Source organism: Levilactobacillus wangkuiensis (assembly GCF_016861605.1).
Taxonomy (GTDB): Bacteria; Bacillota; Bacilli; order Lactobacillales; family Lactobacillaceae; genus Levilactobacillus; species Levilactobacillus wangkuiensis.
This window is the reverse complement of the sequence record NZ_BOLM01000007.1, coordinates 57,672-115,342: the sequence shown is the minus strand read 5'-3', so window position 1 is coordinate 115,342 and position 57,671 is coordinate 57,672. Positions and strand designations below refer to the sequence as shown.

Genomic DNA, 57,671 nt, shown 5'->3' with positions numbered 1-57,671 from the left:
GGCCTTTTACCAGGCCCACAAAGAGGAGCTGGCGGAGGACGTGATGACGCGTTCGGCGGCCAAACTCTATGAATTTGTCAGCGAACGGGAAAAGTTAGCAAATGGCGGTACGACCTTTGCGGCGGGGTATGAACCCCAGCTCATCGTGTCCAACCACCTGATCGACGTGGCCTACGTGCCCACCAAGGCGACCCAGGAGAAGCAGGCGCAACAGCAATTGCGGCAACGGGTCAAGTCGATTGCCATGCCCAAGAGCATTCGCGAGGCCGACTTTAAAAACTTTGACCAGGACTCCGATCGAGCCGAGGCCTTGATGGCAGCATTAGATTTTGTCGACGCCTACGAAGCCAGTCCTAACCGGCGACACCAGGCCCTGTACTTGCAGGGGAGCTTTGGCGTGGGCAAGACCTATTTGCTAGCGGCCATTGCCAATCAACTCGCAACGGATGGCTTCTCCACCACGTTAGTTCACTTCCCCAGTTTTGCGGTGGAAATGAAAAATGCGATTGCCCAAAACGGTGTCGCGGAAAAACTAGACGCCCTCAAGAAGTCACCGGTCTTAATGATCGATGACATTGGGGCGGATGCCATGTCTGCTTGGGTGCGCGACGATGTGCTCGGCGTTATTTTGGAATACCGGATGCAAGAAGAGTTACCGACGTTCTTTAGCTCCAACTTCTCGATGGAACAGTTGGAGAAGGAACACTTGCGCATCTCCACGCGCGGGGATGATGAACCCTTGAAGGCCCAACGGCTGATGCAACGGATTCGCTTCCTGGCCCGGGAGATCACGATGGTCGGTGTGAACCGGCGACCACAATAAATATTTTTTTGAGGCAGGGCGGTGGCCTTGCCTTTTTTATTTTTTTCCAGCGGAACCTTGACAACTATCGCTGGCAAGTGTTTAATAGTCTTTGAAACCAAAGAGCTATGACGAAAGACATGGTGCTGGTGGGATCGTTCACAGGAAGAGTTGGCCTTGCTTGGAAGCCGACTTAGCGACCACTAGCATTACCGCTTTCCACAAGCTGTCGAAAGGAAATTTTCGGCCGGTCCGTTCCGTTATCGACGATTAGAGTTCACGGGATCAGTCTCGTGAAAAATATCGGGTGGAACCACGTTATTGACGTCCCCAGTGCCTATTGCAGGTACTGGGGACTTTTTGCGTAATTTACCCAAATTTCAATAAGGGAGATCATCATTATGGCAGATATTTCAATCAAATTCCCCGATGGCAAGTCTAAGGACTTCCCAGAAGGCACGACGCCCGCTGACGTTGCGAAATCCATTTCTATCAGCTTAGCTAAGAAGGCCGTTGCCGGTAAGTTAAACGGCAAATTGGTCGACTACTTGACCCCATTGTCAGGCGACGGTGCCATCGAAATCGTGACCAAGGACAGCGACGAAGGCTTGAGCGTTCTGCGGAACACGACTGCAGCCTTAGTCCGGATTGCGTTGAAGAAGCAATTCCCAGCCATTCGTTTGGGTGAAGTGAGCGCCGATGAAGACGGGTTCTTCGTGGACACTGACAAGGACGACCAACAAGTGAGCGTTGATGAACTGGACGCTTTGTCTGTGATCGTTGAAAAGTTAGTTAGCGACAAGTCAGACATCGAACGGATTTCTTTGAGCAAGGCCGATGCTTTAGCTACTGCCAAGGATGACCCTTACACCACTGAATTGATCAATGCCATTGATGGCGACGCCGTTTCCTTCCTGAAGATCGGTGACTACCAAGTCCTCAGCGACGGTGCCCAATTAGCCAACACGGGCGACGTGAAGAAGTTCAAGTTGCTCTCCGTTGCCGGTGCTTACTGGCAAGGCAAGTCCTCAAACCCAATGCTCCAACGGATTTACGGGACGGCCTTCTACAAGCAAGCTGATTTAGATGCTGACCTGGCTAAGCGCCAAGAAGCCCGCGAACGTGACCACCGTGTCATTGGGAACCAACTGGACTTGTTCTTCGTTGATCCTAAGGTCGGTGCCGGTTTACCATACTGGATGCCAAACGGTGCCACGATTCGTCGGACCATCGAACGTTACATCATCGACAAGGAAGTTGCTAATGGTTACCAACACGTTTACACGCCAGTCCTGGCTAACCTGGATCTGTACAAGCAATCCGGTCACTGGGCCCACTACCGTGAAGACATGTTCCCACCAATGGACATGGGCGATGGCGAACAACTTGAATTACGGCCAATGAACTGCCCAAGCCATATTCAAATTTACAACCACCACATCCGTTCTTACCGTGAACTCCCATTACGGATCGCTGAATTAGGGATGATGCACCGTTACGAAAAGTCCGGTGCCCTGAGTGGTTTACAACGGGTTCGTGAAATGACCTTGAACGATGGTCACACGTTCGTTGCCCCAGAACAAATCCAAGATGAATTCAAGAGCATCCTGGACTTGATGGTTAAGGTTTACAAAGACTTTGACATCAAGGACTACACGTTCCGTCTGAGCTACCGTGACCCTAAGAACACGGAAAAGTACTTCGACGACGATGAAATGTGGAACAACGCCCAAAAGATGTTGAAGGGTGCCATGGATGACCTTGGCTTGCCTTACGTTGAAGCCGAAGGGGAAGCTGCCTTCTACGGTCCTAAGTTGGACGTCCAAACCAAGACGGCCCTCGGGAACGAAGAAACGCTCTCAACCATCCAATTGGACTTCATGTTGCCAGAACGCTTCGACTTACACTACGTCGGTGCCGATGGTGAAGAACACCGTCCAGTCATGATTCACCGTGGCTTGGTTTCAACCATGGAACGGTTCACCGCTTACCTGACTGAAATCTACAAGGGTGCTTTCCCAACCTGGTTAGCGCCTAAGCAAGTCACCATCATTCCTGTTTCCGAAGAAAAGCATGGTGCTTACGCTGACAAGTTAGCCGCTGAATTAAAGGCCGCTGATGTGCGGGTCAACGTCGACAAGCGTGGCGAAAAGATGGGTTACCTGATTCGGGATGCCCAAACGCACAAGATTCCATACACGTTGGTCGTTGGTGAAGACGAAATGGCTAATGGCACTGTCTCTGTCCGGAAGTACGGGGAAGACGACAGCAACTCCATGAGCAGTGACGCCTTCGTCAAGGAAATCCTCGTCGACATTGCTTCATACAGTCGTGAAGAAAACTAAATTTAAACGTTTCTGGTCAGTAACCAGAGAATAGAAGGAACGGGGTCGTCGCTAATGGCGGTCCCATTTTTGTTTGGGTTGCGATGTGTAGGCAAAACGATGCCTGTCGAGAAGCTAGCTAGAGTGGTAGACTAAAATTTAAGCGGGTTAAACGTCAGCCGGCTAGTGAATGGCTAGCGCTGACTGTAAAACTTGCGCTTTAGAAGGAAGATGTTTGAAATGTCACAGTCAAAGACCAACGTGCTCGCTGTCACGATTGCCATTTACGTGGCGACGTTCGTGAGCGCGGTTGAGGGGACTATCGTATCGACGGCACTGCCAACCATTGTGGGGAGCCTGCATGGGGTGGCCCTAATGAACTGGGTCTTTTCGATTTACTTATTGGCGACGGCCATGGTGACCCCCATTTATGGCAAACTGGCCGATGTGATCGGTCGTAAACCCGTCATGCAGTTCGGGTTAGCCGTGTTTATCGTGGGCTCGGCCATGAGCGGCTTGTCCCAGACCATGCCGGTGCTGATTTTCTGGCGCGCCATTCAAGGAATTGGGGCCGGGGCCTTACTGCCAGTGTCCATGACCATTATTGCCGATATCTATTCGTTGGAAAAACGGGCCAAAATCTTGGGCATCACCAACTCCGCCTGGGGAATCGCGGCGGTTCTAGCGCCCTTACTGGGTGGCATCATCATTGATAAGCTCAGCTGGCACTGGATTTTCTTCATTAATGTGCCCATTGGGTTGTTGACCATGCTCTTATTTCAATTATACTTACACGAACCCAAGCGCCAGCACGCGGCCAGCATCGACTACCTGGGAAGCTTCTGGCTAATGCTGTGCTTGCTCACGTTGATGCTGAGCTTTCAGGTGCTCAGTAGCCAGCCGATTCACTGGGGTGTCTTCGCGGCTGGACTGGTCGTGAGCGCCGTTAGCCTACTGCTATTTATTCGTCGCGAGCGGCGTGCGGTCGATCCGATCATTTCGCTGGAACTCTTTAAGAATCGGCCCTTCATTGTCCAAAATGCCATTGCGGCACTGATCAACGGCTACCTGATGGCTTTGACCGTCTACGTCCCAACCTGGGGCCAGGGAATTCACGGGGTCTCCGCTTCGGTCGCGGGACTCGCACTGACCCCCAACTCACTGATGTGGGTCGTCGGCGCCTTTGCGACCAGCTACTTCCTGGCACGCTGGACGCCACGGCGAATCCTGTACTTCAGCCTGTCGTTTATTCTGGTGGCCGGCCTGGCTTTAGCCTTACTGCCACTGCAGGCGTCGTTCGGCTGGTTCTTCATCATTACGGCCATCAACGGCTTCGGTTTTGGGATTGCGATGACCACGACGACCCTGACGTCCCAGCGGTTGGTCTCAGCCGAGAACGTGGGGGTGGCGACCTCATTTAACACGCTGGGCCGAACGATTGGGCAGACACTGATGGTCTCCGTCTTTGGGATTATCCTGAACACGGGGATGCAGCGCGGTCTGGCCCACTATGCCGGGACCAGCATGGCCATGATGAACCGGTTGATCAATCCCCAGACGGCGAGCCAGTTGCCGGAAAAGTTGTTGCCAGCCCTGCGGCACATCCTGTATAATGGCTTACACTGGGTTTACGTGATTGGCTTTCTGATTGTGGTGCTGACCTTTGTGATTAATCGGTTGGATCACAGTGACCAGGTTCTGGGCACCGGGGCCAAGTCAGATGATTAGAGGACTAGACCGTCTCAGTGATATTTCTATCGGTTATCTGAAAAAATGGGGAACACCCATTGACAGGTAACCGGGTAGCTGGTATGATGGTTAAGTTGAGAAATTAAGCAGAGGCTTCCGCTTCTCGCCCTGTGGCTAACGCTGCTGGGCTGGATATGCACGTTAGTTCAATCTTTTGATTGGATTTCATGCGGGAGCCGTTTGATTGTGATCAAAGGTTCCCGCATTTTTTGTGAGTGAGATTTCTGCAGTTCTCGAGATTAATTTGGAGGTGGATTACCATAGCAAACGACACGATTGTCAACGAGGGTATTCGCGCACGCGAAGTTCGATTGATTGCCGATGATGGTGAACAATTGGGTATTAAGTCCAAACGCGACGCTTTACAGATCGCCGAAGACGCAAACCTCGATTTAGTTTTGGTTGCACCGAAAGCTAAGCCACCAGTAGCCCGGATCATGGACTACGGGAAATACCGTTTCGAGTTGCAAAAAAAGCAACGCGAAGCTCGTAAAAAGCAAAAAGTGGTCAGTGTCAAAGAAGTACGGTTAAGTCCTACCATTGATACCAACGACTTTAACACCAAGCTGAAGAACGCTAAAAAGTTCTTGGCTAAGGGTGAAAAAGTTCGGGTGTCAATTCGGTTTAAGGGCCGGGCTATTACTCATAAAGACATTGGTCGTGAGGTGCTCAACCGGATGGCTCAGGAAACTTCTGATGTTGCCACGGTTGAACAACGGCCTAAGATGGACGGTCGGAGCATGTTCTTAATGCTTTCGCCCATCGCAGAGAATAAGTAATTGATTGGGTAGCCCAGCTACCGATTTAAGGAGGATATTTCGTATTATGCCAAAGATGAAGACTAACCGCGCCGCAGCTAAGCGTTTCAAAGTAACTGCCAAGGGCGGTATCAAGAGTGCCAATGCATACACGTCTCACCGTTTCCACGGTAAGACCAAGAAGCAACGCCGGAACCTTCGTGGTACCCGGATGATGAACGAAACGACTATCAACACTTACCGTCAATTACTGCAAAAGTAATCAGTAAGCTGGTCACATATTTTCGGGTCGACGAAATGTCGACATAATGTTTGAATTGATTTAGGAGGAAAAGATTATGCCACGAGTTAAAGGCGGTACTGTTTCACGCGCACGTCGCAAGAAGGTTTTAAAGTTAGCTAAGGGTTACCGTGGTTCAAAGCACCGTTTATTTAAGGTAGCTAAGGACCAAGTCATGAAGGGCCGTCAATACGCCTTCCGTGACCGTAAAGCCACTAAGCGTAACTTCCGGAAGCTTTGGATTGCCCGGATCAACGCCGCAGCCCGGATGAACGGTCTGAGCTACAGCAAGTTGATGCACGGTTTGAAGTTAGCCAACATCGACGTTAACCGGAAGATGTTAGCTGATTTAGCAGTGAACGATGCTGCTGCATTCACGGCTTTAGCTGACCAAGCTAAAGAAGCTTTGGCTGCTTAATTCAGTCATTTCAAAGGACTTCGCTGTTCAAGCGAGGTCTTTTTTATTAGCCACCATCGACAGCCCTTGATGGTGGTAAAATTGGTGAAAATTGCGTATAATAAAAAAGCTAGACATGCCATTACTGGCAAACGAACGAAGGGGGGCAGTCACCCGCATGGTTTCTGGATTCAAACCCACGTGGATGGTTACGAACATATATGATTTAACGCCGGCGGATTTACGGGCTAACGGCATCAAGGTGGTCTTGACCGACCTGGATAACACGCTGATTGCGTGGAATAATCCGGACGGAACACCCGAACTGCATCATTGGCTCAATTTGCTAGAGTTGGCCGGGATTCAGGTCATTGTGGTGTCGAACAATAGTCGCGCGCGGGTGGACCGTGCCGTGGCACCGTTTAATTTACCCTACATTCACCGGGCACTGAAACCATTCGCCCTGGGGTTGAACCGGGCGCTTCGTCGCTGGCATTTACGGCGTGATGAGGTGGTCATGGTGGGGGATCAATTATTGACGGACGTCTGGGCGGCGCATCATAGCGGCGTACGGAGTGTCTTAGTCAAACCCATTTTGAAATCGGATGCCTGGATCACAAAGGGTAATCGGTTATTGGAAAAGGTAGTTATGTGGCGCTTGCACCGCAACTACCCAGAATTAACTTGGCAGGAGGATCTTAATGAACGAAAAACACATTGAACCGGTATTAATCGATGGTGAACCGTTGCACTGCATTGGCTGTGGCGCGGTGGTTCAGACAACGGACAAGACGGCGCCGGGGTACACCCCCCAATCGGCGTTAGATAAAGGGATTGAGAAGGAAGAAGTCTATTGCCAACGGTGTTTCCGGTTACGGCATTACAACGAAATCGTGCCTGTCGGTCTGACGGACGATGATTTCTTAAACCTTTTAACGCAAATTCAAGACGCTAACGCTTTAATTGTTTACGTTGTGGATATCTTCGACTTTAACGGTAGTGTGATTCCTGGTCTGCACCGGTTCGTCGGGAGTAACCCCGTCTTACTGGTCGGCAACAAGGAAGACCTGTTACCCCGCTCACTGAAGCGGAGCAAGTTACGTGACTGGTTACGGCAACGGGCTAACGAAGAAGGCTTACGGCCAATCGACGTGACTCTGTTAAGTGCCAAGACCAACCAATCCGTTGATGGGTTACTGCAACTGATCAACAAGTATCGTGGCGACCGCGACGTGTATGTGGTTGGGGTCACCAACGTCGGGAAATCAACGTTGATCAACCAAATTATTCGGCAAAACACCGGGGTTCAAGACTTGATTACCACGTCACGTTTCCCTGGAACCACGCTGGATAAGATTGAATTGCCCCTGGATGACGAACACGTCCTGGTCGACACCCCTGGTATCATTCAAAACCAACAGATGGCACACTTCTTGGATGGTAAGGACCTCAAGATCGTGACGCCACAAAAGCCAATCAAACCGAAGAACTATCAGCTGAATGACCAACAAACGTTGTTCTTAGGCGGGATTGCGCGGTTTGACTACACCAAGGGCCCGAAGAACGGGTTCACGGCTTACTTTGAAAACAACTTATACATTCACCGCACGAAGCTGGAGAATGCCGATGACTTTTATGCGCGTCAATTGGGTGAGCTCTTAACCCCACCACACGCTGACAATAAAGATGACTTCCCACCACTGGTTGCCCATGAATTTAAGACCACGGTGAAGAGTGATCTGGTCTTTGAAGGCCTCGGTTGGATTACGGTGCCTGCTGGCATTAACGTGACCGGTTGGGCACCCGCTGGCGTCGGCGTCTTGATTCGCCGCGCGATGATTTAAAAATATGGAGGACGACAATTTGCTACGAGGGAAACAAAAACGCTACTTACGGGCTCACGCCCATGCTATGCGCCCACTTTTTTCAGTGGGGAAGAACGGTTTGACCCAGGCTTGGTTGGAACAACTGACCGGCGCCCTGGAAAACCGGGAACTGATCAAGATCAATTTACAACAGAGTGCCGACGTGTCGGTTGAGGAGACCAAGGCCTTCATCGAAGACAACACGGACATTCAAGTGGTCCAAACCATCGGCCGGGTCCTGGTCTTGTACCGGGTGGCTACTGAAGAAGAAAACCAAAAGATTTCACCAATCGTGGAAAACATGTAGGGAGGTCTGGCAGTCGTGGTAAAAATCCTAGAACGAACGAGTACGCAGGTCGCTACTGAGATGGCGGCGACGGCTAAGAAACGGCGCATCGGGATTCTGGGGGGAACGTTTAACCCGCCCCATCTCGGACACCTGGTGATTGCGGATCAAGTGGCAACGCAACTGGGGCTGGATAAAGTGTTATTCATGCCCGATGCTGAGCCGCCCCACGTGGACCGTAAGCTGACGATTCCGGCGAAAGACCGGGTCGCCATGGTGCAGGCGGCCATCAAGGACAATCCCCGGTTTGACATAGAGTTGACCGAGGTTGAACGGGGTGGTCGGAGCTATACCTACGACACCATGGTCCAGCTGACGCAAGCCCATCCGGAGAATCAGTATTACTTTATTATTGGGGGCGACATGGTCGCTTACTTACCAAAGTGGTACCGAATCGATGAACTGACGAAACTGGTTCAGTTCGTGGGCGTCTGTCGTCAGGGATTTAACCGCGAGTCGCCGTACCCCGTCTTGTGGGTCGACGTTCCTCAAATCGGCATTAGTTCAACGATGGTGCGGGAACAGGTTCGCCGCGGACAATCCGTGCGCTACCTGGTGCCGACCATGGTCGATCTCTATATAAAGGAGCATTTATTATATCGTGACTGAACTAACCTACACGGAACACCTTTTCGCAGGCACTCGTGATGAGTTGCTGGCGAAAATTGCGAAACAGCTCAAACCGAAACGCTTTAAACACGTTCAGCGGGTGGAACAAACGGCCATTGCCTTGGCCCAGATGAACGACGTTGATGTGGAAAAGGCCAGTATTGCTGGTCTGGTCCACGATTACGCCAAGCAGCGACCTGATGAGGACTTTATTGCGGCCATCAAGCAGTACCACCTGAATCCCATCTTGCTGGATTACGGCAATGCGATTTGGCATGGGGTGGTTGGTGCCGAGCTGATCAAGCATGAATTGGGTATCTATGACGAAGACATTTTAAATGCCGTGCGGCACCATACGACTGGGGCCATTTACATGTCACCACTGGAGCAGATTATCTATACGGCCGATTACATTGAACCGGCTAGAGATTTCCCAGGGGTCGACGATGCACGGCAATTAGCGGATAAGAACTTGGCCAAGGCAGTGGCCTTTCAGGCAAAACACACCCTGGCATATTTGGTAGAAAACGGGAAACCGGTCTACCCCAAGTCCATTGACACCTACAATGCGTGGGTGCCACGTTATCCGAACGTTTGAGAGGAGAAAATGCATGGAAAGCAAACAAATTTTAGAAATTGCGGTTAAGGCTGCGGAAAACAAGCGGGCAGAGGACATGACTGCCTTAGATATGAACAAGGTGAGTCTGATGGCGGACTACTTCCTGATTATGGAAGCCAACTCCAGCCGTCAGGTCCAAGCCATTGCCGATGAGATCATTGATCAAATGGGCGCCAACGACGTGACCGTCAAGGATGTTGAAGGTCGGAACAATGCCGACTGGATTCTGATTGACTTAGGCGATGTGGTTGTGCACGTTTTCCAAAAGGAACAACGGAGTCACTACAACTTAGAAAAGCTCTGGTCAGACGCCCCAGAAGTTGATCTGGGTCAATGGGTTGAAGCATGATCTATCAATCCTTTGCGGAGCTTTACGACGAATTATTCGATCCAGCCATGTACGACCAGTGGCTGGATTTTGTCGCTGAACGGGTAGCCCCAACAAGTGGGGAACTCTTGGACCTTGCTTGTGGGAGCGGCCGATTAGGCGTCCTATTGGCGCAACAGGGCTACCAGGTCAGTGGACTGGACCTCAGTGAAGACATGCTGGCACTGGCTGCCAAGCACGCCGCTGAGGCCGATGTCAGCCTGCCCTTGATGGCGGGCAACATGCTGGACCTCAGTGAGATTGGCCAATACCAAACGGTGACGTGTTTTGCGGATTCCTTCTGTTATTTAACGGACTTGGACGCCGTGACGCAGGCGTTTACCCAGGTGCATGACCACTTAGCTGTGGGCGGTCAATTCCTATTTGATGTGATTACCCCGCACCAAACGGATGACGTCTACCCAGGCTACATGTATAATTACGTCGATGAGACCCGGGCCTTTGTCTGGACCAGCTATGGTATCGAGGACGAAGATCACGCTGCCGAACACGACCTGGCCTTCTTCACCAAGAATGAAACGACCGGGGAGTATCGGAAGGTGACCGAGCTTCATCATGAGCGGACCTATGACTTACCTGATTACCAGCAGGCTTTGGCCAAAGCTGGGTTGACGGTCAAGCGGGTCAGCGCAGACTTCGGGAACAGTGAACCCACCTCTGACACCACGCGTTGGTTCTTTGAGGTGACGCGGGAGGCTTAGCAATGGCGTTACAGGCAGTGGGAATCATTGCGGAATATAATCCTTTTCATAATGGGCACGCCTACCAGATTGCACAGGCCAAGGCTCAAACGGGGGCTGACGTGGTCGTAGCGGCGATGAGCGGCAACTGGGTCCAACGGGGCGAACCGGCCTTGATGGACAAGTGGCAGCGCACGCAGGCGGCCTTAGACGGGGGCGTGGACCTGGTGGTGGAACTGCCAAGCGCCGCGGCCCTACAACCGGCGCATTTATTTGCGGCGGGGGGTGTCCGCCTATTGGCCGCGTTGCAGTGTCACTGGCTAGCCTTTGGCACCGAGCACCCGGACATGGATTATGCCCGTCTGATGGCGCATTTACCCACGGACCCGACCACGTTCAAACGCTTTGACCAGACCTATGCCTCGCTATTTCAGGGCTATCTGCGGGAGCAAACGGGGATTACCCTGAACGCGTCCAATGATATCCTAGGGTTCTTCTATGCGCTAGCTAACCAACGACAGGGGCAGCCGTTAACGCTTCTACCGTTGGCTCGCCGTGGCAGTCAGCACAACGAGCCGACCATTGATGCCGGGGCAGCTTATGCCAGTGCCACCGCTATCCGTTCAGCGGCCCTGACAGGCGACTGGGCGGCGGTGGAACCGGTTGTCCCGCCAACGACCCTGGAGCTGCTCAAACGGGCTCAGCTGACCAGCTGGGCCGACTTCTGGCCGACACTGCGTTATCAGCTAGTGAGCGGAGACGTGGCGGACCTGCGGCAGTGTTACCAGATTACCGAGGGCGTCGAGTATCGCTTAAAACGGGCGGCGCTGACGAGTCCGGACTTTGCGGCGTTTATGCACGCGGTGAAGACCAAGCGGTACACCTACACGCGTTTACAGCGCCAGTCGGCCTACATTTTATTGCAGGCTAAGCCAGCCGAAATGGCGGTCCAGCCGCAATACCTGCGGGTGCTGGGTTACTCGGCGCAGGGTCAGCGGTATCTGCATCAGATCAAGAAGCAGGTCACGTTACCCTTGGTGAGCCGAGCTGACCGGGATTGGCAACAGGGACCGGGCGCCTTGGACGACCGGTTGGGGGCTGTCCGCACCCTAGTGACCGGAATCGACCAGGATTATGGCCGAATTCCGGTAAAAAAAGCGGATTCTAAATGACTATCAAGGAAATTACCTTGACATCTTATTTTTTGACAGGTATAATTTATCACGTTGCATTGGAGGGATTGCGATGAAATGGTCGTTGACCGAGCTCCGCAAGAATCACCGGAACGATCCGTTACCGTTCGACGAGACGCTGGATTTGAAGGCGGACTTGATGGAACGTTTTAGCGATGATGTTCTAGATTTAAGTCCCGTCCACGCTAAGGGCATTGTGTCCGTTGTGGATGGTGACGTTGTCGTTGATGCACGGGTCACTGCGGACTTAACGGTCCCATCCAGCCGGTCTTTAGCACCGGTTGACCTGCCCGTTGACTTCAACATGACGGAATTCTATGTTTCCGACCCCGCCGCAACGCAACGGTTTGAGAAGACCGACGTTGTGATGGTGGTTAAGGATGACGAAATCGATTTCGATAAAGCCATCGGGGATAACATTATTTTACAGATTCCGATGCACATTCTTTCTGACGCTGAAAAGCAGGGTGAACAGATGCCAACGGGTGACGACTGGGAAGTCGTTTCCGAGGCTGACCTGGCTAAGGTAGAGAAGGAAAATCAATCAGTTGATCCACGTCTTGCAAAGTTAAAAGATTTCTTCCCTGATCAGGATGATCAATAATCGCCTTTGTAAGCCTTAAAAATTTTTTCACTAGTGGATATAATTTATTTAAAGGAGGTGTTTTCTTTGGCTGTACCAGCACGGAAAACGTCTAAGACGAAAAAAGCTATGCGTCGTGGTCACATCAAGTTAACCACGCCTAATTTAACTGCTTGCCCTAACTGTGGTGAATTACGTAAGTCACACATGGTTTGCCCAAGTTGCGGTTTCTACGATGGCCGTCAGGTCGTTGCGGTTAAGAACGCAAACAACTAATTTTTATTAGTTTAGAGAAACTCCCACGAAGTCCGCGGCTTCTGGGAGTTTTTTTGTACCTAAAAATCGTGAAATTGGCTGATTCTTTGGTTAAGTTGTGGCGAATTTCAAACGTCTGGGGAACTTTATCCCAGGCGTTTTTTCGTCCGCGCTCGAAAACAGATAGGCGTTGTCGTGTCAGGCATAGCACCTCTAGTATACAAGCCACGCATACTAGCATGCCTATCTGGTAATTTTCAATCAGGCCAATGCTCGCTATGATGGACTCATTCACCTCCAAAGAAACAGGGTTGGATGAGACTATTTTAAAGTGAAGATGAGGCTTGATTATGACACGGAGTAAAGAGAAATTTGGGATTGTTTTACCGATTATTTTATTAAGTTATTTTATGATCCTCCTGGATAATTCAATTGTGTTCACGAGTACCGTGAAGATAGCGGCGGACCTGCACTTAGATTCGCAAATGTTGGCGTGGGTCAGCAGTGCCTATACCTTGACCTTTGGTGGTTTCCAATTGTTTGGCGGACGGATTGGTGATGTGTACGGTCGTAGGCGGGTATTTTTAATTGGCTTGCTAGTGTTCTCAGTTGGTTCATTAATGGTCGGCTTGGCGACGACTGGCCCGATGATTATTGCTATGCGCGCGTTTCAGGGCGTGGGTTCAGCTATTCTGGCACCGACCACGTTGGCACTGCTTCTGGATAATTATCAGGGGAAGATGCGGTCGCAGGCCATTGCCGCCTATGGGACGACCGCTGGGATTGGCGCAAGTTTTGGGATGGTGCTGGGTGGCGTAATCACGAGTGCCTTCTCCTGGCGAGTCGGCTTCTTTTTAAACGTTCCAGTGGGGGGATTGATGTTTGTACTGACGTTATTCTTTGTGAAGAACCGTGAAAGCCAGCGAACAAATCGTCTGGATATTGTCGGCACCTTCTTATCAGTGTTAGGGTTGTCGGCCTTGGTTTACAGCATCGATGGGACGGTGCACCAGCGGTTGGCATTAGTCATTGCCGTGATTGCGCTGGGGCTGTTCACCTATGCTGAAGGGGCAGTCAAAAATCCCATTATGCCGTTACGGTTATTTTCTGACCGACGACGGAACAGTGCCTACGTTGCTCGCTTCTTCTTTATCGGGGCCGCGTTTGCTTATTTCTTTGTCACCACGCAAGCGTTACAACATATCTATGGTTTTTCACCGTTACTGACCGGGTTAGCCTTCCTGCCCGTGACGATTCCACAATTCTTTGGGGCACTTCAGGTGTCACGGCTATCCAGTAAGTTAGGCAATGCAAGGTTGATTGTGATTGCCGTGGTATTGGTTACTTTAGGTGTTTCGCTCACGGTCATCTTGGGGCTGAATCGGGGTTATTGGATTGCCTTTGCGCTACCGATGATGATCTTTGGAGTTGGTCAGGGCCTAGTGTTGAGTCCGCTAACGGTTGAGGGGGTAGCAAACACCGATGCTGAAATTGCTGGTGCCGCTTCCGGAGTGGTCAACACGGTTCATCAGTTTGGCCAATCGGTCGGCATTTCGGTTGTGGCGGCGCTGACCAGTGGGCTGCACCCCTTTACAACGAGTTACGTGGCGCAGTTGCTCATTATTACGGCGATTTCCGGATTAAGTTTTCTCGCGGCTTTGGTCTTGTTAGCGAGTCAACAGCAACAGCAGGCTAGGTAGTCTAATCAGGCGACCGTGGTGACTGTCAAAATCTCTCGCTGTGGTTCAGGGTCAACCGATTCGGATTTCTTTTTGTGTTTTACCCGGGTGGACGCGTATAATGACTGCACACAGTTATTTTTGAGGAGTGAAATTTTGGCAATTAAATTAATCGCAACGGACCTGAATGGCACGCTGTTGCATGCTGACCAGAGTTACAATCGGCCGCTGATGCGCGAGGTGCTGGCCGCGTTGCGCGCACGGCAGATTACCTTGGTCTTGGCTTCAGGCAATGAGTACGCCCATCTACGAGATCTCTTTGCGGACAGTTTAGCCCCTAATTTGGTGATGGTCGCTGAAAATGGGGCGTCTATCTATCAGGATGGTCAACAAATTTTTGATGGTAGTTTGACGGCGACGGATGTTGAACAGTTCGTCAGTGTGGATCGGCATCAGGACTTTCTGCGGCATACCTACGTGATTCTAACCGGGGAACGGGCGTCCTACACGGAACTCGGCGCGCCACAACAGCTGATTGACGCGGCCGAAGCCTACTATGACAATTTGCAACAGGTGGAGAGCTTAGCGACCGTGGATGATCGAATCAAGAAAATTAGTGTGTCGACGGCGCCAGACCAGGCAGCCGAATTGGTTGACCGACTCAACACCTACTTTGACGGCCGGCTCCATGCCCATGACAGTGGTTACGGGGTCATTGACATCGTGGCGGCCAACGTGGGTAAGCTGCCGGCGATTCAATGGCTGGCGCAGCAACAGGGACTCACGGCAGCCAACATCATGGCCTTTGGCGACGGCGTGAATGACGTGCCGTTGTTACAATTTGCCGGGAGCGGTTTTGCGATGGCCAATGCTGACGCTGCGATTCAAGCGGCGGCGCAACACGTGACGACCGTCGATAACGAACACGATGGCGTCTTAAAGACGATTCAACAGGTGGTTTTAGGCAAATAGCTGTGAACTGCAAGGGTAGTCTGGGAGTTTTCCTGGGCTATTTTTTTGTATCACAGAGCGCTTTTGGCGGTCACTTAACCTACCCGAGGTTCCCACGACGAGTACGGGACATTTGTAGGTATACTCGAAATAAAGAGTGAGGTGACGCACATGAAACGGTTTTTACGTGGGGTGTTAACTGGTTTGCTGGTGGTGGCCGTTTTAGTGGATGGGGTGACGCTGCTCAGGGAAGCGAAGTCATCGGCGACTGCGGTGATTAATGATCGGGTACCCGTCACGCTGCTGTACACGAATGGGGGGCGGGCCAAGTGAGCAAATTATTAACCATTCAAATTGAAACGGGAACGGCGCCAATCGATGTCCGGTTGGTCATGCCCCGGTTTGGCCATCTGTCCGAGTCAACGTTTCGGCAGTTGATCACGAATCTTTCTCGGTATTTTATGCGATTGAACCTGTGTTTTTCATGCGACCGTACGGATTCGGAACTTTGTCAGTTTCAGCGCGGCGAATTGGCCCCGTCCGCCTTCAGTCCGGAATTGCAGGCCGTCTATCAGCTGGCCCTCAAGGCGCAGACGGACACCGGCAATGCCTTTGATCCCTTTTACGCGGGGACGTTTGACCCACGCGGGCTCCTGAAGGGCTGGATGCTCTTTCAGGCGTTTGAAATGTATCTTCAGCCGTTGTTACACGATCAGAGTCTGGTCGCGGCGGCAATCAACGGCGGGGGCGACGTGCAGATGGGCGTGACCGCGCGCAGCGAATTTGTCTGGAACGTGGGGGTCGAGTCTCCGAGCGATATGAGTCACGTCATCAAACGTTATCGCGTTAAAAATGGGGCGATGGCGACCTCGATGCGGGGTGGCAGCGCGATTGGTGGCCCCATTCAATGTCAGGAGGGCGCCCCCAGTCTGAACCAAGCCACCGTGTTGGCCCCCAGCCTGATTGCGGCCGATACGTTGGCAACGACGGCGGTGGCCATGGGCGAACGGGCATTTGCGGCGTTTAAACAGCATCATCATCTCGAAATTATGGGGTTACTGGTCACCGCCCAGGATAACTTAGTAGAATTTTAAGAAATGAATCGCATGTGAAAAGGCCCACGGCAAGATGGCTTGTTGTGGGCTTTTGGTGTGAACTAAATTAGAGAAATTTAATACAGCTGGTTATAAATTCTTTAATAACGCCGTTTACATAATGAAAAATAGATTAGAAACCTAATGTATCCCCGTCAATAGTTTAAGAAAGTCTTGGATTCCGACTATCTTAGTCTGGATTGGTGGCGGTGTTTCGTGTTTCTCGGTAGACTGGCACTAGTCAGTTGGATAGGAGCGAGAATATGCGGAAGCTTTGGGGCCTACTAGCAGTTTTACTCTTGGGGAGCGTCATGCTAGTTAGTGTCTGGGGAAAATTTCCTAAATTTGTTGCGATGTCAGAGATCACAGTTGCTCAGGCCACTAGTCGGCTGGGCGTTCAGTTGCCCATGGTGGGGCGCGAGGAGTCTAAGCGTGCTACACCCGTTGAATCAATTGTTAAGCCGCAAACGTTAAGCAAGACCTATTATTATCGCTTTGGTACTGAAGTTCCGGATAAGATGGTGCACACCTTTGAAAAGGCCGTTGCCGTCTATAACGAAACGGGCATCGTGAATTTAGTGGCGGGGGACGCCACTGCGCACCAGAACGAGATTGCCTTCTTTGCCTACAGTAAGGAGATGCCGGAGAATCAGAGCACATACTTGGAACTGGGCAAAGGGGGCCCAGAAATTGAGGAAGTCACTGGTTTTCAGGGGTACACGGCTAACCATGCGCGCGCGGGGATGAATCTGAAATATCCGCAAAGTGTGCGTCTCTCGGTCGCCATTCATGAGATCGGTCACGCGGTCGGTTTGGATCACAGTCACAGTCACAACTCGGTCATGTATCCCATCGACCAAGGGACGACGCATTTGTCGGCGGGTGATTTGAAGACGCTGCGGCACCTTTACCAGAAAGTTTAATGGCTGTACTGCCTCCGGGCTGGTGATACAGGTTTAGCCCGTAACCGTTGAATCTTATGCTTATCAAGTTAGTTCTATACATTAAGGCATCTCACAACCAATTTTTGGCGGTGGGGTGCTTTTTATAAAATTTAATATATTATTTCAGATAGAGCCTCCGCTTTTTTTAAAATCGGAGATGTATTTATTGACATTACACCTTAAACGGGATATAGTTAATCATGTAATAACAATAAATACACAAAGGGGGCCTTGCTTTGCGGCTCAATACCCGATTGAGTGATGCCATTCATACCTTGGCATTGCTCTCTATTAGAGAAAAGGAAAATCTAAGTAGTACGCAAATCGCTCAGAGCGTGAATACTAATCCCGTTTTGATTCGCCAGCTGGTGGGTGACCTCAAACAAACTGGATTGGTAAGCACGCAGCGTGGTGTTTCCAAGATCACTTTATTGAAGGCACCGGAGGATATTTCGCTACTCGCAATTTATCAGGCAGTTGACGATCATCAGCTACTGAATGTTGATATTAATACGAATTTAAACTGTATCGTCGGTGGCAATATCCAATCTGTTCTTGGGGACTACTACCAAGAACTGACTGAAAAAGTAAAACAACAATTGGGTCAGACGACCCTTGCCGACATGATTGCTCAGATACTCGCGCAGGCTAATGCCAAGAAGGGACCCCTTATGAAAAAAATCGATTTAGCATTGCAGGAACTCCAAAAGGCTAACACGCAGGTCAAAGTCGTTCGGACCTTGCTGGACGGTGACTGGTTAGCATTACATACGCTGACCACGACGGACGGTGTCCAGAGTGTGACCTTTGACGTTTTTCAATTCGCGGGTGATACGGTGCAAAAACATCTGCATACTGCAACACCTTATCTGGAAACACCAACGCCCTCAGGTCACACACAATTAGATGGTCCCGTGATGATTGATGCCAACTTTAAGGCTGAGGGGACTCGGCAATTGGTTACGGACACGATTAATGCCACGCTCATGAATGGTCCCCATCTCGAACACGCTGATGCATACATGAGTGCGGACTATATCCAGCATCACGTTGGGATTCCCGATGGATTGGAAACCGTCAAGAAGGGGGTCCAGATGTTGAAGTCGGTCGGCAAAGAATCTATCTACACGGCAATCGATCACGTTATCGCCGATGGTAACTTCGCGCTAGCAATCTCCGAGGGCCATGCGGAGGGCATTGACAAGATCTACTACGATCTCTTCAGAGTAGAAGACAATCTAATCGCCGAGCACTGGGATATTGTCAATCCAGTGAAGTAGCAGATAGATACAATAATTCGAAACAACGCATCAGCTATTGATGGGATAGGTGATGCGTTGTTTAATAATGTAAGTTTTTAATGGAAGATATTGGTGAGAGTAGGCTGTAAAGAATCAAAGCAAGCGCCATGACTACTGAGCCTAAAGGTTATCCGGAGTTTCGACTAGTTGATGAGTCAAAATGAAGATTCACGAGAAAACTTATCGAATCATCATTGACAGCGTTTTCATAAATGGCGTACGATTAACCTTACTGAAGTTAGAAATCAGGTGATCGGGATGAACATCGTCATTGGTCTGATGCCCGCGTTATTTTGGGGGATTCTTCCCATTTGGATGCAGGGGAGAACCGGCGGCAATTGGACGGAACAACTGTTGGGAACCAGCGTGGGGGGCGTGATCATCGCTATTATTTTACAGCTCATTTTTCACTACGACCATAGTCTCACGGATTTCCTGTTGTACTTTGTCTCCGGGGTCTGCTGGAGCATCGGCCAAGGCGGTCAGTACTGGGGCTACGGCGCGTTGGGCGTCAACAACGCGGTACCATTTTCCACGGCGCTTCAGATCATCGGGAACTCCCTGATCGGTGGCTGAGTTTTCGGCGAATGGGTCGGTTGGCACGACAGCGTGCTGGGTGTGATTGCCCTCCTAATTATTCTGGCAGGGGTCATGGTCAGCAACGGTGTGATTCACGTGTCACGTAAGGATCTTGGCGCCTACGCCATGCTGGTGGTTACTGGGGGTATTCTGGATTTCCCCACTACACGGTGGCTAAGGGGCTCAACGGTTTCCTCCCACAGACACTAGGGATGATGGCCGGGGCCTTGACGATCTACGTCGTCGGTCGCAAACGGATTCCGGGGCAAGATCCCTGGGGTCTGCGCAACATTACCTCTGGGTTCATCTTCGCCGTGGCGGCGGGGACTTACCTGATGTCGTTGAGCCTGAATGGACTGGTCAACGGCTTCGTCTTAACCCAACTGAACGTGGTGGTTGCCACACTGCTCGGCGTGATTGTCCTGAAGGAAGCCAATCTGAAGCAATTGGTACCTAAGGCGATTGGTCTGGCGATTCTGATTGGTGGGGCCGTGATGATGGTCCACATTTAATATAGAACTAACTTGATATCAGAAAAATGGGTCGGAATTTCCGGACCCATTTTTTAGTTGAATAGATTTGGTCTTGAAGTCGTTAATGGATGTAAAAATGGATACCCACTAGTGGCTTGGTTGAAGGACTAGGATGGTGAAACGCATGCAAGACCCGTCAGTACAGCGATTAGTTGCTTAATTTTGATAAAACGGGTCAATTTTAACTGGCCAGCCGTTATTTTTTGCGTCCCGATTTGCAAAACGCTCGTCAGCGAGTACCGAGCTGCTTACACTGAGAGTTACAGAAAATTAAGGAGGCAACAACCATGCTAAAGTGGCGGTTACTGTGGGTCGGGATGCTGGTGAGTCTGATGTGTGTTGTGTGGCCGGGGGCCTTGGCACCCCACGTTAGATCAATCAGCCGATTGGATCGGTTAGTCAATCAAATGGAGGGGCCACTCCCCAGTTCCAAGCATGCCCAAACCCCGTTGAGTCTGGTGGCGGCGACGTATCCGCTGGCGCCCACGTATTATTATCATTTTGACCGACACGTGACGGCCAATATTCGCCCCATTTTTGAGGAAGCCGTGGGGGTATTTAATCGAACGGGGCTGGTCCGCCTGGTACCGGGGATGCCGAGCAGTCACCAAAATGGGTTGACTTTCTTCACCTATCAGCGAGACACGTCCAAGCAAGCAGGGGACTTCGTTGAATTGGGAGAGGGTGGCCCGACCGTGAAGCACCGAGGTGGGTGGCAAGCATTCACCGTGAACCGGGCCAAGGCGGGGCTCAACCTGGCGCACCCGGAGCTTAGAATTCGCGTGTCCGTGGCGATTCATGAGATTGGACATGCGCTGGGATTAGCACACAGCGAAAGTCGCCAGTCAATCATGTATCCGCTGAATCAGCAGCACGACTCATTGTCGACGGCCGATTTGCGGGCACTCGCCCTGCTTTATCAGGAGTAACGGATTAGCTGGCTAAAAAATGTTCTGGTTTGCGCCTCCGGATTGGTGAAAATGGGCCGTGACGCTGTGGGCGCGGCCTGGAGCCGAAGGGCGGTCTCCAGGCTTACTTTGAGCCTCATAGACCGAGTCTCAAAGACAGCAGTTGCCTAAGCGGTAAACCGCTAAGGCAACTCCCACGGCTGAGCCCATTTTCACCAGCCCTGCGGCTGACACTAGTTTAGACCGTTAGTCTTTGCCGGTGACATGGAGGTTGGGGTTGGCGGATGATGAAAATTTATCGTCTTGGTTGAAAATAGACCGTGATGCTGTGGGTGTCATGGCGTTCCCGGCGGCGGATTCAAAGGTCCCGGCTATGGGGTCGATTCCAGCCTGAGAAGCGGTTCCACCTCGACTTTGATCCGCCTCTGGTCACTAACACTGACTGCTCAGTCACATTTTCACCAGCTCAGCTAAGACTGATTTCGGCAGTGGATTAGTCTGTGTCGATAGGAATGCTGCTGACAATGACCGTCAACACTGCCAACTGCCTATTTGTTGGTAGGCATTTTGATGCGTTGTCGGTTAGGTCATAAGTCTATTTAGCTTGTTATAATCATTAATGCCGGGGCAATCTCGTGTACAGGATAGTTTCGTGGTTGGCACAATCGTCGCAACTATGGTTCTATGATACTTGGGTGAGGGGGACTATCCACCTGAGAACACAAAAAAGCCGCTCTTCACGGGAGCGGCTTTCGGAAGTATTAAAGTTTTGAACCCTTATTTAGTAAAATCAACGACCATCCGGCCAACGATTTGGTTGTTCTTCATTTCGTCGATGATGTCGTTAACTTCGTCCAGACGACGGGTCTTCACGATAGGGTGAACCTTGCCTTCTGCACCGAACTGGAACGTTTCGGCTAAGTCTTGACGAGTCCCAACTAAGGAACCACGAACAGAGATACCGTCCAACACCGTCTTGGCGATGTTCAATTCCATGTCGCCTTGTGGTAAGGCAACGGCAACCAACTTGCCATCTGGCTTCAAAGCGTTAACGGACTGGGTGAAGGCGTCCTTGTTAACGGCCGTAACTTGGGCGTTATCTACACCGCCGACCTTAGCTTGGATTTGTTCAGCAACATCACCGTCATGCCGGTTGATCAGCACTTCGGCACCGTTAGCCTTAGCAGCAGCCAACTTGTCAGGGTTACCATCAACGGCGACCACGTGGGCACCGAAGACGTTGTGGGCGTATTGGATAGCCAGGTTACCTAAACCACCGGCACCAACAACTTCAACCCATTGGCCAGGCTTCGTTTCGCCGACCTTCAAAGCCTTGTACATGGTTACACCGGCACAAGTCAATGAAGTAGCTTCAACGGGGTCCAAGCCTTCTGGGACCTTAACGGCGTAGTTGGCATCAACGATACATTCTTCAGCCATGGCACCATCAACGGTGAACCCGGAGTTCTTAACATTACGGCAAAGCGTTTCGCGGCCGGTCAAGCAGTATTCACAGTGGCCACAACCCTTGAAGAACCAAGCAACGGAAACGCGGTCGCCAATCTTCAAGTTTTCAACGTCGTCAGCAACTTGGATAACTTTCCCAACACCTTCGTGCCCAATGATCCGGCCAGGTTGCTTGCCGAAGTCACCGGCAGCTACGTGTAAGTCGGTGTGGCAAAGACCACAATATTCCATCTTAACTAAGGCTTCTCCATGGGTGATAGGACGAAGCGTAACATCTTTAATATCAACGTAACCGTCTACTGAATCGCGAATAACTGCTGCTTTCATGAAAACAACTCCTCTTTCTTTTTATCTACAAGAGCTAGTATACTGCAAAAGTGGTGAGTTGCAAGTGAAAATCTGCACAAAAATTATTAAGATTTAACCAAGTCGGCAATTAATTGGCGTTAAATCAAGCCAACAATAGAAGAATACAGTAATCAATAATGTGAAGCAAACTACTTAACCGTTTTCAAAAGCAAACTTAACTATCGAATGCAACCGGTTGTTGTTTGCAAGTGAAGGATTTTTTCCCGGTTTAGAAAGTAAAGAAATAACTAAATGTGAGAAGCCGCGTGCTTTTGCATACAATTATGAGAAAATATGATAAAATTAAATGTTGAAATGATTATCGGACGGCCGCTGGTAGTATGGGTTTGATTGCAGCGGTTGCCGTGAAATAGCCAGAGGAGTTAGAGCGCAATGAGTCGAATTTTAATTATTGAAGATGAAAAAAATCTTGCCCGCTTTGTTGAATTGGAATTAAAGCATGAAGGTTACGAAACCAACGTGCAATTCAATGGTCGGACTGGATTAGAAGCTGCACTGTCACAGGACTTCGATGTCATTTTGCTGGACCTCATGCTGCCTGAATTGAACGGGATCGAAGTTGCCCGCCGGGTACGCGAAGTGAAGAGCACGCCAATCATCATGATGACGGCGCGTGATTCCGTGATCGACCGAGTTTCCGGGTTAGACCATGGGGCCGACGACTACATCGTGAAGCCATTTGCCATTGAAGAATTACTCGCACGGGTGCGGGCGCTGTTACGGCGGATTCACCTGGAAGGCGAGCAGAAGAACACCAAGCAAACGACCGTTAAGTTCAAAGACCTAACGATTGAAAAGGAAAACCGCATCGTGCGTCGTGGCGATGAGGTGATCAACCTGACCAAGCGGGAATACGAATTGTTGTTAGCCTTAATGGAAAACATCAACGTCGTTTTGGCCCGGGATGTCCTGTTAACCAAGGTTTGGGGTTACGAGTCCGAAGTCGAAACCAACGTGGTGGACGTTTACGTGCGTTACCTGCGGAATAAAATTGATGTCGCCGGCCAGAAGAGTTACATCCAGACGGTCCGGGGGACAGGGTACGTGATGCGTTCGTGAAATCGCCAGAACTAACGGAGACGACTACCGATCAAGCCGATGCCCAACCGAAGAAGCCGGGTTTTCGTTTCTCCCTGAAGTGGGAGTGGGCGTTAACCACGGCTTTTGGGGTACTGGTCATCTTTGCGGTGATTGTTCTCCTAATCTTTAATAGTTTTATGACGGTTCTGATGCGCCAGGAAAAGACCCACGTGTCAGATACGTTGAACGTTGTGGTTGAGAAGTTGAATAACCAGAAACAGCCGTTGACGGGTAACCAGGTCAACCAGTTGTTGCGGCCACGGACCGTGATGTCTGAGGCCAAGAAGCCGGCTGGTGCCTATAACAATGCGGTAATCACGAGTCTTGCCCGCGATAGCCAAACGGTGACGGTCTATGATTATCAGGGCCAGCCACTGTTTGCCACGCGGAACAGTCCGATTAAATTTGCGAAGAGCAATAAGGAACGGATTGCGACACGGGTCATCAGCGGTCATAAGAATTTGGTTGGCTCGGCACCAATCCGTGCAAAGCAGGGCAACAAGATTCTGGGGTACGTGCAGGTCACCGATAATTTACGGGACTATCGCGCCACCCAGGTCAAGTTGCTACAGGTCGAAGTGGTGCTGGGGATGATGGCGGTCTTAGCCGCTGCCGTTCTGAGCTACAGCCTAGCGACCTTCCTGTTGCGACCGGTCGAAGAAATTCGGGAGACCATTCATGCCATGCGTGAGGATCCCCAGACCGATCGGCGGGTCCCAGAGATGCACCACCAAGATGAGCTGAGTGACTTGGGCAATTTGTTTAACGACATGCTCGACACCACCCAGCGCTACATGGATCAGCAACAGCAGTTCGTGGAAGATGTTTCCCATGAATTGCGGACACCCGTGGCCATCATTCAGGGTCATATGGAGATGTTGGACCGGTGGGGCAAGGATGATCCGGAGGTCTTGAACGAGTCCATCAAGGCGTCCCTGCAGGAAACGAAACGGATGAAGAGCCTGGTCCAAGAAATGTTGGATCTGCAACGGGCCGAACAGATTGAGGTCAATTACCCCAATGAAGTCTCGGACGTCAGTGAAGTTGTTGAACAAGTTTTCGACAACTTTAAAATGATCCATCCGGATTACGTGTTTATTTTGGATAACGATGTGCATCGGCCAGTGCAAGCGCAAATCTATCGGAATCATTTGGAACAGATCCTGATCATTCTGATGGACAATGCCGTGAAGTACTCGCAGAAGCGCAAGGAAGTTCATATGAGCTACGAGAGTGACACTAGGAACCTCGAGGTGGCCGTCCAAGACTTTGGTGAGGGAATCTCCCAGGAGAACCGTGACCGCGTCTTTAACCGCTTCTATCGTGTCGACAAGGCCCGTTCGCGGACTAAGGGGGGCAATGGATTAGGTTTAGCCATTGCCAAGCGCCTGATTGAGGCGTACCACGGGAAGATTACCATTGAGAGTGCCTTGGGCCAGGGTTCGGTCTTCCGGGTCTCCCTGCCAATCTTATCGGACGAGGATGCACAAATCCTGACCGACAAGAAGGAACGGGTTCAGGCAGCCAACGATGAGATTCCGGGGATCAAGTCAGCGCTATTGGTTGACGATAGTCAGGCCGATAAGTCAGACACACCGGATTCATCAGATGAAAAATAAGGCTTATTAAAAGGACACCTTCAGTTGAGAATGCTGAGGGTGTCCTTTTTGCTGAATACAATTAGCTGGAAACATCAAAATTGTGATTGACAGGTCTCGCGGGTTCAGTTATGCTATGGTAACTAGTTAGTTACTTGAGTAATTAACCAATATAGGGGGATTTTAAAATGAAATTTATCAGTAAGCTTTTTGTGTTCGTTGCCAGCATTATCGTGCTCTTAGGTGTGGGGGCCTTTCTGTTGCCAAACTTGACCAAGAATAAGCATTCCGAACTGGCCATGGCGGCGGACAATGTGAATCCGTTGGTTAAGATTGAAGACGTGTACGCTTCAACCAACGCTAAGCCCATTCGGCACTTTATCGGTGGGGGTGGTGAGGACGAGTACACTTACCACTTGGTAACTTACAATGCCCAGGGGCAGTCACGGACATTAGCTTTTGATTCTCAGTGGAAGTTGAAGCCCAACAAATTTTTGAAGATCAGTACCAAGGGACAAAACGTGGAATCTTGGGGCAAAGTTGACCGGGCAACGGTGCCTAGCGGTATTCGGCAGGAACTGATGATGAGTTAAATGGAGATGCTTAAATAACCCTTTTTGTTACTAGCAAGTGAGAATAAAAGCATTCGTAGATTGGCAGTTGCTTGATGGAATTGTCGCTGATTAATTAAAAAACAGAATGAAGTTATGCTTATAAATGCTATTTTTAAGCTTTTTGAGTATAACAAGCAAATTGGCATTAAGAAGGGCCGGCAATTAATACAATTTTATAAAAGCTAGGAAGAAAGTCCTCATTTTGTGTGAGAATTTTCTTCCTAGCTTTTATTTATCAAATCAGCCTATTTGTAGTAATAAACAACTTTGGGAGTCGATTGACCGTATGATGGCAAAAGATACCGTAGGGCCTTTTTACTGTGATGCTTGACGGGTTTTAAGAGCCATGATTGGTCGGAACCGTTAAGTCCGATATTCCAATAACCTTTATGCATTGCACTCTTTCCAATGTAGAACTGTCGCTGGCCGTTAATGATTTTTTTCGTACTTAGCTTAACTGTAGATAATCGTCTTGACTCATTATATACGCGCTCACGCAAGGTATGTTTAGTAATTTTGAGCTTGAATTTTTGGTTGCCGATTTTACGATGCCAGTTACCGCGCAACTTTTTGGGCGTTGCTTTGTAAGTCTTGGCTTGTGCATTAACGGCAGGCACGGTCACACCACCAATAGCTAGTCCAGCTGCAACAGCTACGGTTGAAACGAGTAATTTTGATTTCATAAGATATATAAGTCTCCTCTGGAATTGTGGTTTTATGCTAGCTGACAAAGTTAATTGTAGATTTTGCTAGAAATAAAGTAAATAGGGAGCCACATTACCTCAGTCAATATAGGTGATCAATGCGGGACATTTAGGCTATGTGTAACTTGGTGTTTTATGCAGAATGAATGTATCGGGATGCAACAAAAAGATGCTAGAAATCATTTTGTGATTTCTAGCATCTTTATTTAATTACTGGCGGTTTAAAATCTATTTTTGATGATGTTGTTGCTTACCAGCATTACGATTCCGGTTCTTTTGGCTGGCTTTTTTAGCCGTTGCTTGTTTAGCAGCCGGGGTCACAGGTTTTGCGACGACCGGTTCAACAACGGGGGCTGGCCGATCCTTCATTTTGGCTTGGATTTCTTTACGAATCCGTGGCCGGTAGAAGTTGATGATCAGCGTTTGCAGGCAGGCGAACAACCCACCGACGAAGAAGTACAGGCCTAATCCGGCTGGGGAACTCATCGTGAAGAATAAAATCATGACGGGTGACAGCAGCAGGGTGAAGCGCATCTGCTTCTTCTGTTCTTCCGGCATCCCCAGCAAGGACAGGTACCCTTGCAACAGGTAGGAAAGGAAGGACAGCAAGGCTAAGATCCAGCTAGCCTTCCCCAAGGGAATGTTCAAGAAGACAGCACTCTGTAATTCTGGTGAATACCGAATGGCCGCGTACAGGGCAGCGAAGACGGGCATTTGAATCAACAGTGGCAAACACCCGATTCCACCGGTCATACTGATCCCATTGTTCCGGTAGAGGGCCATCATAGCTTGACTGGCAGCCTGTTGTTCTTCTGGCGTTTTGGCAGCCTTTTGTTGCTTTTGCAAGGCGGTCATTTGTGGCCGAATCATGGAGATCTTTTCCTGTTGAACCGTGGCGCCGCGCATTTGCTTCACCATGACTGGTAACAGAACCATTCGCACAATCACGGTCAGAATAATAATCGCCCAACCGTAGCTACCGCCGAAGAAGTTGGCTAACCAATTCATGACGTGTTGCCCAGGAATGGCTAGGTAATCGTAAACGAGGCCGTATGGCTTCCCGTTTTTCGTCTGCACACACCCACTAAGCACTAGTGCCATCGCAGCTAGAGCGGTGGTGACAGAGACTTTCTTGGAGATTTTCATTTTATGTTTTGAACCCCTTTTAAATAAACATGTAGAGCGCGGACGCCCCCAGCGGCAAAATGCCGTTAACATCAAACATCTTACTTGATTTAGCGGGCATTTTCAAATAATAATCCGAAACGCCGTAAAATGTTTGGGCGCGCGGTCGGTAATCTTGAGCTGACTGACTCGAATCCAGGGAGAGAGGTTGGTGCGCAATTGCTGGGCAAAGTCCGCTAGCACATCGGCGTCCGCACTCGCCACGATGGCCACTTGGCCGTTGGGGAGGTTCTGCACGGTCCCGGTCACGCCGAGGTGCTGGGCAAGTTTGCTGGCCGAGTAGCGAAAGCCCACGCCCTGGACGCGACCGCTAACTAAGAGTTCTTGGGTAATCATCGAAAGCCTCCTTTAATTTTTGGGTTAATCATACCGCGTGTGGTCGGACCTGCCCAGTGGTATGGTAAAATTAGGAAAAAGAACGCATACCGGACGTGGGTCCGCTGGCTCATCACAAATAGTGAGTGGTCAGGTGGATTAGCGGTAAACATGTGATCAAAGAATAGGAGTAATCAAGTTGACTGAAAAAATTACGTCGGGACAGAACAAAAAGGTCAAGCAGTGGCGGGCCTTAAACACCAAAAAGGGTCGTAAAGCCACGCAATCTTACCTATTAGAAAGTTGGCATTTGGTTCAGGAAGCCATCAAGGCCAAACATGAACTGACTGCCATCATGGGGACGGCCGACCAATTGGCCGAGCATGCGGCAGAACTACCAGCCAACGTGGCCACCTATGAACTGACCGACAGCATCGCCCAAACGATTGGGGACACGGGCACGCCGCAGGGAATTTTCGCGACGGTGCCGCTCCCCAAGGATACGGTGGGCGACCCCAGCACGGCTGAGGGCGTTTGGTTATTCCTGGATTACGTTCAGGATCCGGGGAACATTGGGACGATGGTCCGCACGGCAGACGCTGCCGGCCTGACCGGGGTGGTCTTTGGGAAAGGGACCGCCAGTCGGTTCTTACCTAAGGTGCTCCGGTCCATGCAGGGAAGTCAATTCCACATTCAATTGGTCGAAGCCGACCTGCACGACTGGATCAGCACCTTTACCGGCCGGCACCTGCCCGTCTACGGGACCAACCTGGACCGGGATGCCAAGAGCTACCGGGACGTGCCACAGCTGACTGCTGGGGCCATTGTCATGGGTAACGAGGGGAACGGCATGGCGCCCGACCTTCAGCAAATGACGACGCGGAACCTGTACATTCCGATTAAGGGGCAGGCAGAATCGTTGAACGTGGCGGTGGCGGCCGGCGTCGTCATGTTCCGCCTGGTCCAATAAGGGGTTGAACTTTGTCGTTGTCATCGCCTCCGGGCTGGTGAAAAATGGGCCTGGTACGCGTTATGGTTCGTTTCCGACGGCGGATTCAAAGTGCCCGGCTATGGGGTCGGTTCCAGCCTGAGAGGCGGGCTTCCACCTCAACTTTGAGCCAAAAAGCGGTCTCAAAGGTTGTCCCGTGGGCTAGGCTGAGAAAGTACCTCAGCCAAGGCCACCGACACAGCCGGTCACTTTGATCCGCCTCTGGTCACTGACACTGACCTTGCTGGTCCAGTTTTTACCAGCCCTGCGGCTGACACGCGTTCAACCTGTGATTGTTGGTGGACGTGTCAGTAGGATTTTCTAGCGAATGAGTTGTAGTGCCAGTCACGTTTCCCGTACCAGTGTTCGTCTCTGGGCACTTTTACGTCTGGCTGAGCTTTTCCCAGCTACATGATACTGGCTCCTCGTTTTCTATACACTATTGTCGTGCCTGAGTAATGCATATTAAATTGAATGGTAGTGCCTTATTTTGACCCGCTTAAACATTTTAAAATGATACATCTAAATCAATTGATAACACCGAACACCATCGCCAGAACTGTAAAAATGGCGTGGCCAATGTGAGTGACCAGAGGCAGATCAAGATGACCTGCTGTGTTGGTGGTCTTAACTGAGTGGTTTTCCCAGTTTAGAGCACGGGACGCCCTTTGAGACCGCCTCTCAGGCTCAAAGGCGAGGTGGAAGCCCGCCCTTCGGCTGGAACCGTTCCCCACAGCTGGGCGTCTTGAATCTGCCGCCGGGAACGGAATTTCAGCACCCAATTTTACAGGCCTGACACAAGGGGATAAAGGTAAAGAAAGGCTTAACCCGGGCGAAATCCAAGCAAGATGGTTGCAATTTGGTGAAAAGTAAGTAAGATATAGGGTTAAGAAGACTGAAAATCATAATTTTAAATGAAAAGGAAGCATTCTATGACCAAACTGACTTGGCGTGATGACCCCGAGTACCTGGCTTTAGTTTCTGATCTGTTGGCAAAGGAGCCGGTTCAACGCCTGGCGAATTACACGCAACACCATCACTCTGACCGCTTGTCCCACTGTATTTCAGTGTCGTATAACAGTTACCTGATTGCAAAGAAACTTGGCTTAAACACCCGGGCCACCGCACGGGGTGGTTTGTTACATGATTTATTTTATTATGATTGGCGCACGACGAAGTTCAATTTAGGGTCGCACGCGTTTATCCATCCACGAGTTGCTTTGCGGAACGCTGAAAAATTAACGGACCTGAGCCCCATGGAAAAGGATATTATCTTGAAGCACATGTGGGGCGCAACGCTCGCTATGCCAAAATACCGGGAAAGTGCGATTGTTTCCCTAGTAGATGATTACGAAGCGGTTTACGAATTCTGTGGACCAGCCCGTAAGCGAGTGGAAGCCTTAATGAACAAAGTAACGCCTAACGCCTAGCTTCAGGAAACATGGATGGGAGGCAGGATAAGGATGCAAATGATGTCATCAAAGGCCCAAGACGAACCAACGGTAGACTTTGAGCTTTGCCCGCGATTTGAACAGACCTTTTCTTTTTTAGGCAAGAAGTGGAACGGATTAATTATTGATGTCCTCCTTCAAGAGGGACCGCAACGCTTCCGTGACTTAGCCCGCAACATTCCCCGTTGTAGTGATCGGGTTCTGGTTGAACGTTTGAAGGAATTAGAGTATAACGGCGTCATTGTTCGTCGCACATTCCCCGACAATGCGTTAATCGAATATGAATTGACGGACAAGGGCGAAGAGTTCAAAGACATTATGGCCGCGGTCCACGCGTGGTCTGACAAGTGGTATTGTCCAACGGAAGCCGACCAGAAGTAGTTGACAGTTGCGACAAAATCCGCTAGGCTAAGATAGCGTAATAATTAAAAACGATGATAGAAAAGCAGTAGCCGGTGCAATTTGTCAGGAAGAGTTTGCCTAGATTGGAAGCAAACTTCAAATTACTGGGTGAATTCAGTTCTTGAGTTGTAATCGGGATTCGTGGCGACACGATGAATGATTTTCCGGCGAATGACCGTTATCACTTCTGAGTGTGGCTAAGAGTCTAAACTTTTAGCTGAATCAGGGTGGTACCGCGAAGCTTCGTCCCTAGTTATGGGGGCGGGGCTTTTTTGTTTGCCCAAGAATTGTGGCGCTTTGACCAAAGAAAATGGAGGATGACGTATGTCGTTAAAGGATAAATTAAACGAACTGCACGAACGCGGTCTCGCGGAAATTAAAAAGTCTGGCGATCTGAAAGACGTGAACCAGGTCCGGGTATCGTTACTGGGTAAAAAAGGCCCCATCACCGAGGTTTTACGGGGGATGCGCGACTTAGATGCCGAAGAACGGCCTAAGGTTGGGGCATTTGCCAATGAAATCCGCGATGACTTGACGGCGGCTTTAGCCAAGCGGCGTGAAGAACTGGAAAACGCGGTTTTGAATGCCAAATTGGCGAACGAAGCCATCGACGTGACCTTACCAGGGACACCGGTTGCCAAGGGTGAACCCCACGTGATCCAACAAATCATCGACCAAATCGAAGACCTCTTCTTGGGCATGGGTTACCAAGTCCTGAGCGGTCCCGAAGTCGAAGAAGACAAGTACAACTTTGAAATGATGAACTTGCCAAAGAATCACCCAGCCCGTGACATGCAAGACACCTTCTACATCACGAAGGAAATCTTGATGCGGACGCAGACCTCCCCGATGCAAGCCCGGACGCTGGAAACGCATGACTTCAGCAAGGGCCCGTTGAAGATGATCTCCCCAGGGGTGGTCTACCGGCGCGATACCGATGACCCCACTCACTCCCACCAATTCCATCAGGTGGAAGGCTTGGTGATCGACAAACACATTACCATGGCTGACTTAAAGGGGACGTTACAAGTTCTGGCCCACGAATTATTTGGTGACAAATTTGATGTGCGGTTACGACCAAGCTACTTCCCATTCACGGAACCTTCCGTTGAAGCCGACATTACCTGTTTCAACTGTGGCGGTAAGGGCTGCAAGGTCTGCAAGAATACGGGCTGGATCGAAGTCTTAGGTGCCGGTATGGTGCACCCGAACGTCTTGAAGATGGCTGGCGTTGACGCCGATGTTTACGGTGGGTTTGCCTTTGGGGTCGGTCCTGACCGGTTCGCCATGTTGAAGTACGGGGTGGATGACATCCGGAACTTCTACCTAAATGATGTTCGCTTCCTCAACCAATTCACGAAGAAAGGATAACCGCCAACCATGAAGATTTCATACAACTGGATTAAAGAATACCTGGATTTAAACGTTAAGCCCGCTGACTTGGCGGAAAAAATTGAACGGACGTCCGTTGAAGTGGACGACGTTGTTAAGCCTAGCGACGGTTTGAAGAAGATCGTTGTCGGCCACGTCCTGAGCATTGAAGCTCACCCGGACTCCGATCACTTACACATTTGCCAAGTGGACGTCGGTGAAGACGCCCCCTTACAAATCGTGTGTGGCGCACCCAACATTGCCGAAGGGCAGATGGTCATCGTGGCCCTGCCTGGTTCACGCATTGCCAACAACGTTAAGATCAAGAAGTCTAAGATGCGCGGCGTTCCTTCTGCCGGGATGATCTGCTCCTTACAAGAAATTGGTTTCTCCGAAGCCGTTGTGCCTAAGGAATACGCGGATGGCATTTACGTGCTGCCGGCCGATGCCAAGCCTGGCGACGACGTTTACGATTACCTGGGGATGAACGACAGTCTGATTGACTTGGACGTGACGCCTAACCGGGGGGACATGTTGAGTCTGTACGGGACGTTACATGACCTGTCAGCCATCTACGACCTGCCCGTTAAGTTCGACCAACCAGCCGTTAAAGAAGCTGGTGAACCGATTGCGGATCAATTAAGCATTCACGTGGACGAGTCCTTGGCTCCCCAATACAAGATGCGGTTGGTCAAGCAGGTTAAATTAGCCCCAAGTCCCATGTGGCTGCAAATTCGCCTCTGGAACGCCGGCTACCGGCCAATCAACAACGTGGTGGACATCACCAACTACATCATGTTGAAATATGGTCAACCCTTACATGCCTTCGACTACGATAAATTTGCGGGTGAAGACGTTTACGTCCGGAACGCTAAGGCCGGCGAAAAGCTGACGACCTTGGACGAGGGCGAACACGACTTAGACGTCAACGACATTGTGATTGCTGACGACAAAGCCCCAATCGCCTTAGCCGGTGTCATGGGTGGCCTGGACACGGCCATCGCTGACGGCACCACCACGGTTGCCATCGAAGCCGCTGTGTTTGAACACGACCACATCCGAAAGGCTGCGCAACGGCATAACTTACACACGGATGCTTCCCAACGGTTCGAACGTGGTGTGAACCGGACTGGTTTGCAGGATGCCTTAGACGCCGCTGCTCAGATGATGGACGAATTAGCCGGTGGGACTGTCCAAACCGGGACGGTCGTTGCTGCTGACAACGTTCCCGCACCAGCCGTGATCGACATTACCATGAGCCGCGTGAACGCTGTGTTGGGAACCGACTTGGATCAAGCCAAGGTTACCCACATTTTGGAAACGTTGGGTTGTGACGTGACTGCCGACGGTGAAAAGCTGACGGTCACGGTACCCGTTCGTCGCAACGATATTCACATCCCAGCCGACTTGCTGGAAGAAATCGCGCGGATTTACGGCTACGATGAATTGCCAGCCACGTTGCCAACCGGTCGCATGACCATGGGCGAACTGACAACGTCGCAGAAATTGATGCGGGCAACCCGGCACTCCTTAGAGGGCTTAGGGTTGAACCAAGCTATTTCGTACGCGTTGACGACGGAAGACAAGGCCAAGATGTTCCTGATGCAACCAAGCGAGGTCACCAAGTTGGCTTGGCCAATGAGCGTGGATCATGCCGTGTTGCGGATGAACGTCATCACGGGTCTGTTAGACGATATCGCCTACAACAGCGCCCGGAAGGTGAAGGATGTCGCCTTGTACGAACAAGGACGGGTCTTCTACCGTGAGGACGGGACGGATCGTCCTAGCGAACAGGAACACATCGCCGGTGCCATCACCGGGACGCTGTTGCCAACCGCTTGGGATGCCCCTGCCCAACCCGTTGACTTCTACCAAGTTAAGGGAATCGTCGCAGCCTACCTCAAGGATATGGCTGTGAACGGCGACGTAACTTACGTGGCCAACACGGATATGCCAGAAATGCACCCAGGCCGGACGGCGGACATTTTAGTTCACGGTCACCGGATCGGGTTCATGGGGCAGATTCACCCAACGATTGCCAAGAAGTTCAAGATCGGGGCCACTTACGTCTTTGAATTGAACCTGCAGGCCATCATTGACATGCCTAAGCAGGAAAACCAATACGACGTGATTTCGCGTTACCCAGCCATCACGCGTGACGTGGCTATGCTGGTCGACAACGACGTGACCAACGACCAAATCGTTGAATTGATCGAAAAGCGGGGCGGGGCGTTCTTACAATCCGTCAAGCTGTTTGACGTTTACGATGGCGTTAAGGTGCCAAAGGGCAAGAAGTCCCTGGCTTACACGTTGACGTTCCAAGACAAGCATGAAACCTTAGTCGATGATGTTGTGACTCAGGCCTTTGAAAAGGTTGAGAAGCGGCTGCAAGACGACTTAGGCGCTGAAATTCGTTAATGATTTAATGAAACGCGTTAGCTTTCCTCCGGGACGGCTAGCGCGTTTTTTTGCGCGGTCAAACGTGGTATTGCGCCTCCGGGCTGGTGAAAACTGGGCCTGGTCGCGTCCGTTCCCGGCGGCGCGCTCAAGGCGCCCTGCTGTGGGGCCGGTTCAGCCTGAGAATCGGGCTTCCACCTCAACTTTGAGCCAAAGAGCGGTCTCAAAGGTTGTCCCATGGGCTAGGCTGGGAAAATACCCCAGCCAAGGTCATCGACACAGCCGGTCACCTTGGCGCGCCTCTGGTCACTTCCACGACCGGCCCAGTTTTCCCAGCCCTGCGGCTGACACTAGTTTGGGCCGTCAGCAAAAAAAAACTTGCAAAACCGAACTCGGCTTCACAAGGCTATTCCTAATTTAGATATACTGAACGACAGAACACTTAAACTAAGCAGGATCATAGGCTAATTCAGCCTTATAGAATATTTTCCCACTCTTCTTCTCTTGTACGCCGACAACGTAAGTGTCGAAGCCACCCATGTCTGAGCTAACTTGTACCAAAACTGAATAATAGGCTGCTATATGCTTGCCTGAATATCCTGTACTGTCCTTTTTTGTCATTTTGCTTGGAAAGGCAAGTACAGCCGCAAACGGGTGCAAATTTTCCAGTATGCACAATCGTACAGCATTCTTAGGCGTAAATGGCACGAAAAGAAGAAGCGAAAGTGCTAAAGCCGTGGATAAAACTATTAGAAATCGTTTCATTTTTTTACGCATCAATGTATGTTTCACCGCCCGGCACGTTTTATTAAACAGTTAATTGTACACCTAATTAAAGGCCTTCAGCAACATTGATAATTTTGTTAAGCTAAGCGGACACCTGGACTTAATTTGGCTAGGAAAATATTCCTAGTCTGGGGTGAGGTATTGCTATTGGTTTAGACGGACTTAGGTCGTTTGACAGGTTTTTCGCTTTTAGATTCGGAAACTTGCAGCCTCGGAAACTTGCTACGCGAGCCAGACTCCTGCGCTTAACCCGGCTAAGAAAATATCCCAAGTTCGGGGATAACGTCGTTGATTTAGACTGACTTAGGTCGTTTGACAGGTTTTTCGCTTTTAGATTCGGAAACTTACAGCCTCGGAAACGTGCTACGCGAGCCAGGTCCCTGCGCTTAACCCCGACTAAGCAATGACCCAAGCCCGGGGTCATTACTTAGTCGGCGTTAATGCTCAGGACCTAATCGGCTCGCTCCGCACTCTTTGTTACATTTCTTCAAAATCTGCTTTTCAGGTTTCCGCTGGGCCGGAATTTCTGTATAATAGAGAAGACTATGGCATAGAACGGAGGAAATAAGTTGGATAATGGCACAAATCCTACCCCGTCGCGACAAGAATCGGGGAAGAAACGGTCGTTTGGCCGGCGCATCATGATCGGTGTGGCAAGTCTGCTAGTGCTTTTGGCAGTCGTCATTGGGTTCTTTGGATATCATTACTTCCAGACGGCGTTGAAACCCATGGACACTAGCAATAACAATGTGGTTCAGGTTCACGTGCCGATGGGGGCAACGTCCAATAAGATTGGGCAGATTCTGCAGGACAAAAAAGTGGTTAAAAGCGGTATGGTCTTTAACTATTACGTGAAATCGAATAAATTTACGAATTTCCAGGCTGGGTATTATCAGTTGAAACCGTCCATGACCCTGAAGCAAATTGCGACGCAGTTACAGAAGGGTGGTTCGGCGGAACCGATTCAGAGTACGTCTGGGAAGGTGCTAGTTCGTGAAGGCGAAACGGTCGACCAGATTGCGGCTGAGATTCCGATTCAGACGGATTTCACCAAGAAAGAATTCATGAGCCTGATGGAGAGCCCAGCGTTCTTTAACGAATTAGCGGCGAAATATCCGCAACTTCTGAGCTCCGCCAAGTCGGCCAAAAAGGTGCGGTACCGGTTAGAGGGCTATTTAGCTCCCGCAACCTATCAAGCCGGCAAGAAGATGACCCTGAAACAATTGGTAACCGAAATGGTTGCGAAGACGGATCAGAACCTGCAAGGCAGTTACGCTACCATCAAGAAGGAAAAACGGACGGTGCAAGAAACCCTGACGTTGGCCTCCTTGGTTGAACGCGAAGGGGTCACGCAGTCCGACCGGGATAAGATTGCCGGGGTCTTCCTCAACCGTATCAAGGCGGGGATGGCCTTACAATCTGACATTTCCGTGCAATATGCCTTGAAGACCACGAAGTCGACGCTGACTTACAAGGACCTCAAGGTGAAGTCACCGTATAACCTGTACATCCACACGGGTTACGGGCCAGGGCCATTTGCAAACCCTAGCACGTCATCGATCAAAGCAGTCTTACACCCGAAGGACCAGAAGAAGGGGTACTACTACTTCATCGCGAATACCAAGACGGGAAAGGTTTACTTCTCCCAGACTTATGCACAGCATCAAGAAAAGACAAGTTCACTAGCAAGCGATAATAAATAAAAGGATGGCGACAGTGTTGGCAAACAAGAAACGACCGATTATTATTGGGGTTACCGGGGGTTCCGGTAGTGGCAAAACGACCGTAAGTCGGGCAATTTTCAATCAATTGATTGGGCATTCAATCATGATTTTGCAACAAGATTCGTACTACAACAATCAAGATGACATGACGATGGAAGAACGGGCTGCCGTAAACTACGACCACCCCTTAGCCTTCGACACCGACCTTTTGATTTCACAATTGAAGCAATTGTTGAACTACGAACCCATTGAAAAGCCTGTTTACGACTACACGTTGTCCACGCGGAGCAAGGAAACGATTCACCAGGAACCACGGGACGTTATCATCTTGGAAGGGATTTTAATCCTCGATGACGAACGGCTGCGGGACCTGATGGACATCAAGGTCTTCGTTGACACGGACGATGACATTCGGATCATTCGCCGGATTCAACGGGATATGAACGAACGGGGCCGGTCACTGGAATCAGTTATCCAACAATACTTGGCAACGGTTAAGCCAACTTACCATCAATTCGTTGAACCAACCAAGCGTTACGCCGACCTGATTGTGCCTGAAGGTGGCGAAAACCAAGTCGCTATCGACCTGTTAGTCACGAAGATTCGGGCAATCCTCGAAGCTAGTGGCAATGACCAAGTTTTTGACAATCCAGATACAACCATATAGAATAGGACAGGTTAGCTGATAAAAACGGCTAACCTTTTCTATCAATCAAAATAAACTTCAACTTGTGGGTGAACCGCAAGACTAAAATTTGCTAAAAGGGGTGGCCAGTGTGGCACAAGATAAAATGTATCCAATGACTGAGGAAGGTAAGGAAAAGCTCCAAGCCGAACTCGAAGACTTAAAGATGGTTCAACGGCCAAAGGTGATTGACCGGATTAAAATTGCGCGTTCTTACGGGGACCTTTCAGAAAACTCTGAATACGAGTCAGCCAAGGACGAACAAAGTATGTTAGAAACGCGGATCAGCACCGTTGAACGCATGCTGCAATATGCCCAAATCATCGACAACGATGGTAGCGACAAGGATGAAATCACCGTGGGTAAGAAGGTTACCTTCAAGGAATTGCCCGATGAAGAACCCGAAGAATACACCATCGTGGGTGCCGCTGAAGCCGACCCCATGTCTGGGAAAATCTCCAACGACTCACCAATTGCTAAGGGTCTGTTAGGTCACCGGAATGGGGAAGAAGTTACCTTTGATACCCCAGGTGGCGACATGACCGTTCAGATTTTAGCAGTCGAATAAGAAAAAACTTTTCGCGGCTTTTTTCAAATAGCCCTGAAACTTAGAAGGTGCCTCGACCACGGTCGGGACGCCTTTTTGCTTACTTTTAAGCAGTTAGATTGAAGACCACAATTTAATTGTGTATAATGCAGTTAGTGAAACGATACTTGCCAAGGACCCGCTTGGCGTGGTATAAATGGTATGAAAACGGATTCACAGTCTGTCAAAGAGGAGTCTATCAAAATGAAAATTAATGTGACTGATGCAGCAAGCAAATGGTTCCGTGAAGACATGGGAATGACTGGTCGTGGCGTTCGTTTCTTTGGTAAAGTTTACGGTAAGACGCCGGTTCACGATGGCTTTTCACTCGGCATGACCCCGGATGATCATCCCCGCCACCCAATTGTTGCAGAAAAGAAGGACGATGTGACCTATTACATCACCGAGGGGGACCAATGGTTCTTCGTCGGTTATGATTTGACCATCGATTACGATGCCAAGACAGATGGCCCCGTATACATCTACGACGACAATGGTGAACTTGATAAGTAAGTCGCTAACAAATTCGTTTGACCAACTTAAGGTCAGACGAATTTTTTCGTTTGTGGGTAAATTGTGAGAGCCGGTAAGCAGACAGAAAAATACCCCCGATTAAGTCGCTAGGACTTGAACGGGGGTATTGGTATATGGAAATCAATTTCTGCTTGTAGATGGTTAGCAGCAATCCGGACTACTGGTAAATGATGGAGAGCAGGCGTAACTCCGCCAGATAAAAAACGTCCCTAACTCAGTCACTAGGACTAAATCAGGGACGCTTAAGTAGGTCGATTGAATTGGTGCGGTTACTCGCTGCGACTAGTCAGAGGTGCTTCACCGAATCAACATAGAGCTTATTAATCGAGCAGTCCGTTGGGGCTAAACTAGTGTGAGCCGCAGGACTGGTGAAAATGGGCTCAGCCGTGGGAGTTGCCTTAGCGGTTTACCGCTTAGACAACTGCTATCTTTGAGACGTGGTCTTCGGCTCAAAGTAAGTCTGAAGACCGCTTCTCAGGCTTCAGACGTGCGCCCACAGCGTCACGGCCCAATTTTCACCGGTCCGGAGGCGTAGTTTATCCGCGACGACGGTGGGTGAGGTACCAGCCGCCCGTCAACCCCAGCAACGTCACCAGACTAACCAGAATCCCGGCATTTAACAACGGTGGCCAGTAGGACAGTGTCACGGTACTCTGGCCCTTAGGCAGCTTAACTGCAGTGAACATGCCGACTGTCTTGTACGTCTTGACGCGCTTGCCATTGACGGTGGCGTGCCAACCCGTGGAGTACGGCACGGAGGTGTTCAGAACCTGACCGGCCGTCTTGGTCGTGATGGTCCCACGGAAGTAGCGACTGCTGTGTTTCGTCAGGTGCCAGGATTGTGTCTTCAGCTGTGCGACGGCGCGTTGGAACTTCGCCGTATTCAGTTGATACAGCGTGAAGTTATCCAGCCACAACGAGCCCTTTTTCAGTTGAATCGTTAACGTTTGTTTCTTACCCTTGGCATGGTCGGCGGCACTGACCATAATCGTATTCCGGTAAATCTTGTACTGATCCAGCGTTTTGCCATTCAGGATGAACGTTGCATTATCCGAGTTGACCGTTGAGCCAAAGGTCAGGTAGTAGGCGTCATTGGTGGTTGGGGTAAACGTCAGCGTAATCTTAGCGGGCTTCAACAGGTTTTTCCGTTGTAACACGGCACCAGTGATTTTTGACTGTTGGGCGATGTTTTGGAACGTCACTTGGTCAAAGTTCTCGGCCGTGTACAGGTGCTGGTCCGTGGTTTTGCCAGTCAACGCGGCCAGCCAATTGGACTGGTACTGGGCCGGGTCAGCCGTCTTGTTCTTCAACGTTAAAATCTGTTGACTAGCGGCATAGCCCAGCGGCAGGGCATACTGGTTGCGGTAGGTCGTGGCCCATTGGTCCTGACCCACGGCTTGGTAATCGGCCAGGTCGGCCTTGTTGGTGGATGCCGGTAACATGCTGGTCCCACTCAAAGCGCCGGACAATTGTTTTTGCTGGAAGTAGTATTTCATATTCAACAGGGAATCGGTGACCAGCGTTCCGTTGCTGTATTCGACGAAGCCGTCGCCATCCGGACTCCCAATGTTGCCGTAGAAGGTCGGCGTGGCTTTCGGCAGGACGGACGAGAAGACGCCCCCGCCGGCGTAACCCGTTTGAAAGGCATCGCCCTTGGTTCGCAGGAAGGTCTTGCCAATGCGGTAGACGCCCTGATCCTTCTTCTGCACGCGGTTGACCAATCGTTGGAGCTCGTTGGTGTAGTTGCCGTATTCGCCTTGAGAGACGTAGCTAATGTTGTTTAACGACATGAAGGCGTTGGCCGAGACCTCGGTTATCCCGATGACGAAAAAGGCCAGCGGGTAAATCCAGTGGTGCTTGACGGGCAGCGTCGTCAGGCCTAGGGCCAGGACGGCAAAGAACAGGCCGAGGAGCACTTGATTCATTTGTAAGAACTTAAAGGACTTGAGGTTCAAGGCCACGTAGGCGGTGCCGACCACGATGATCAGCGTGGCGATGGCAATGGCTAACCAGCCGGGTTCGAAATCGTCCGTCAGCGTTTGCGCGGCTAACCAGATCAACCAGAAGCTCACGACAAACGAGAAGCGGTACGGATACCAAACGGGGAACTGGCCCGCGTGCCACAACAGGTCGAGGGGCTGCACACAAAGGGACAGCGCCAAGAAGAGGGTGATGATGCCGGCGGTGAGGCGGCTGCGCAGCTTGATGTGTTTGTCCGCGAAGAAGAAAATGCTTCCGAGCAAGGCCAACGCACCGATGAAGAGGTTGGCAGTCCCGTCTGGCATTTGGTCAAAGTTGAAGGCGCCCATGAAGAATTTGGCAATCATCTTCGGTGGAAAGAATTCAAACTTCCACTTGAAGGTCGTGACCGTGTACTGGGCCTTGCTTTGCGACAGGGACCACCAGGTTGGCAGTAGGACGAATGCCGCCAACAGGCCACTCGCGGCGGAGGTCAGCGCAAACTTAACGGTTTGACCCCAGAAATGCCGCCAGTTGGTAAATTGATCAACGGCAAACCAAACGAATGCCAAAATCAAGAAGAGACAGATCATGTACGCCATGTAGTAATTCACGACCAGCATAATCGTTAGCCAGACCACGTAGGTGCGCCACTTGCCGGTGTGCATCAATAGATACAGGCCGTAGAAAATCAGCGGCAACAGGTACGCCGCGTCTAACCACATGATGTTGAGTTGGTTGGCAATCGACCAGCCCATCAAGGCGTAGGCGGTGGCCAACGTCACCAGTTTAAAACCGGATTGGTTGGTCGTCTTGAGCAGTAACCAGCCGAAGGTCAGGCCGGCCAGCCCATATTTGATCACGGTCAGGAGGAAGACGCCGGTCGTGAGCGAGGCACCGGGACACAGCAGTAATAGCCAGTTCAGCGGACTGAGCAGGTAGTACGACCAGGTCCCCAGCATTTCGCCACCTAAGCCATTGGCAAAGGAGTAGAAAATACTGCTGGGATTGTGCAACAGGGCTCGCCGTAGATAGGCAAAGAAGTCGATGTACTGCTGACCCAGGTCGACCGTTAAGAGGCTACTCGAGCCAAATGGGGCCATCTGACGGTAGATAAAATAGGCCGTCATTAATAAAAAGGGCGTTAAGAACGCACCCAAAAGTGTGGATTGACGTTGTGTAAGCGTCCAACGTCGTTTTTTTTCTTGCAAGGAAGCCACCTCAATCTTTCAATAATTTAAAAGCAGTTGTTAATGTTGCGGCGTGAATCGGTGGATTCAGCCTAAGGGCGAAGCTGGCGTGACGGTCAGGCTAACGGGTGGGTTAGGTGACGCGACCACGTGTGGTCAAAGATTGACCAGTTCTTATCATACTATACTGGGCCAGCTGTGCGGCCGGATTGTCATATTTTTAAAGATATTTCAGAACTCAACTAAAATACTGGTTATGGGTTAAACGGTTGTTACTTTTGCCTCCGGGATGGTGAAAATGGGATTGGAACGCGGTGCCGTTCGTTCCCGACGGTGGGCCCAAGCCGCCCTGCTGTGGGGTCGGTTCCAGCCAGAAGGCGGGCTTTCACCTCAACTTTGAGCCAAAAATCGGTCTCAAAGGTTGCCCCATGCTCTAAGTAGAGAAAATTACCCAACTAAGACCATCGACACAGCCGGGCATCTTGACCCACCTCTGGTCACTGACACGCGCGTTCTATTTTCACCAGCCCGGGGGCCGGCACATGTTTAGTCCACAGACGTTAAATACTGAATCTTATGTATTAACAGGCTATCAAGAAACTAAAAGGGATTGAGACGGAGTTAGCCATTCAAATAAAATTTGATCCTATCGAAATAGTGAGCCTTGAAGAATTAAGTGGCAGGTGTCGTAGATGCGGCTAAGGACACGGGTGTGATAGATTAAACGCGTGTTGGCCATAGTAAGAAGGAAAATGAGACTACCTGTAGGAGCTGCTACAAATTCTATTTAAGCTAATTCGATTACGTAATAGATTTATAGAGAGACTGCACACACCCAGAGACACAGGCAGACATAAATAAAATATGGCAGTCCCCATCGAATAGAATATTTAAGGAAAATGTGAGTGACCAGAGGCGGGCCAAAATGCTCGGCTGTGTCGATGGACTTGGCTGGGGTACTTTCCCAGCCTAGACCATGAGACGACCTTGGAGACTGGTGGTTTTCCAGGCTTCAAGGCGAGGCGGAAGACCGCTCCTCAGGCTGGAGCCGTTCTCCACAGCAGAGTGTTTTGAGCCCGCCGCCGGGAACGGCCAGCCCAAACACAATTGTCACTTAAATATTTTGAAAGGAGAAAAACCGCCATAATTTATTTATTTTTGGTAAAATGGGGAGCAGGTCACTTTTGGGAGAATCACAGTATGCTAGAATACCAATTGGGCGTCAGCCATCCCGGCCTCTAGAATAGCATAGTTTGTTTAAATTTCTGAAGTGGGATAGTGACTGGCCACGAAGTTTGGTAGAATAGTAGCTGTACAATAAGGAGCAGAGCTGTTGTGAAGAATTTTTATAATCGCGTTAGCAACCGAAATCAGCGGTCGAGTGACGGTCCCGTGAAGTCCGAGATCCCGTTTCGGTTGAACTTTCTTTTCATCATTGTTGCCCTGTTATTTGCGGCGCTGATTGGTCAGTTAGCGTATTTGCAAGTAATGTATGGGTCGCAATTTAAGGCGGAGGTCAATTCGACCGATACCACGATTGAAACCACCAACGTGCAACGGGGGATGGTTTACGATTCCAACGGTAAGGTATTAGTGGGGAACAAAGCCCACCAAGCCATTTCCTACACCAAAGGGGTCAACGTTCTGTCCACCAGTATGTACGACATTGCCAATAAGTTAGGCCGGTACTTAACGGTCTCCACCAGTTCTTTGACGCCACGGCAGTCGATTGACTACTACCTGACCGATACCAATCGGTTGAAGGCGGTTGAGAAGAAGTTGTCCGGCACCAAGGGCATGTCTACGACGCAAATGTACAACAAGGCCCTGAGTTATTTGGAAAACGATTCTTCGTTCAAATTGACCAAAACGCAGAAAAATGCGGCGGCCATTTTTGCTAAGATGAGTGGGGCCTACGCGTTGTCGACCACCTATATCAAGGATTCCGGCGTTTCCAGCAAGGAAATTGCGGAAATCGGTGAACATTTATCCGAAATGCCTGGGGTGCAGGTCGGGACGAGTTGGTCACGGAACTATCCAAACGGGTCGTCGATCAAGTCGATCATTGGGACGGTTTCATCCGAAAAGACCGGGTTGCCTAGCGACAAGGTCAACGAACTGTTGGCTCAAGGCTACTCACGGAACGATAGCGTGGGGCAATCCTACCTGGAACAGGAGTACGAATCTGTTCTGCGGGGGACCAAGGCCGAAAAGCAGGTCGAAGTGGCCGGTAATAATACCGTGACCAAGGAAGTTAAGAAGTATGGTGGCTCCAAGGGGGATAACCTCCAATTGACCATCAACTCTAGCTTCCAGAAGAAACTGCAGACACTGGTTCACTCGGCCGAATCAGGCGCCGGGGGTGTCTCGACCGGGACCTACGCCATCGTGATGAACCCGAATACTGGGGGCATCATTGGGATGGCTGGGGTTGATCGTAATCCATCAACGGGTAAGATTACGACGAACGCCTTAGGTGCCATGAACAGTGACATCGTTATGGGGTCTGTCGTCAAGGGTGCCATGGTTTCTGGGGCGTTAATGGATGGCGTGATCACGCCGTACAACAACACCTTGACCGATAAGCCGATCACCGTTGGTGGGGTCAAGAAGGCTTCCTGGTTTAACGCCAATGGTGGTGCCGACATGGCTGTCAATGCCTCAACGGCGCTGGAAGTTTCTTCCAACTCCTATATGATGCAATTAGCCATGAAGGAAGCCAAGTTTAATTACGTTTCCGGCGCGGCTTTGACCATGGGAACCAGCATTTTCGCCAAGGAACGGGGCTACTTCAATCAATTTGGGTTGGGTGTCTCGACCGGAATCGACCTCCCAGGCGAAAGTACCGGGTTACGCGGTTCCAGCAGTAAGGCCCACATTGGGAACGCGTTGGACTTGTCCTTCGGGAACTACGATGCTTACACGGTCTTACAGGTTGCCCAGTACATGTCCACGATTGCCAACGGGGGAACCCGGATTGCGCCACACGTGGTGGGGTCCATTCGGGGAACCAAGTCCGATGGGTCACTGGGGGCTGTGAAGAACTCCGTGACGCCAAAGGTCTTGAACCGTATCGACATGACGGCAGCCCAGAAGAAATTAGTCACTGAAGGTCTGTACGACGTGGTTCACGGGAGCAACACGTACAAGACTGGGGACGAATTATCTTCGATCTCGCCAGAAATCTCCGCCAAGACTGGGACGGCCCAAACGTATTACAAGGGTAGCGAAACGGTGACGCTGAGTCTGGCTTCTTACGCACCATCGACGCATCCACAAGTGGTCGTTGCCTTGGCAATGCCTAACTTAGGGGTCAATGCCGAAGATAACAACATGAAGTTGGCCAAGCAAATCTACTCAGCTTACTGGAAGACGGTCCAATCGACCTCAACCATTAAGTAGTGAGTGGGTCAGCAACAAAAAAATGAAAAAATCGTGTTCCGGGCGAAAATCCCGCGGTGTCGGCGATTTTACAGCTGTTAAGTATTTTTGCTTAACATATTTAGGATTATCACTGGTAATTGCTGCCGATTAATGGTAATATATTACGAGTTAAGGGCTCTAGCCTGTAATTCTAAACAAGTTGGGAGGTTACCCACAATGCGTGTACACATCACTTTAGAATGTACGGAATGCCACGAACGCAATTACTTATCCAGCAAGAACCGGCGTAATAACCCGGACCGGGTTGAATTTAAGAAATACTGCCCACGTGACCGGAAAGTAACTTTGCATCGTGAAACTAAGTAAGGTACGGGCGAGAGTCCGCACCTTTTTTTATTGAAAAAATCTCTCAAGGGGGTAAACCGATGCAATCCAAAGCCTTGTTACGGCAACAGACGATTCAAGCTTTGACCGCAATGCCCGCTGATCAACGTCAGGTGGCGTCGGCCGATTTGTACCGGCAACTATTTGCGTTACCAGCTTGGCAGGCCGCTAAGCGTATTGCAACGACCATCAGTGGGGACTTTGAGTTGGCGACCCAGCCAATCATTGACGGTGCTCGAGCCGCGGGGAAAACCATTGCGGTGCCGGTCACCTTACCGCACCGGCAAATGGCCTTTCACGTGGTGGACGACCAGACGACGTTTGCGACCAGTTCGTTTGGCTTGCAGGAACCGGTCAACGGTGCCATTATCGAGCCAGATGAATTTGATTTGATCATCGTGCCGGGGCTGCGGTTTGCCACGACCGGTGAACGGTTAGGCTTTGGCGGCGGTTATTACGACCGTTATTTACCCCGAACAAACGGGTTCAAGGTGGCACTAGCTTTGCCGGCGCAACAGGCGCAGCAGCCGACTTGGCCAGTTGAGGACTTCGATGTCTTATTGGACGCTGTTTTGGCAGCGCCCGTCCAATAGAAAGGAAGCCTTGCGGTGACGAATTTTAAATACCGGTTACAACGGTTAAACCAGATGCCTTACATGACGATTGGTTTGATTGTGATCAACGCCCTGGTCTTTTTGGCCATGACGTTGGCCGGTGGTAGTACCAGCGTGAACGTCCTGATTACCTTTGGGGCGAAGCTCAATGCCCTGATTCAGCAGGGAGAGTGGTGGCGGTTATTTACCCCCATGTTCCTCCACATTGGGTTTACACATATCCTGATGAACATGATTACCCTGTACTTTGTGGGGATGCAGATTGAAGCCGCTTTTGGGCACACACGTTTTCTCGTGATGTACCTGATTGCCGGTATCGGCGGGAACGTCGCGTCCTTCTGCTTCTCTAACAGCCTGTCAGCGGGGGCCAGCACGGCCATCTTTGGGCTGTTTGGGGCCTTCCTGATGCTAGGAGAATCCTTCTGGCAGAATCCGGGCATCCGGCAGTTAGCCCGGACGTTCATGGCGTTTGTGGTCATGAACATTGCCTTTGATCTGTTTACGCCAGGGATTGATTTAGCGGGTCACCTGGGTGGCTTGGCTAGTGGCTTCCTGATAGCGTATACCGTCGGCGTGCCACGAATTGGTCAGGTTAGTCCAGTTAAAAGAATCGTCGCCACTATCGTGTTAATTGGTGGCTTGGTCTGGCTTTATTTACACGGCATGGCCCAGTAATTGTCGAAAAGTCTCGTGCAATTTCATGGAGGTTGTGGCACAATGAAAACGTTATATGATGTTCAGCAGCTACTTAAAAAATTTGGTATTTATGTGTACGTCGGTAAACGACTTTGGGATATCGAAGTGATGGCATTGGAATTGGACCACCTCCGAAGAGCACGGGTGGTGGATGATCCAACCTTTGTCCAAGCAAAGATCGTTCTCACGCATGAACACCGTTTAGAGGAACAACGAGCAAGAGATAATCACCAATCCATTGGAGGGATTTAGCGTTATGGCACGAAATTTAATTGGGATCGATTTAGGTGGGACCACCACGAAAATGGCTTTTCTCTCACTTGCAGGAGAAATTCTGACGAAGTGGAGCATTCCAACCGACATCTCTGATGAAGGTAGCCACATCGTTCCAAACATCATTGATTCAATCAGTCAACATATCATCAACTCAGAATTCAGTAAGAGCGACTTCTTAGGTATCGGGATGGGGACGCCAGGTTCTGTCGATATTGAAAATGGAACCGTTATCGGAGCTTTCAACCTGAACTGGAAGAAGCGCCAACAGGTCCGTGACCAAATCCAAGAAGGCTTAGGCCTGCAATTCATCCTGGACAACGACGCCAACGTCGCTTCACTGGGTGAATACTGGAAGGGTGCCGGCGAAAAGGACAGCGATGTTGTCTTCGTTACCTTAGGCACTGGTGTCGGCGGTGGGGTCATCGCTGGCGGTCACTTGCTCCACGGTATCAACGGTGGGGCCGGCGAACTCGGTCACGTCACGGTTCAACCAAACGGTTACCTGTGTACCTGTGGCAAGCGCGGTTGCTTGGAACAATACGCTTCCGCAACCGGGGTCGTTCACGTGGCAGCCGACATGGCCAAGGACTTCATGGGCACGTCTCGTTTGAAGAAAATGGAAGACAACCAGGAAAGCGTCACCTCCAAGATGGTCTTCTACTTAGCCGACAACGGTGATATCTTGGCCAACCAAGTTGTTGACCGGGTAACGTTCTACCTCGGCTTAGCCTTAGCTAACGTAGCCAACATCTTGAACCCAGCCAACATCATCATCGGTGGTGGGGTCTCCAACGCCGGAAACACTTTATTACAACCAACGACGCGGTATTTCCAAGAAAATGCCTTCCCAGCTGTTCGTGACTCAACGAAGTTACGCTTAGCACAATTGGGGAACGACGCCGGGGTTATCGGTGCCGCTTCATTAGCTTTGCGGTTCCAAAAGAGCAACTAGAACAAGTGGTTTAGGAAGGACGATTTAGTTTGGTAATTGCAGCAATTTCAGGAATGATGGTCTACACCATCATTTTGTTAGTCTTGATCATCGCTTGGGCGGCTTGGCAAATGATTACGATCGTTCGCCGGAACCAAGTGGCCACTGTCATTGACGAGGACACATTCCAAGAAGGCATGCGTAAGGCTCAGGTCATTGATTTGCGTGAAAAGAAAGACTTTGATGCCGGCCACATTTTAGGGGCCCGCAATATTCCTTATTCCACGTTTAAGGCTTACCATACGGGTATCCGGGCTGACTTGCCCGTTTACCTGTACGACCAGGGGAAAGCATTGAGTACCCGGGCAGCCTTAATGTTGGGCAAGGAAGGCTACAAAGATATTTCGATTCTGAAAACGGGTTACGCCCGTTGGCAAGGTAAGACCAAGAAAACAAATTAAGCAAAATAAAAGTGTGTCACGCGGATTTTTTCCGGTGACACACTTTTTTAATTACCCTGATAAGTTGACCAAGTAACTGGTCTTAGTAAAACTTAGTTGTGATGAGCGGCGTGACTCTTGCGGTTAGCCAACTTCCGGTTTTCTTCGAACCGAGCTTCTTGATCTTCGATTGGTTGAACGACCTTCTTCTTGAAAGAAAAGACTGCGCCGGCAACGGCACTAGCGGTCGCAACAACGCCAAATAAGAACCCTTTTGTGAAGTGCTTCATAGCATTCGACTCCCATCGTTTAAGATTTTAAGTTATCCGCTTCCATTATGCTATTTTTCCCTTCAAATTGCTAGTGATTTACATGGTGTTCTGATTGGGTAGAGACTTGAGTTTGGTTACTGGCAGCGCCTTGCCGGCCGGCACCAATGGACTGGAATACTGGGGGTAGGACGCCTGAAGCCTGAGGAGCGGTCTTTAGACTCGCTTTGAACCGCTGGGGAGCACGTTTCAAAGTCGCCATTTTCTAAGTGGGACACTTAGAAAATCCCCCGGCTGAGTCCATTGGTGCCGGCCTATCGGCTGATTTGGGCGGACCTGGTAATGTTGCGATGCCTGCCAATTACTAGCTTTTTTTGGGGTGCTGGATTGTGGAAGGATACACAAGAGTCGGATGACAGGAAAAGTACAGGCAATTTAGGCTTTAACTCTTGGAAATGAGACCGACAGTGTGAGTGACCAGAGGCGGATCAAGGTGACCGGCTGTGTCGGTGTTCTTGGTTGGGAGAACTTGCCCAACCTAGAACACGGGACGACCTTGGAAACTCGCGAACTGCAGCGAGGTTTCAAGTCGAGGTGGAAGCCCGCACCACCGGCTGGAACCGGTCCCCACAGCAGGGCGCCTTGAATCCGCCGGCGGGAACGGAAGCAAAAACTGTCTCATTTCAAAGAGTCAAAACGTAACAATTTAGGACGAAACGCCGGGGTTCTGTGGTACCCTTACTAATAGAATTAACGTGAAGGGAATGGGAATGCGTGTTTAAGAGACAACCCACACAAATCATCGCACACCGGGGTAGCAAGGGGACCCGGCCTGAGAACACACTGCTGGCATTTCAGGCAGCGTTGGATGCTGGGGCGGATGGCATTGAGACCGACGTGCAATTTTCTAGCGACCACCAATTGATTATTATGCACGATGAAAAAGTTGATCGGACCACTAATGGTACCGGATTGGTACAAGACCATAGCCTGGCAGAAATCAAGCAATTGGACGCCGGTAGTCACTTTGGCAGTGAATTTGCCGGGACTAAGGTGCCAACGTTGGATGAGGTCATTCAGTTGCTGATCAAGGACCACTTTACCGGGGTGTTTAACCTTGAGTTGAAGACAAATAAAATTCATTATGACGGCATCGAACAGGCGCTGGCGGATTACTTCACCCAGCAACCCGTGCCGTTTCGGCTGGTCTTTTCGAGTTTTCGGGCGCAATCGATTGTGACGTTGCGTAGTCTGTATCCACAGGCGGAGTATGCCAAGCTCTTTAAGACGGCCGGGCGCCAGGCGAAACGCATGCAACGGCAGCACCTGGTTGGGGGCTTGCACCCAGATATTCGGTGGGTCAAGGCGCACCGGTTCTGGTTGCCCCACGTACAGTTGCGACCGTGGACCGTTAACAGTCCCGCCGACATGGCTTACTGTTTGCGGCACCACTTTGCCGGCTTGATTACGGATTACCCGGCGCGAGCAGTGGCGTTACGAGAAAAGATGCAGGGAGGCAAACGAGATGACTAAGGTTTTAGCAGTTGTAGGCCCGACCGCGGTGGGGAAAACCTCACTGGCGATTCGACTAGCCCAACAATTGAACGGCGAAATTATTTCTGGCGATTCGATGCAAGTGTATCGCCACCTGGACATTGGGACGGCCAAGGCAACGCCAGCGGAACAGGCCGCGGCGACGCATCATTTGATTGACGTCCGCGACGTGGATCAACAATTCACGGTCGCTCAGTTTGTGGATGCGGCCCAGCAGCTGATTCAAGAGATCACCGACCGGGGCCACCTGCCCATTATTGCGGGCGGGACCGGGTTTTATTTGCAGGCCCTGTTTGACGGCTTAAAATTGGGCGCCGATGCCCCGGGTGACCCGGCAATTCGCGAAAGTCTGCGGGCAGAGGCCCAGGCCAATGGCCCTCAGGCGCTCTGGCAACGGCTTAACGGCCTGGACCCAGTTGCGGCCGGTAAGATTCCCCCAACCAACGTCCGGCGCACGGTACGGGCATTGGAGGTCATTCAGGTCACGGGACAGCTCTTCTCCCACCAAAATAATGAGGGACCCCAGTATGATGAACTGTATTTGGCCTTAAATACCGACCGAAGCCTGCTGTATGACCGCATTAATCAGCGGGTCGATCTGATGATGACCGATGGCTTGTTGGATGAGGTCCACTGGCTGGCGGCACAAGGTGGCACGGATCTACCGGCCGCCACGGGCATTGGCTACCGCGAATTGTTGCCGGTTTTAGATCAGCCCAAACGGTTGCCGGCGGCTGTGGACCTAATCAAACAGGATTCCCGTCACTATGCCAAACGCCAGCTGACCTGGTTTCGGAACCAAACCACGGCGACCTGGTACGACCTGGTCCAACATCCAGAAGCTTATGAACAAATCATGGCCCAAGTAACTGATTGGCTGAAGGCTTAGTTCTTACGATTAATTAAAGAATTAATGATTTTTAGCCTTCATGTCATGTTTTCTAACATGAATCCTTGACTAGCGCTTTCAGCGTGGTATGATGGCATCATAGTTAAAGGGGGCCAGTAGTGATGAAGGAAAAAGAGTTACGTCGATCGTTGGCAGTCCTGCCAATTGGGACGGTGATGAAGTTAACGAGCTTGACGGCCCGCCAGATTCGCTACTATGAGGCCCAAGAGTTGGTCTTTCCCGAACGTAATGAGGGTAATCGGCGGATGTATTCGTTAAATGACGTCGACCGATTGCTGGAAATCAAAGACTACCTGGCTGAGGGGGTCAACGTGGCGGGCATCAAAGCCATTTATGATCAACAACAGCAGGCGGCCCAAGCGAAGGAAGCGGCCCAACGGCAACCGCTAACGGATGAAGACGTGCGGCGCATTTTGCAAGACGAATTCATTCGGCAGGGTGGCCTGGGTCATCCAACACCGGGGATGCCGCAACAGCGACCCCTTTAGACCACGGTAAGAAATTTCAAAAAACAGCAAGGAGCGATTTTTAATGGCAAAGCCGGAATTCACCAAAGATGATATTCGTCAGATGGCCAAGGACGAAAACGTTAAGTTCTTACGGTTAATGTTCACCGATTTATTTGGGACAATCAAGAACGTTGAGGTACCCATCAGCCAACTCGATAAGTTGCTCGATAACAAATTAATGTTTGACGGTTCTTCAATCGATGGCTTCGTCCGGATTGAAGAAAGTGACATGTACCTTTACCCCGACCTTTCCACGTGGATGATCTTCCCATGGAGTACGGAACGGGGCAAGATTGCCCGGGTCATCTGTGAAGTCTACACGACCGATGGCAAGCCATTTGAAGGCGACCCACGGAACAACTTGATTCGCGTGCTCGATGACATGCGCAAGGCCGGCTTCACCGACTTTAACATTGGACCAGAACCCGAATTTTTCCTGTTCAAGATGGATGAAAACGGCAAGCCAACAACCGAGTTGAACGACAAGGGGAGCTACTTTGACATGGCCCCAATGGACTTGGGTGAAAACTGTCGGCGTGAAATCGTCTTGACCCTGGAAGAAATGGGCTTTGACGTTGAAGCGGCGCACCACGAAGTCGCTCCTGGCCAACACGAAATTGACTTTAAGTATGCCGATGCCTTAACAGCGGCCGATAACATTCAAACGTTTAAACTGGTGGTCAAGACCATCGCCCGGAAGTACGGGCTGTACGCCACGTTCATGCCAAAGCCACTGGCCGGCATCAACGGTTCCGGGATGCATTTGAACATGTCCCTGTTCCATGACAAGGGGAACGCCTTCTACGACAAGGACGGCAAGATGGAATTGTCCGAAGACGCCTTCCACTTCTTGGGCGGCCTGCTGAAACATGCGCGGAGCTTTACCGCCATCTGCAACCCAATCGTTAACAGTTACAAGCGGTTAGTCCCTGGTTACGAAGCCCCAGTTTACGTGGCTTGGTCCGGGTCAAACCGGTCACCACTGATCCGAGTACCAAACTCCCGTGGCTTGTCCACCCGTTTGGAATTACGGAGTGTTGACCCCGCAGCTAACCCATACTTGGCCATCGCTGCCGTCTTGGAAGCCGGCCTGGATGGGCTGCGTAACCAATTGGCCCCACGTGAGGCTATCGACCGGAACATTTACCGGATGGATGCCGAAGAACGGCAAGAAAACCACATCACCAACTTGCCTGACACGTTGCACAACGCGTTGAAGGACTTGGCTGCCGATGATGTCATGCGCAATGCAATGGGCCATCACCTGTACCAAAGCTTTATCGAAGCCAAGAACTTAGAGTACAACTCTTACCGGACGCAAGTTTCCGAATGGGAACGCGATCAGTACCTGGAACTGTACTAAACGGGTTAAACTGATGGTCATTGCGCCTCCGGGCTGGTGAAAACTGGGCCTGGTCGCGTCCGTTCCCGGCGGCGCGCTCAAGACGCCCTGCTGTGGGGCCGGTTCCAGCCGAAGGGCGGGCTTCCACCTCAACTTTGAGCCGAAGTGCGGTCTCAAAGGTTGTCCCATGGAGCTAGGCTGGGACAGAACCCCAGCCAAGTCCATCGACACAGCTGGTCATCTTGGCGCGCCTCTGGTCACTTCCTTGACTGGTCCAGTTTTCCCAGCCCTGCGGCTAACACGGGTTTAGCCCAATAGTGACGGGTGGCAGTTACTAGTCACTGATGTGTCAGATGACTGTGCGAGTGGAATCAGTTTAGTCCTGTTGCGACAGGCACGTTAGCTGATAAAAAACTTTCGTACGCACTGTCTCCTAAAGATGGTGTGGTCGTCAGTGAGACCTCATTTTAAAACTTAAAACACCTAAAGATTCGGGACGATTGTCTCGAATCTTTTTTCGTGGTGACAGAGTAAAATTTTAACCGTCGAGAAAAAATTAATGATTTTCCCATAAAACTTCAGGCAAACTGCTTTTTTCTCGGCCGATTTTTGGTAACATGAACGTATAACCAAATGTTCACGGCAAGCGCTAGGGAACATCAGAATAATGAGGGATAATCCATGGAAAATCAAGAACAACAAGCTAGTGCCGCCGATGCCTTAACACAGGCAATCGCCAACAAGCTCGAATACTTAAGCACCTTGCAAGCCGCAGTTCAACACGGCGATGATCGTCAGGTTTACGAATTGCTGGATCAAGTGCGTTACTATCAAGAAGTGAAGAAGACCCGCTCGACCCGGGCAGTGAACCATCTGGCAGAATTGGTCGACAATATTCATCCCCAGATCAGCCACTACCTAAGTGACAACCTGATCGATTACTTGGGGCACATCTACCCATTCTTTTACTATGAAGAATACACGACCGGCCTGTTCCACATTTACTTTGGAAACTGGTGGGATCGGCGTCTCTTCGGCGACTTAGACGTCATTAACGTGAAGTTTGAATTCGACGAAAAGGAATACCAAAAGCTCAAGGATTCATTCGCCTTGGAAGCCCACGGTCAGCGGCTCAACACCGCTCAAATCGAATCCATTTCTGGTCAAAGTGAACAACTCCAGAAATTGGTGGACGCCCAAACGACGCGGGACAACCAAAAGGCTGAGTTGCGTGAACAGCTGAAGGAAAATAGTGGCAAGAGCAGTATGCCATGGGATTCCGGTAAGCTCAAAGACGAACGTCAGGGAATCATTGATCAATTGACCAAGCTGGCGGACGAGGACGAAAAAGCCCTGAATGCCCACAAGACGATCAAGGAAAACGATGATAAGATTCTGGTTTTGTCTAAGGAAGATACGATTTTAAACTACGAAAAACAGAGTATTCGCGACGCCTTTGATGACTTTGAACACTTCGAAGCCCACAATGCGAGTCTATATGCGGATTACTTGAACAGCCTGTTAGGCAAGAGTGAGGGCGAGGTGACAGTTGATGATTAATGAAAATGACCCATCGACATTGACCACCAGTGGCCGGTTACTCAACTATAACGAGGCAATTAAAGATGGTTTGGAAACGGGCTTGCGGTTCACCAAATTGATGGACCAACTGATCAAGACGACAGATCCCGATGAATTGGTTTCTGCCGCCACGGAATTGGCCGACTTTACGCTGGACTCCGACTACGTAACCTTCCCCCATCAGTACAGCAACGCCGACTATTACCTGTTATTCATGTCCCGGATGCTGGAACTGCACGATCAAGGAAAGAACGTTATTTTACAATCTCGCGACCACCACGAAGAGTTGACCCAACAGTTAACGCCGCTGGGTGACCGGGGAACGTTTAACTTCCGCGTGGAAACGTCTGAAAACGGTGGCGTTTACTACCGTGAACGGGCGACCGGCCAATCCCTGTTCTACCTGAACTTGGAACGCAAAATGTTCCGCTTCAACAGCCATGCGCTGACGCAGCTCTTCATCATCGACCTGCATGAAACGGTGCCTGCCGAAACGGTGAAGACATCCGTTCAGATCTTAGTAGACTTTGCCCGTTACCTGAAGGAAGACTACGGCTACTCCGTGGACTTCAACATTTTAGATGCCGCCAACCGTCAAAACTATGCGGTGCGGTCAACGGACTTACCAGCTGGAGTTGTGGACCGTCTGTTTGTCATGGCTGCCAAGGAAGACTACATGTTAACCAACGGCGTCAACGGCAACGGGGCCGAAATCGCGCTGGAACACGGTGTGGTGGTCGATATCTTTAACAACCAATTGGAAGGCCAACCAGAGTGGGTCTTGACGGTTCACGATGACGACCAGAAGATTTCCTGGTTCGACGTTCTCTTGAAGTACCCATTCATGCGTGATTGGTACCTGGAAAACCTGACGGATCTGGAAATCTCGTCCGACCCCTTGATCTTTGGTTAGGAGGATTCCCAACGTGTTAGAGTTAGCAAAATTAGTACAACAATCTATCGCCCTGGATGAGCAGATCACCCAGGACCGAGACATTGAAATGACCCGTAAGTCACAGATTGAAAACGCCTACGTGGCTCTCGACGTGGAACTGGCCGAAGTAGCCAACACGTCGGAATGGTTTAAGGTCTGGAAGACTCACCGTGGCAAGGCTGATGCCGGTCAAACGCCGGAAGAGACCCTGTTGACGGAGTACACGGACGCCATGGACTTTTTCTTCCTGGTTGCGGCCAAGAAGACCTGGACCCACCTGATCATGTTGACGGAAGAAGACCTGACGACCCTCGAAACCAGTCGGCCAGCCAAGGATTTGGATCAACAATACTTGATCCTGAAACGGATGGTGTTCAACAGCCACTTTGCCCACCGGCAAGAGGACTTCCGCCATGCTTGGCGGCTGTTCCTCAAGTGGGGATTCGTGGACTTCGGGTTTAGTCAGGACCAGATTCAGGCTGCGTACGAGGCCAAACGCCAAGTCAATCTCGACCGCCAAGCCAACAATTACTAACGGTTTTGGGTTTGGTTCGAAACGGTCGTTGACTCGCCTCCGGGCTGGTGAAAATGGGCCGTGGCGCTGTGGGCGCGCGCCTGGAGCCAAAGGACGGTCTCCAGGCTTACTTTGAGCCTCTGAGAAACGCGTCTCAAAGATAGCAGTTACCTAAGCGGGGGACCCGCTAAGGTAACTCCCACGGCTGAGCCCATTTTCACCAGCCCTGCGGCTGACACTGGTTTGACCCGCACCCGAAACTGTTAGTTGTTGGCGTGGGGTGACGGAGCGTGTTGGCTACATACTACGGTCAACTTGGTTGTGTATGATTAGCGGCCAACAAGCTTAACGTGAAAATTACAATGAAATAGTGAATGGGCTAGGCAAATGTTAGTGGCCAGAGGCGGGCCAAAGCGACCAGCTGTGACGATGGCCTTAGCTGAGTGATTTTCTCAGCTTAGCCCATGGGACAATCTTTGAGACCGTTCTTTGGCTCAAAGTTGAGGTGGAAGCCCGCTTCTCAGGCTGGAACCGGCCCCACAGCAGGGCACTTTGAGCCCGCCGCCGGGAACGAACAGGCCTAACCCAATGAATGATGTTTAAGAATAGAATGGTAAATGAAAAGCTAGTTCGTAGTCGGACTAGCTTTTTCTAGAAGTGAAGGGAGCGAGACATTATCAGTCAGACAGACCCACGCGTTGTCCGGACGAATGACCGGCTGCGCCAAGCATTGAGTACGCTACTCCAGCAAAACTCGTTGAAGCAGATTTCTGTACAGAAGTTGACCCAGACGGCCCAGATCACCCGCGGAACCTTTTACCTGCATTATAAGGATAAGGTGGACTTCCTCGAACAGACTGAGCAGCAGGTCATTGATGAATGGTTTGCGGCCGCTAAGACGACCCTGACGCCCCAGGGTGAACCGACCCGCGGTTTTGCGTTGGGACCGGCCTTACGGTATGTTGACCAACATCATCAGATCTTAGTGGTCTTGTTGCACCCCCAATTCACGCAGTTTCAACCCCGACTACTTCAGCGGTTTGAACGGGAAATGACCGCTTACGCCCAACACCTGCCAGCGCTCGATGGGG

General features: G+C 50.6%; 59 protein-coding genes (2 of these 59 cut by a window edge). 52 read left to right on the top strand and 7 right to left on the bottom strand.

The window, feature by feature from the left end; translation table 11 throughout:
* The 25 genes from dnaI to JUF13_RS07025 form a co-directional block, all read left to right on the top strand.
* On the top strand, positions 1-823 hold the 3' portion of the coding sequence (gene dnaI / locus JUF13_RS07140; RefSeq protein WP_203638797.1) for a primosomal protein DnaI. It extends 104 nt beyond the left edge of the window; only the last 823 of its 927 coding nucleotides appear in the window; the start codon falls outside the window, past its left edge; its stop codon occupies positions 821-823.
* Between the two features lie 380 nt (positions 824-1,203).
* The gene (thrS, locus tag JUF13_RS07135) at positions 1,204-3,147 is read left to right on the top strand and encodes a threonine--tRNA ligase (RefSeq protein ID WP_203638796.1); all 1,944 of its coding nucleotides are present in this window, start codon (positions 1,204-1,206) and stop codon (positions 3,145-3,147) included.
* 219 nt (positions 3,148-3,366) lie between these two features.
* Entirely contained in the window at positions 3,367-4,854 is a 1,488-nt protein-coding gene (locus JUF13_RS07130) for an MDR family MFS transporter (RefSeq protein WP_203638795.1), read from the top strand.
* 296 nt (positions 4,855-5,150) lie between these two features.
* Positions 5,151-5,654: a translation initiation factor IF-3 gene (gene infC / locus JUF13_RS07125; RefSeq protein WP_203638903.1), complete on the top strand. Its 504-nt coding sequence runs from the start codon at positions 5,151-5,153 to the stop codon at positions 5,652-5,654.
* Positions 5,655-5,700: 46 nt separating this feature from the next.
* Complete coding sequence (gene rpmI / locus JUF13_RS07120; RefSeq protein ID WP_020090102.1) at positions 5,701-5,895, top strand: 50S ribosomal protein L35; 195 nt, start codon at positions 5,701-5,703, stop codon at positions 5,893-5,895.
* Between the two features lie 76 nt (positions 5,896-5,971).
* Complete coding sequence (gene rplT, locus JUF13_RS07115; protein WP_125765830.1) at positions 5,972-6,331, top strand: 50S ribosomal protein L20; 360 nt, start codon at positions 5,972-5,974, stop codon at positions 6,329-6,331.
* 157 nt (positions 6,332-6,488) lie between these two features.
* Entirely contained in the window at positions 6,489-7,031 is a 543-nt protein-coding gene (locus JUF13_RS07110; protein WP_203638794.1) for a YqeG family HAD IIIA-type phosphatase, read from the top strand.
* Positions 7,012-8,154, top strand: coding sequence for a ribosome biogenesis GTPase YqeH (gene yqeH, locus JUF13_RS07105; protein WP_125765831.1), 1,143 nt, complete (start codon positions 7,012-7,014; stop codon positions 8,152-8,154). The genes JUF13_RS07110 and yqeH overlap by 20 nt, the downstream gene beginning before the upstream one ends.
* Positions 8,155-8,158: 4 nt before the next feature.
* The gene (locus JUF13_RS07100) at positions 8,159-8,482 is read left to right on the top strand and encodes a YhbY family RNA-binding protein (protein ID WP_125765832.1); all 324 of its coding nucleotides are present in this window, start codon (positions 8,159-8,161) and stop codon (positions 8,480-8,482) included.
* A gap of 15 nt (positions 8,483-8,497) precedes the next feature.
* A complete protein-coding gene (locus tag JUF13_RS07095) occupies positions 8,498-9,130 on the top strand; it encodes a nicotinate-nucleotide adenylyltransferase (RefSeq protein WP_203638793.1) in 633 nt (210 codons plus the stop codon).
* Positions 9,120-9,728: a bis(5'-nucleosyl)-tetraphosphatase (symmetrical) YqeK gene (gene yqeK / locus JUF13_RS07090; protein WP_203638902.1), complete on the top strand. Its 609-nt coding sequence runs from the start codon at positions 9,120-9,122 to the stop codon at positions 9,726-9,728. The genes JUF13_RS07095 and yqeK overlap by 11 nt, the downstream gene beginning before the upstream one ends.
* Before the next feature lie 13 nt (positions 9,729-9,741).
* Entirely contained in the window at positions 9,742-10,098 is a 357-nt protein-coding gene (gene rsfS, locus JUF13_RS07085) for a ribosome silencing factor (RefSeq protein WP_125765835.1), read from the top strand.
* Positions 10,095-10,838, top strand: coding sequence for a class I SAM-dependent DNA methyltransferase (locus tag JUF13_RS07080; protein WP_203638791.1), 744 nt, complete (start codon positions 10,095-10,097; stop codon positions 10,836-10,838). The genes rsfS and JUF13_RS07080 overlap by 4 nt, the downstream gene beginning before the upstream one ends.
* A 2-nt stretch (positions 10,839-10,840) precedes the next feature.
* Positions 10,841-11,989: a nucleotidyltransferase gene (locus tag JUF13_RS07075; RefSeq protein WP_203638789.1), complete on the top strand. Its 1,149-nt coding sequence runs from the start codon at positions 10,841-10,843 to the stop codon at positions 11,987-11,989.
* Between the two features lie 73 nt (positions 11,990-12,062).
* A complete protein-coding gene (locus JUF13_RS07070; protein ID WP_125765838.1) occupies positions 12,063-12,614 on the top strand; it encodes a DUF177 domain-containing protein in 552 nt (183 codons plus the stop codon).
* Positions 12,615-12,680: 66 nt separating this feature from the next.
* Positions 12,681-12,869: a 50S ribosomal protein L32 gene (rpmF, locus tag JUF13_RS07065; RefSeq protein WP_057735399.1), complete on the top strand. Its 189-nt coding sequence runs from the start codon at positions 12,681-12,683 to the stop codon at positions 12,867-12,869.
* 329 nt (positions 12,870-13,198) lie between these two features.
* A complete protein-coding gene (locus JUF13_RS07060) occupies positions 13,199-14,548 on the top strand; it encodes an MFS transporter (protein WP_203638787.1) in 1,350 nt (449 codons plus the stop codon).
* A gap of 135 nt (positions 14,549-14,683) precedes the next feature.
* A complete protein-coding gene (locus tag JUF13_RS07055; protein WP_203638785.1) occupies positions 14,684-15,499 on the top strand; it encodes a Cof-type HAD-IIB family hydrolase in 816 nt (271 codons plus the stop codon).
* A 150-nt stretch (positions 15,500-15,649) separates the two neighbouring features.
* Positions 15,650-15,811, top strand: a complete 162-nt coding sequence (locus JUF13_RS07050; protein WP_164511384.1) for a hypothetical protein — start codon at positions 15,650-15,652, stop codon at positions 15,809-15,811.
* Positions 15,808-16,572, top strand: coding sequence for an FAD:protein FMN transferase (locus tag JUF13_RS07045; protein WP_203638783.1), 765 nt, complete (start codon positions 15,808-15,810; stop codon positions 16,570-16,572). Before JUF13_RS07050 ends, JUF13_RS07045 begins: the two co-directional genes overlap by 4 nt.
* 263 nt (positions 16,573-16,835) lie before the next feature.
* A complete protein-coding gene (locus JUF13_RS07040; protein ID WP_203638781.1) occupies positions 16,836-17,495 on the top strand; it encodes a matrixin family metalloprotease in 660 nt (219 codons plus the stop codon).
* Between the two features lie 257 nt (positions 17,496-17,752).
* Positions 17,753-18,796, top strand: a complete 1,044-nt coding sequence (locus JUF13_RS07035) for an Rrf2 family transcriptional regulator (RefSeq protein WP_203638779.1) — start codon at positions 17,753-17,755, stop codon at positions 18,794-18,796.
* Positions 18,797-19,075: 279 nt separating this feature from the next.
* Positions 19,076-19,393, top strand: coding sequence for a GRP family sugar transporter (locus tag JUF13_RS14425; protein WP_225893627.1), 318 nt, complete (start codon positions 19,076-19,078; stop codon positions 19,391-19,393).
* 173 nt (positions 19,394-19,566) lie between these two features.
* On the top strand, positions 19,567-19,908 hold the full coding sequence (locus tag JUF13_RS14420) for a GRP family sugar transporter (RefSeq protein WP_225893628.1): 342 nt from the start codon (positions 19,567-19,569) through the stop codon (positions 19,906-19,908).
* 308 nt (positions 19,909-20,216) lie between these two features.
* Positions 20,217-20,858, top strand: coding sequence for a matrixin family metalloprotease (locus JUF13_RS07025; protein WP_203638777.1), 642 nt, complete (start codon positions 20,217-20,219; stop codon positions 20,856-20,858).
* A gap of 756 nt (positions 20,859-21,614) precedes the next feature.
* Here the strand turns inward: JUF13_RS07025 and adhP are convergent.
* On the bottom strand, positions 21,615-22,631 hold the full coding sequence (adhP, locus tag JUF13_RS07020) for an alcohol dehydrogenase AdhP (protein ID WP_203638775.1): 1,017 nt from the start codon (positions 22,629-22,631) through the stop codon (positions 21,615-21,617).
* A gap of 414 nt (positions 22,632-23,045) precedes the next feature.
* Between adhP and JUF13_RS07015 the strand changes: the two genes are divergently transcribed.
* From JUF13_RS07015 to JUF13_RS07005, 3 genes are all read left to right on the top strand, one after another.
* Positions 23,046-23,732: a response regulator transcription factor gene (locus JUF13_RS07015; RefSeq protein WP_020090053.1), complete on the top strand. Its 687-nt coding sequence runs from the start codon at positions 23,046-23,048 to the stop codon at positions 23,730-23,732.
* Entirely contained in the window at positions 23,729-25,372 is a 1,644-nt protein-coding gene (locus JUF13_RS07010) for a HAMP domain-containing sensor histidine kinase (protein ID WP_203638774.1), read from the top strand. Before JUF13_RS07015 ends, JUF13_RS07010 begins: the two co-directional genes overlap by 4 nt.
* Before the next feature lie 167 nt (positions 25,373-25,539).
* A complete protein-coding gene (locus tag JUF13_RS07005; RefSeq protein ID WP_203638773.1) occupies positions 25,540-25,944 on the top strand; it encodes a YxeA family protein in 405 nt (134 codons plus the stop codon).
* A 266-nt stretch (positions 25,945-26,210) separates the two neighbouring features.
* Here JUF13_RS07005 and JUF13_RS07000 read toward each other — a convergent pair whose 3' ends face one another.
* The 3 genes from JUF13_RS07000 to JUF13_RS06990 all read right to left on the bottom strand — a co-directional run bounded on the left by JUF13_RS07000 (position 26,211) and on the right by JUF13_RS06990 (position 28,190).
* Positions 26,211-26,648: a hypothetical protein gene (locus JUF13_RS07000; protein WP_203638772.1), complete on the bottom strand. Its 438-nt coding sequence runs from the start codon at positions 26,646-26,648 to the stop codon at positions 26,211-26,213.
* A 249-nt stretch (positions 26,649-26,897) separates the two neighbouring features.
* The gene (gene yidC / locus JUF13_RS06995) at positions 26,898-27,815 is read right to left on the bottom strand and encodes a membrane protein insertase YidC (RefSeq protein WP_203638771.1); all 918 of its coding nucleotides are present in this window, start codon (positions 27,813-27,815) and stop codon (positions 26,898-26,900) included.
* A gap of 102 nt (positions 27,816-27,917) precedes the next feature.
* Positions 27,918-28,190, bottom strand: a complete 273-nt coding sequence (locus tag JUF13_RS06990) for an acylphosphatase (RefSeq protein ID WP_203638770.1) — start codon at positions 28,188-28,190, stop codon at positions 27,918-27,920.
* 178 nt (positions 28,191-28,368) lie between these two features.
* Here JUF13_RS06990 and JUF13_RS06985 point away from each other — a divergent pair, with 178 nt between their 5' ends.
* The 5 genes from JUF13_RS06985 (at position 28,369) to pheT (ending at position 34,799) form a co-directional block, all read left to right on the top strand.
* Positions 28,369-29,139 carry a TrmH family RNA methyltransferase gene (locus tag JUF13_RS06985; protein ID WP_203638769.1) on the top strand — a complete coding sequence of 257 codons (771 nt, stop codon included), beginning with the start codon at positions 28,369-28,371 and terminating at the stop codon, positions 29,137-29,139.
* A gap of 950 nt (positions 29,140-30,089) precedes the next feature.
* The gene (locus JUF13_RS06980) at positions 30,090-30,587 is read left to right on the top strand and encodes an HD domain-containing protein (RefSeq protein ID WP_125765984.1); all 498 of its coding nucleotides are present in this window, start codon (positions 30,090-30,092) and stop codon (positions 30,585-30,587) included.
* A 33-nt stretch (positions 30,588-30,620) separates the two neighbouring features.
* Complete coding sequence (locus tag JUF13_RS06975) at positions 30,621-30,989, top strand: winged helix-turn-helix transcriptional regulator (RefSeq protein ID WP_125765983.1); 369 nt, start codon at positions 30,621-30,623, stop codon at positions 30,987-30,989.
* A gap of 345 nt (positions 30,990-31,334) precedes the next feature.
* Complete coding sequence (gene pheS, locus JUF13_RS06970; protein ID WP_203638767.1) at positions 31,335-32,381, top strand: phenylalanine--tRNA ligase subunit alpha; 1,047 nt, start codon at positions 31,335-31,337, stop codon at positions 32,379-32,381.
* 9 nt (positions 32,382-32,390) lie between these two features.
* On the top strand, positions 32,391-34,799 hold the full coding sequence (gene pheT, locus JUF13_RS06965) for a phenylalanine--tRNA ligase subunit beta (RefSeq protein ID WP_203638765.1): 2,409 nt from the start codon (positions 32,391-32,393) through the stop codon (positions 34,797-34,799).
* Between the two features lie 426 nt (positions 34,800-35,225).
* On the opposite strand, the gene JUF13_RS06960 is transcribed toward pheT, so the two are convergent.
* Entirely contained in the window at positions 35,226-35,555 is a 330-nt protein-coding gene (locus JUF13_RS06960; RefSeq protein ID WP_203638763.1) for a hypothetical protein, read from the bottom strand.
* A 578-nt stretch (positions 35,556-36,133) separates the two neighbouring features.
* Between JUF13_RS06960 and mltG the strand changes: the two genes are divergently transcribed.
* The 4 genes from mltG to JUF13_RS06940 all read left to right on the top strand — a co-directional run bounded on the left by mltG (position 36,134) and on the right by JUF13_RS06940 (position 39,072).
* Complete coding sequence (gene mltG / locus JUF13_RS06955) at positions 36,134-37,267, top strand: endolytic transglycosylase MltG (protein ID WP_225893629.1); 1,134 nt, start codon at positions 36,134-36,136, stop codon at positions 37,265-37,267.
* 4 nt (positions 37,268-37,271) lie between these two features.
* Positions 37,272-37,955, top strand: coding sequence for a uridine kinase (gene udk / locus JUF13_RS06950; RefSeq protein WP_373300822.1), 684 nt, complete (start codon positions 37,272-37,274; stop codon positions 37,953-37,955).
* Positions 37,956-38,064: 109 nt separating this feature from the next.
* Entirely contained in the window at positions 38,065-38,541 is a 477-nt protein-coding gene (gene greA / locus JUF13_RS06945) for a transcription elongation factor GreA (protein ID WP_203638762.1), read from the top strand.
* A gap of 222 nt (positions 38,542-38,763) precedes the next feature.
* Positions 38,764-39,072 carry a HesB/YadR/YfhF family protein gene (locus JUF13_RS06940; RefSeq protein ID WP_125765977.1) on the top strand — a complete coding sequence of 103 codons (309 nt, stop codon included), beginning with the start codon at positions 38,764-38,766 and terminating at the stop codon, positions 39,070-39,072.
* A 557-nt stretch (positions 39,073-39,629) separates the two neighbouring features.
* Here the strand turns inward: JUF13_RS06940 and JUF13_RS06935 are convergent.
* Positions 39,630-42,263 (bottom strand): YfhO family protein, encoded by a 2,634-nt coding sequence (locus tag JUF13_RS06935; RefSeq protein ID WP_203638761.1) that lies wholly within the window; start codon positions 42,261-42,263, stop codon positions 39,630-39,632.
* Between the two features lie 1,314 nt (positions 42,264-43,577).
* On the opposite strand from JUF13_RS06935, the gene JUF13_RS06930 reads away from it, so the two are divergent.
* The 7 genes from JUF13_RS06930 to JUF13_RS06900 all read left to right on the top strand — a co-directional run bounded on the left by JUF13_RS06930 (position 43,578) and on the right by JUF13_RS06900 (position 48,988).
* Positions 43,578-45,644, top strand: coding sequence for a peptidoglycan D,D-transpeptidase FtsI family protein (locus JUF13_RS06930; RefSeq protein WP_203638760.1), 2,067 nt, complete (start codon positions 43,578-43,580; stop codon positions 45,642-45,644).
* A gap of 198 nt (positions 45,645-45,842) precedes the next feature.
* A complete protein-coding gene (rpmG, locus tag JUF13_RS06925; RefSeq protein WP_011667723.1) occupies positions 45,843-45,992 on the top strand; it encodes a 50S ribosomal protein L33 in 150 nt (49 codons plus the stop codon).
* Positions 45,993-46,051: 59 nt separating this feature from the next.
* Positions 46,052-46,603, top strand: coding sequence for a 5-formyltetrahydrofolate cyclo-ligase (locus JUF13_RS06920; protein ID WP_203638759.1), 552 nt, complete (start codon positions 46,052-46,054; stop codon positions 46,601-46,603).
* A gap of 15 nt (positions 46,604-46,618) precedes the next feature.
* Positions 46,619-47,299 carry a rhomboid family intramembrane serine protease gene (locus tag JUF13_RS06915; RefSeq protein ID WP_225893631.1) on the top strand — a complete coding sequence of 227 codons (681 nt, stop codon included), beginning with the start codon at positions 46,619-46,621 and terminating at the stop codon, positions 47,297-47,299.
* Positions 47,300-47,341: 42 nt separating this feature from the next.
* Entirely contained in the window at positions 47,342-47,572 is a 231-nt protein-coding gene (locus JUF13_RS06910) for a YqgQ family protein (RefSeq protein WP_203638758.1), read from the top strand.
* Positions 47,573-47,576: 4 nt separating this feature from the next.
* Complete coding sequence (locus tag JUF13_RS06905; protein WP_203638757.1) at positions 47,577-48,548, top strand: ROK family glucokinase; 972 nt, start codon at positions 47,577-47,579, stop codon at positions 48,546-48,548.
* Between the two features lie 29 nt (positions 48,549-48,577).
* Complete coding sequence (locus JUF13_RS06900) at positions 48,578-48,988, top strand: rhodanese-like domain-containing protein (protein WP_203638748.1); 411 nt, start codon at positions 48,578-48,580, stop codon at positions 48,986-48,988.
* A 92-nt stretch (positions 48,989-49,080) separates the two neighbouring features.
* Here JUF13_RS06900 and JUF13_RS06895 read toward each other — a convergent pair whose 3' ends face one another.
* Positions 49,081-49,257: a DUF3042 family protein gene (locus JUF13_RS06895; protein ID WP_125765969.1), complete on the bottom strand. Its 177-nt coding sequence runs from the start codon at positions 49,255-49,257 to the stop codon at positions 49,081-49,083.
* A gap of 753 nt (positions 49,258-50,010) precedes the next feature.
* Here JUF13_RS06895 and JUF13_RS06890 point away from each other — a divergent pair.
* The 8 genes from JUF13_RS06890 to JUF13_RS06855 all read left to right on the top strand — a co-directional run.
* On the top strand, positions 50,011-50,769 hold the full coding sequence (locus JUF13_RS06890; RefSeq protein WP_203638747.1) for a glycerophosphodiester phosphodiesterase: 759 nt from the start codon (positions 50,011-50,013) through the stop codon (positions 50,767-50,769).
* Positions 50,762-51,679: a tRNA (adenosine(37)-N6)-dimethylallyltransferase MiaA gene (gene miaA / locus JUF13_RS06885; protein WP_203638746.1), complete on the top strand. Its 918-nt coding sequence runs from the start codon at positions 50,762-50,764 to the stop codon at positions 51,677-51,679. Before JUF13_RS06890 ends, miaA begins: the two co-directional genes overlap by 8 nt.
* Before the next feature lie 122 nt (positions 51,680-51,801).
* Positions 51,802-52,188 carry a MerR family transcriptional regulator gene (locus JUF13_RS06880; RefSeq protein WP_125765966.1) on the top strand — a complete coding sequence of 129 codons (387 nt, stop codon included), beginning with the start codon at positions 51,802-51,804 and terminating at the stop codon, positions 52,186-52,188.
* Positions 52,189-52,231: 43 nt separating this feature from the next.
* Positions 52,232-53,572 (top strand): type I glutamate--ammonia ligase, encoded by a 1,341-nt coding sequence (glnA, locus tag JUF13_RS06875; protein ID WP_125765965.1) that lies wholly within the window; start codon positions 52,232-52,234, stop codon positions 53,570-53,572.
* 660 nt (positions 53,573-54,232) lie between these two features.
* Entirely contained in the window at positions 54,233-55,111 is an 879-nt protein-coding gene (locus JUF13_RS06870; RefSeq protein WP_203638745.1) for an exonuclease SbcC, read from the top strand.
* On the top strand, positions 55,104-56,045 hold the full coding sequence (locus JUF13_RS06865) for a hypothetical protein (protein ID WP_203638744.1): 942 nt from the start codon (positions 55,104-55,106) through the stop codon (positions 56,043-56,045). The genes JUF13_RS06870 and JUF13_RS06865 overlap by 8 nt, the downstream gene beginning before the upstream one ends.
* A 13-nt stretch (positions 56,046-56,058) precedes the next feature.
* Entirely contained in the window at positions 56,059-56,601 is a 543-nt protein-coding gene (locus JUF13_RS06860) for a dUTPase (protein WP_203638743.1), read from the top strand.
* Between the two features lie 709 nt (positions 56,602-57,310).
* Positions 57,311-57,671, top strand: the 5' portion of a protein-coding gene (locus tag JUF13_RS06855) for a TetR/AcrR family transcriptional regulator (protein WP_203638742.1). It continues 206 nt past the right edge of the window; only the first 361 of its 567 coding nucleotides appear in the window; the start codon lies at positions 57,311-57,313; its stop codon lies off the right edge, out of view.

Excerpts from the sequence above, each read along its gene's own strand:
- JUF13_RS14425 (WP_225893627.1), top strand. The coding sequence starts at position 19,076 with ATGAACATCGTCATTGGTCTGATGCCCGCGTTATTTTGGGGGATTCTT.
- JUF13_RS06960 (WP_203638763.1), bottom strand. The coding sequence starts at position 35,555 with ATGCGTAAAAAAATGAAACGATTTCTAATAGTTTTATCCACGGCTTTA.
- JUF13_RS06905 (WP_203638757.1), top strand. The coding sequence starts at position 47,577 with ATGGCACGAAATTTAATTGGGATCGATTTAGGTGGGACCACCACGAAA.
- JUF13_RS06870 (WP_203638745.1), top strand. The coding sequence starts at position 54,233 with ATGGAAAATCAAGAACAACAAGCTAGTGCCGCCGATGCCTTAACACAG.
- JUF13_RS07015 (WP_020090053.1), top strand. The coding sequence starts at position 23,046 with ATGAGTCGAATTTTAATTATTGAAGATGAAAAAAATCTTGCCCGCTTT.
- JUF13_RS07050 (WP_164511384.1), top strand. The coding sequence starts at position 15,650 with ATGAAACGGTTTTTACGTGGGGTGTTAACTGGTTTGCTGGTGGTGGCC.
- rpmI (WP_020090102.1), top strand. The coding sequence starts at position 5,701 with ATGCCAAAGATGAAGACTAACCGCGCCGCAGCTAAGCGTTTCAAAGTA.
- JUF13_RS06940 (WP_125765977.1), top strand. The coding sequence starts at position 38,764 with ATGAAAATTAATGTGACTGATGCAGCAAGCAAATGGTTCCGTGAAGAC.
- JUF13_RS07100 (WP_125765832.1), top strand. The coding sequence starts at position 8,159 with ATGGAGGACGACAATTTGCTACGAGGGAAACAAAAACGCTACTTACGG.
- yqeH (WP_125765831.1), top strand. The coding sequence starts at position 7,012 with ATGAACGAAAAACACATTGAACCGGTATTAATCGATGGTGAACCGTTG.
- JUF13_RS06990 (WP_203638770.1), bottom strand. The coding sequence starts at position 28,190 with ATGATTACCCAAGAACTCTTAGTTAGCGGTCGCGTCCAGGGCGTGGGC.
- JUF13_RS07005 (WP_203638773.1), top strand. The coding sequence starts at position 25,540 with ATGAAATTTATCAGTAAGCTTTTTGTGTTCGTTGCCAGCATTATCGTG.
- rplT (WP_125765830.1), top strand. The coding sequence starts at position 5,972 with ATGCCACGAGTTAAAGGCGGTACTGTTTCACGCGCACGTCGCAAGAAG.
- JUF13_RS07040 (WP_203638781.1), top strand. The coding sequence starts at position 16,836 with ATGCGGAAGCTTTGGGGCCTACTAGCAGTTTTACTCTTGGGGAGCGTC.
- JUF13_RS07075 (WP_203638789.1), top strand. The coding sequence starts at position 10,841 with ATGGCGTTACAGGCAGTGGGAATCATTGCGGAATATAATCCTTTTCAT.
- rsfS (WP_125765835.1), top strand. The coding sequence starts at position 9,742 with ATGGAAAGCAAACAAATTTTAGAAATTGCGGTTAAGGCTGCGGAAAAC.
- pheT (WP_203638765.1), top strand. The coding sequence starts at position 32,391 with ATGAAGATTTCATACAACTGGATTAAAGAATACCTGGATTTAAACGTT.
- adhP (WP_203638775.1), bottom strand. The coding sequence starts at position 22,631 with ATGAAAGCAGCAGTTATTCGCGATTCAGTAGACGGTTACGTTGATATT.
- udk (WP_373300822.1), top strand. The coding sequence starts at position 37,272 with ATGGCGACAGTGTTGGCAAACAAGAAACGACCGATTATTATTGGGGTT.
- JUF13_RS07025 (WP_203638777.1), top strand. The coding sequence starts at position 20,217 with ATGCTAAAGTGGCGGTTACTGTGGGTCGGGATGCTGGTGAGTCTGATG.
- JUF13_RS07000 (WP_203638772.1), bottom strand. The coding sequence starts at position 26,648 with ATGAAATCAAAATTACTCGTTTCAACCGTAGCTGTTGCAGCTGGACTA.
- JUF13_RS06865 (WP_203638744.1), top strand. The coding sequence starts at position 55,104 with ATGATTAATGAAAATGACCCATCGACATTGACCACCAGTGGCCGGTTA.
- JUF13_RS07130 (WP_203638795.1), top strand. The coding sequence starts at position 3,367 with ATGTCACAGTCAAAGACCAACGTGCTCGCTGTCACGATTGCCATTTAC.
- JUF13_RS06975 (WP_125765983.1), top strand. The coding sequence starts at position 30,621 with ATGCAAATGATGTCATCAAAGGCCCAAGACGAACCAACGGTAGACTTT.
- JUF13_RS06980 (WP_125765984.1), top strand. The coding sequence starts at position 30,090 with ATGACCAAACTGACTTGGCGTGATGACCCCGAGTACCTGGCTTTAGTT.
- JUF13_RS06910 (WP_203638758.1), top strand. The coding sequence starts at position 47,342 with ATGAAAACGTTATATGATGTTCAGCAGCTACTTAAAAAATTTGGTATT.
- JUF13_RS06895 (WP_125765969.1), bottom strand. The coding sequence starts at position 49,257 with ATGAAGCACTTCACAAAAGGGTTCTTATTTGGCGTTGTTGCGACCGCT.
- miaA (WP_203638746.1), top strand. The coding sequence starts at position 50,762 with ATGACTAAGGTTTTAGCAGTTGTAGGCCCGACCGCGGTGGGGAAAACC.
- pheS (WP_203638767.1), top strand. The coding sequence starts at position 31,335 with ATGTCGTTAAAGGATAAATTAAACGAACTGCACGAACGCGGTCTCGCG.
- rpmG (WP_011667723.1), top strand. The coding sequence starts at position 45,843 with ATGCGTGTACACATCACTTTAGAATGTACGGAATGCCACGAACGCAAT.
- JUF13_RS07080 (WP_203638791.1), top strand. The coding sequence starts at position 10,095 with ATGATCTATCAATCCTTTGCGGAGCTTTACGACGAATTATTCGATCCA.
- JUF13_RS07110 (WP_203638794.1), top strand. The coding sequence starts at position 6,489 with ATGGTTTCTGGATTCAAACCCACGTGGATGGTTACGAACATATATGAT.
- JUF13_RS07070 (WP_125765838.1), top strand. The coding sequence starts at position 12,063 with ATGAAATGGTCGTTGACCGAGCTCCGCAAGAATCACCGGAACGATCCG.
- JUF13_RS06920 (WP_203638759.1), top strand. The coding sequence starts at position 46,052 with ATGCAATCCAAAGCCTTGTTACGGCAACAGACGATTCAAGCTTTGACC.
- thrS (WP_203638796.1), top strand. The coding sequence starts at position 1,204 with ATGGCAGATATTTCAATCAAATTCCCCGATGGCAAGTCTAAGGACTTC.
- yidC (WP_203638771.1), bottom strand. The coding sequence starts at position 27,815 with ATGAAAATCTCCAAGAAAGTCTCTGTCACCACCGCTCTAGCTGCGATG.
- glnA (WP_125765965.1), top strand. The coding sequence starts at position 52,232 with ATGGCAAAGCCGGAATTCACCAAAGATGATATTCGTCAGATGGCCAAG.
- JUF13_RS06880 (WP_125765966.1), top strand. The coding sequence starts at position 51,802 with ATGAAGGAAAAAGAGTTACGTCGATCGTTGGCAGTCCTGCCAATTGGG.
- JUF13_RS07060 (WP_203638787.1), top strand. The coding sequence starts at position 13,199 with ATGACACGGAGTAAAGAGAAATTTGGGATTGTTTTACCGATTATTTTA.